Source organism: Enterobacter cloacae complex sp. SHL022, from assembly GCF_049237785.1.
GTDB lineage: Bacteria > Pseudomonadota > Gammaproteobacteria > Enterobacterales > Enterobacteriaceae > Enterobacter > Enterobacter hormaechei_C.
In genome coordinates this window covers 113,716-169,488 of record NZ_JBMKJH010000006.1, presented here as the reverse complement: position 1 = coordinate 169,488, position 55,773 = coordinate 113,716, and the positions used below count along the sequence as shown (strand labels likewise).

General features: G+C 56.8%; 55 protein-coding genes (2 of these 55 cut by a window edge). 15 read left to right on the top strand and 40 right to left on the bottom strand.

The window, feature by feature from the left end; genetic code table 11:
* The 5 genes from ACOTZD_RS14150 to ACOTZD_RS14130 all read right to left on the bottom strand — a co-directional run.
* Positions 1 to 941: the 5' portion of a cytochrome c biogenesis protein/redoxin gene (locus tag ACOTZD_RS14150; RefSeq protein ID WP_174402335.1), read on the bottom strand. The gene continues 250 nt to the left of window position 1, outside the view; only the first 941 of its 1,191 coding nucleotides appear in the window; it begins with the start codon at positions 939 to 941; the stop codon falls past the left edge of the window.
* Between the two features lie 135 nt (positions 942 to 1,076).
* Entirely contained in the window at positions 1,077 to 2,372 is a 1,296-nt protein-coding gene (locus ACOTZD_RS14145; protein WP_032609216.1) for an ATP-binding protein, read from the bottom strand.
* Positions 2,369 to 3,109 carry a response regulator gene (locus ACOTZD_RS14140; RefSeq protein WP_022651194.1) on the bottom strand — a complete coding sequence of 247 codons (741 nt, stop codon included), beginning with the start codon at positions 3,107 to 3,109 and terminating at the stop codon, positions 2,369 to 2,371. The genes ACOTZD_RS14145 and ACOTZD_RS14140 overlap by 4 nt, the downstream gene beginning before the upstream one ends.
* A 44-nt stretch (positions 3,110 to 3,153) precedes the next feature.
* Positions 3,154 to 4,149 (bottom strand): alpha/beta fold hydrolase, encoded by a 996-nt coding sequence (locus ACOTZD_RS14135; protein ID WP_045333041.1) that lies wholly within the window; start codon positions 4,147 to 4,149, stop codon positions 3,154 to 3,156.
* A 145-nt stretch (positions 4,150 to 4,294) separates the two neighbouring features.
* A complete protein-coding gene (locus ACOTZD_RS14130) occupies positions 4,295 to 4,735 on the bottom strand; it encodes a GNAT family N-acetyltransferase (protein ID WP_174402333.1) in 441 nt (146 codons plus the stop codon).
* A 303-nt stretch (positions 4,736 to 5,038) separates the two neighbouring features.
* Between ACOTZD_RS14130 and ACOTZD_RS14125 the strand changes: the two genes are divergently transcribed.
* Positions 5,039 to 5,587 (top strand): GNAT family N-acetyltransferase, encoded by a 549-nt coding sequence (locus ACOTZD_RS14125; protein ID WP_155023145.1) that lies wholly within the window; start codon positions 5,039 to 5,041, stop codon positions 5,585 to 5,587.
* On the opposite strand, the gene ACOTZD_RS14120 is transcribed toward ACOTZD_RS14125, so the two are convergent.
* From ACOTZD_RS14120 to sad, 8 genes are all read right to left on the bottom strand, one after another.
* A complete protein-coding gene (locus ACOTZD_RS14120) occupies positions 5,575 to 6,489 on the bottom strand; it encodes a bestrophin family protein (RefSeq protein WP_003857155.1) in 915 nt (304 codons plus the stop codon). The two genes, ACOTZD_RS14125 and ACOTZD_RS14120, sit on opposite strands and share 13 nt — an antisense overlap.
* A gap of 201 nt (positions 6,490 to 6,690) precedes the next feature.
* Positions 6,691 to 8,142 carry a tagaturonate reductase gene (locus tag ACOTZD_RS14115; protein ID WP_129329007.1) on the bottom strand — a complete coding sequence of 484 codons (1,452 nt, stop codon included), beginning with the start codon at positions 8,140 to 8,142 and terminating at the stop codon, positions 6,691 to 6,693.
* Positions 8,143 to 8,258: 116 nt separating this feature from the next.
* On the bottom strand, positions 8,259 to 8,786 hold the full coding sequence (locus ACOTZD_RS14110) for a GNAT family N-acetyltransferase (protein ID WP_045333039.1): 528 nt from the start codon (positions 8,784 to 8,786) through the stop codon (positions 8,259 to 8,261).
* Positions 8,787 to 8,868: 82 nt separating this feature from the next.
* Complete coding sequence (locus tag ACOTZD_RS14105; RefSeq protein WP_032609205.1) at positions 8,869 to 9,834, bottom strand: sensor domain-containing diguanylate cyclase; 966 nt, start codon at positions 9,832 to 9,834, stop codon at positions 8,869 to 8,871.
* A gap of 58 nt (positions 9,835 to 9,892) precedes the next feature.
* Entirely contained in the window at positions 9,893 to 10,255 is a 363-nt protein-coding gene (locus ACOTZD_RS14100; RefSeq protein WP_003857163.1) for a DUF4186 domain-containing protein, read from the bottom strand.
* Entirely contained in the window at positions 10,255 to 11,181 is a 927-nt protein-coding gene (glsB, locus tag ACOTZD_RS14095; RefSeq protein WP_003857165.1) for a glutaminase B, read from the bottom strand. Before glsB ends, ACOTZD_RS14100 begins: the two co-directional genes overlap by 1 nt.
* Positions 11,182 to 11,243: 62 nt before the next feature.
* Positions 11,244 to 12,833 carry a methyl-accepting chemotaxis protein gene (locus tag ACOTZD_RS14090; RefSeq protein ID WP_100154588.1) on the bottom strand — a complete coding sequence of 530 codons (1,590 nt, stop codon included), beginning with the start codon at positions 12,831 to 12,833 and terminating at the stop codon, positions 11,244 to 11,246.
* Between the two features lie 127 nt (positions 12,834 to 12,960).
* Complete coding sequence (gene sad, locus ACOTZD_RS14085; protein ID WP_003857170.1) at positions 12,961 to 14,343, bottom strand: succinate-semialdehyde dehydrogenase; 1,383 nt, start codon at positions 14,341 to 14,343, stop codon at positions 12,961 to 12,963.
* A gap of 99 nt (positions 14,344 to 14,442) precedes the next feature.
* On the opposite strand from sad, the gene ptrR reads away from it, so the two are divergent.
* On the top strand, positions 14,443 to 15,321 hold the full coding sequence (gene ptrR / locus ACOTZD_RS14080; RefSeq protein ID WP_063855004.1) for a putrescine utilization regulator PtrR: 879 nt from the start codon (positions 14,443 to 14,445) through the stop codon (positions 15,319 to 15,321).
* Here ptrR and ACOTZD_RS14075 read toward each other — a convergent pair.
* The gene (locus ACOTZD_RS14075; RefSeq protein WP_032628241.1) at positions 15,318 to 16,130 is read right to left on the bottom strand and encodes a PhzF family phenazine biosynthesis protein; all 813 of its coding nucleotides are present in this window, start codon (positions 16,128 to 16,130) and stop codon (positions 15,318 to 15,320) included. The two genes, ptrR and ACOTZD_RS14075, sit on opposite strands and share 4 nt — an antisense overlap.
* Before the next feature lie 22 nt (positions 16,131 to 16,152).
* Complete coding sequence (locus ACOTZD_RS14070) at positions 16,153 to 16,941, bottom strand: PhzF family phenazine biosynthesis protein (protein ID WP_048208649.1); 789 nt, start codon at positions 16,939 to 16,941, stop codon at positions 16,153 to 16,155.
* Between the two features lie 176 nt (positions 16,942 to 17,117).
* Between ACOTZD_RS14070 and ACOTZD_RS14065 the strand changes: the two genes are divergently transcribed.
* On the top strand, positions 17,118 to 18,314 hold the full coding sequence (locus ACOTZD_RS14065) for a sugar transporter (protein WP_017693434.1): 1,197 nt from the start codon (positions 17,118 to 17,120) through the stop codon (positions 18,312 to 18,314).
* Positions 18,315 to 18,357: 43 nt separating this feature from the next.
* On the opposite strand, the gene ACOTZD_RS14060 is transcribed toward ACOTZD_RS14065, so the two are convergent.
* Positions 18,358 to 19,023 (bottom strand): MarC family NAAT transporter, encoded by a 666-nt coding sequence (locus ACOTZD_RS14060; protein ID WP_003857180.1) that lies wholly within the window; start codon positions 19,021 to 19,023, stop codon positions 18,358 to 18,360.
* 256 nt (positions 19,024 to 19,279) lie between these two features.
* On the opposite strand from ACOTZD_RS14060, the gene marR reads away from it, so the two are divergent.
* Genes marR through marB form a run of 3 tightly spaced genes read left to right on the top strand, consistent with a single transcriptional unit; the run spans position 19,280 to position 20,363 of the window.
* Positions 19,280 to 19,714 carry a multiple antibiotic resistance transcriptional regulator MarR gene (gene marR / locus ACOTZD_RS14055; RefSeq protein WP_023314145.1) on the top strand — a complete coding sequence of 145 codons (435 nt, stop codon included), beginning with the start codon at positions 19,280 to 19,282 and terminating at the stop codon, positions 19,712 to 19,714.
* 20 nt (positions 19,715 to 19,734) lie between these two features.
* On the top strand, positions 19,735 to 20,115 hold the full coding sequence (gene marA, locus ACOTZD_RS14050) for an MDR efflux pump AcrAB transcriptional activator MarA (protein WP_001303241.1): 381 nt from the start codon (positions 19,735 to 19,737) through the stop codon (positions 20,113 to 20,115).
* A gap of 32 nt (positions 20,116 to 20,147) precedes the next feature.
* On the top strand, positions 20,148 to 20,363 hold the full coding sequence (marB, locus tag ACOTZD_RS14045; RefSeq protein WP_003857184.1) for a multiple antibiotic resistance protein MarB: 216 nt from the start codon (positions 20,148 to 20,150) through the stop codon (positions 20,361 to 20,363).
* Positions 20,364 to 20,401: 38 nt separating this feature from the next.
* On the opposite strand, the gene eamA is transcribed toward marB, so the two are convergent.
* Complete coding sequence (eamA, locus tag ACOTZD_RS14040; protein WP_032658384.1) at positions 20,402 to 21,301, bottom strand: O-acetylserine/cysteine exporter; 900 nt, start codon at positions 21,299 to 21,301, stop codon at positions 20,402 to 20,404.
* Positions 21,302 to 21,493: 192 nt separating this feature from the next.
* On the opposite strand from eamA, the gene ydeE reads away from it, so the two are divergent.
* On the top strand, positions 21,494 to 22,711 hold the full coding sequence (gene ydeE / locus ACOTZD_RS14035) for an efflux MFS transporter YdeE (RefSeq protein WP_165469251.1): 1,218 nt from the start codon (positions 21,494 to 21,496) through the stop codon (positions 22,709 to 22,711).
* A gap of 46 nt (positions 22,712 to 22,757) precedes the next feature.
* Here the strand turns inward: ydeE and zinT are convergent, their stop codons facing one another.
* From zinT to ACOTZD_RS13995, 8 genes are all read right to left on the bottom strand, one after another.
* Entirely contained in the window at positions 22,758 to 23,396 is a 639-nt protein-coding gene (gene zinT / locus ACOTZD_RS14030) for a metal-binding protein ZinT (RefSeq protein WP_003857190.1), read from the bottom strand.
* 52 nt (positions 23,397 to 23,448) lie between these two features.
* Positions 23,449 to 24,147, bottom strand: coding sequence for an urea ABC transporter ATP-binding subunit UrtE (gene urtE / locus ACOTZD_RS14025; protein ID WP_023324642.1), 699 nt, complete (start codon positions 24,145 to 24,147; stop codon positions 23,449 to 23,451).
* 9 nt (positions 24,148 to 24,156) lie between these two features.
* The gene (gene urtD, locus ACOTZD_RS14020; protein WP_015570541.1) at positions 24,157 to 24,954 is read right to left on the bottom strand and encodes an urea ABC transporter ATP-binding protein UrtD; all 798 of its coding nucleotides are present in this window, start codon (positions 24,952 to 24,954) and stop codon (positions 24,157 to 24,159) included.
* Positions 24,954 to 26,027, bottom strand: a complete 1,074-nt coding sequence (gene urtC / locus ACOTZD_RS14015) for an urea ABC transporter permease subunit UrtC (RefSeq protein WP_023314142.1) — start codon at positions 26,025 to 26,027, stop codon at positions 24,954 to 24,956. The genes urtD and urtC overlap by 1 nt, the downstream gene beginning before the upstream one ends.
* Complete coding sequence (gene urtB, locus ACOTZD_RS14010; RefSeq protein ID WP_003857199.1) at positions 26,027 to 27,601, bottom strand: urea ABC transporter permease subunit UrtB; 1,575 nt, start codon at positions 27,599 to 27,601, stop codon at positions 26,027 to 26,029. Before urtB ends, urtC begins: the two co-directional genes overlap by 1 nt.
* 22 nt (positions 27,602 to 27,623) lie before the next feature.
* Positions 27,624 to 28,895, bottom strand: coding sequence for an urea ABC transporter substrate-binding protein (gene urtA, locus ACOTZD_RS14005; protein ID WP_015570544.1), 1,272 nt, complete (start codon positions 28,893 to 28,895; stop codon positions 27,624 to 27,626).
* 200 nt (positions 28,896 to 29,095) lie between these two features.
* The gene (locus ACOTZD_RS14000) at positions 29,096 to 30,199 is read right to left on the bottom strand and encodes a cobalamin-independent methionine synthase II family protein (RefSeq protein WP_174402332.1); all 1,104 of its coding nucleotides are present in this window, start codon (positions 30,197 to 30,199) and stop codon (positions 29,096 to 29,098) included.
* Positions 30,200 to 30,355: 156 nt separating this feature from the next.
* Positions 30,356 to 30,766 carry a rhodanese-like domain-containing protein gene (locus tag ACOTZD_RS13995; RefSeq protein ID WP_003857206.1) on the bottom strand — a complete coding sequence of 137 codons (411 nt, stop codon included), beginning with the start codon at positions 30,764 to 30,766 and terminating at the stop codon, positions 30,356 to 30,358.
* A 73-nt stretch (positions 30,767 to 30,839) separates the two neighbouring features.
* Here ACOTZD_RS13995 and ftrA point away from each other — a divergent pair, with 73 nt between their 5' ends.
* A complete protein-coding gene (gene ftrA / locus ACOTZD_RS13990; protein ID WP_174402331.1) occupies positions 30,840 to 31,838 on the top strand; it encodes a transcriptional regulator FtrA in 999 nt (332 codons plus the stop codon).
* Positions 31,839 to 31,986: 148 nt separating this feature from the next.
* On the opposite strand, the gene ACOTZD_RS13985 is transcribed toward ftrA, so the two are convergent.
* A complete protein-coding gene (locus tag ACOTZD_RS13985) occupies positions 31,987 to 32,349 on the bottom strand; it encodes a hypothetical protein (protein ID WP_003857209.1) in 363 nt (120 codons plus the stop codon).
* Positions 32,350 to 32,592: 243 nt separating this feature from the next.
* On the opposite strand from ACOTZD_RS13985, the gene ACOTZD_RS13980 reads away from it, so the two are divergent.
* Positions 32,593 to 32,826: a DUF2554 family protein gene (locus tag ACOTZD_RS13980; protein ID WP_015570548.1), complete on the top strand. Its 234-nt coding sequence runs from the start codon at positions 32,593 to 32,595 to the stop codon at positions 32,824 to 32,826.
* Here the strand turns inward: ACOTZD_RS13980 and ACOTZD_RS13975 are convergent.
* Both ACOTZD_RS13975 and ACOTZD_RS13970 read right to left on the bottom strand, forming a co-directional pair.
* Positions 32,823 to 34,787: a peptidase U32 family protein gene (locus ACOTZD_RS13975; protein ID WP_174402330.1), complete on the bottom strand. Its 1,965-nt coding sequence runs from the start codon at positions 34,785 to 34,787 to the stop codon at positions 32,823 to 32,825. The two genes, ACOTZD_RS13980 and ACOTZD_RS13975, sit on opposite strands and share 4 nt — an antisense overlap.
* Before the next feature lie 80 nt (positions 34,788 to 34,867).
* Positions 34,868 to 35,395 carry a helix-turn-helix domain-containing protein gene (locus tag ACOTZD_RS13970; protein ID WP_045336245.1) on the bottom strand — a complete coding sequence of 176 codons (528 nt, stop codon included), beginning with the start codon at positions 35,393 to 35,395 and terminating at the stop codon, positions 34,868 to 34,870.
* A 92-nt stretch (positions 35,396 to 35,487) separates the two neighbouring features.
* On the opposite strand from ACOTZD_RS13970, the gene ACOTZD_RS13965 reads away from it, so the two are divergent.
* A complete protein-coding gene (locus ACOTZD_RS13965; RefSeq protein ID WP_174402329.1) occupies positions 35,488 to 36,654 on the top strand; it encodes a benzoate/H(+) symporter BenE family transporter in 1,167 nt (388 codons plus the stop codon).
* On the opposite strand, the gene ACOTZD_RS13960 is transcribed toward ACOTZD_RS13965, so the two are convergent.
* A complete protein-coding gene (locus ACOTZD_RS13960; protein WP_155023151.1) occupies positions 36,634 to 37,506 on the bottom strand; it encodes a helix-turn-helix domain-containing protein in 873 nt (290 codons plus the stop codon). The two genes, ACOTZD_RS13965 and ACOTZD_RS13960, sit on opposite strands and share 21 nt — an antisense overlap.
* 174 nt (positions 37,507 to 37,680) lie before the next feature.
* On the opposite strand from ACOTZD_RS13960, the gene ACOTZD_RS13955 reads away from it, so the two are divergent.
* Entirely contained in the window at positions 37,681 to 38,577 is an 897-nt protein-coding gene (locus ACOTZD_RS13955) for a DMT family transporter (RefSeq protein ID WP_174402328.1), read from the top strand.
* A 33-nt stretch (positions 38,578 to 38,610) separates the two neighbouring features.
* On the opposite strand, the gene ACOTZD_RS13950 is transcribed toward ACOTZD_RS13955, so the two are convergent.
* Entirely contained in the window at positions 38,611 to 39,285 is a 675-nt protein-coding gene (locus ACOTZD_RS13950; RefSeq protein ID WP_003857221.1) for a DUF3313 domain-containing protein, read from the bottom strand.
* A 133-nt stretch (positions 39,286 to 39,418) separates the two neighbouring features.
* A complete protein-coding gene (locus ACOTZD_RS13945) occupies positions 39,419 to 41,014 on the bottom strand; it encodes an ABC transporter substrate-binding protein (RefSeq protein WP_023324637.1) in 1,596 nt (531 codons plus the stop codon).
* A 111-nt stretch (positions 41,015 to 41,125) separates the two neighbouring features.
* Here ACOTZD_RS13945 and pepT point away from each other — a divergent pair, with 111 nt between their 5' ends.
* Positions 41,126 to 42,355: a peptidase T gene (gene pepT, locus ACOTZD_RS13940; RefSeq protein ID WP_174402327.1), complete on the top strand. Its 1,230-nt coding sequence runs from the start codon at positions 41,126 to 41,128 to the stop codon at positions 42,353 to 42,355.
* Here the strand turns inward: pepT and tehB are convergent.
* Together tehB and tehA are read right to left on the bottom strand one after the other, a co-directional pair.
* Positions 42,352 to 42,945: a tellurite resistance methyltransferase TehB gene (gene tehB, locus ACOTZD_RS13935; RefSeq protein WP_174402326.1), complete on the bottom strand. Its 594-nt coding sequence runs from the start codon at positions 42,943 to 42,945 to the stop codon at positions 42,352 to 42,354. The two genes, pepT and tehB, sit on opposite strands and share 4 nt — an antisense overlap.
* The gene (gene tehA, locus ACOTZD_RS13930; RefSeq protein ID WP_045896793.1) at positions 42,945 to 43,940 is read right to left on the bottom strand and encodes a dicarboxylate transporter/tellurite-resistance protein TehA; all 996 of its coding nucleotides are present in this window, start codon (positions 43,938 to 43,940) and stop codon (positions 42,945 to 42,947) included. The genes tehB and tehA overlap by 1 nt, the downstream gene beginning before the upstream one ends.
* Before the next feature lie 121 nt (positions 43,941 to 44,061).
* On the opposite strand from tehA, the gene ydcK reads away from it, so the two are divergent.
* A complete protein-coding gene (gene ydcK, locus ACOTZD_RS13925) occupies positions 44,062 to 45,042 on the top strand; it encodes a YdcK family protein (protein ID WP_022651177.1) in 981 nt (326 codons plus the stop codon).
* Here the strand turns inward: ydcK and rimL are convergent.
* The 4 genes from rimL to ACOTZD_RS13905 all read right to left on the bottom strand — a co-directional run bounded on the left by rimL (position 45,037) and on the right by ACOTZD_RS13905 (position 49,521).
* Positions 45,037 to 45,576 carry a 50S ribosomal protein L7/L12-serine acetyltransferase gene (gene rimL / locus ACOTZD_RS13920; protein WP_022651176.1) on the bottom strand — a complete coding sequence of 180 codons (540 nt, stop codon included), beginning with the start codon at positions 45,574 to 45,576 and terminating at the stop codon, positions 45,037 to 45,039. The genes ydcK and rimL overlap by 6 nt on opposite strands.
* Positions 45,577 to 45,681: 105 nt before the next feature.
* Entirely contained in the window at positions 45,682 to 47,337 is a 1,656-nt protein-coding gene (locus ACOTZD_RS13915; RefSeq protein WP_032609161.1) for a glucan biosynthesis protein D, read from the bottom strand.
* A 230-nt stretch (positions 47,338 to 47,567) separates the two neighbouring features.
* Entirely contained in the window at positions 47,568 to 48,341 is a 774-nt protein-coding gene (locus ACOTZD_RS13910) for an ABC transporter substrate-binding protein (protein ID WP_003857237.1), read from the bottom strand.
* A gap of 10 nt (positions 48,342 to 48,351) precedes the next feature.
* Positions 48,352 to 49,521 carry a pyridoxal phosphate-dependent aminotransferase gene (locus ACOTZD_RS13905; RefSeq protein WP_003857239.1) on the bottom strand — a complete coding sequence of 390 codons (1,170 nt, stop codon included), beginning with the start codon at positions 49,519 to 49,521 and terminating at the stop codon, positions 48,352 to 48,354.
* A gap of 113 nt (positions 49,522 to 49,634) precedes the next feature.
* Between ACOTZD_RS13905 and ACOTZD_RS13900 the strand changes: the two genes are divergently transcribed.
* Positions 49,635 to 50,477, top strand: coding sequence for a LysR family transcriptional regulator (locus ACOTZD_RS13900; protein WP_022651173.1), 843 nt, complete (start codon positions 49,635 to 49,637; stop codon positions 50,475 to 50,477).
* On the opposite strand, the gene ACOTZD_RS13895 is transcribed toward ACOTZD_RS13900, so the two are convergent.
* Together ACOTZD_RS13895 and hglS are read right to left on the bottom strand one after the other, a co-directional pair.
* Positions 50,464 to 51,969 carry a carboxylesterase/lipase family protein gene (locus ACOTZD_RS13895; protein ID WP_174402325.1) on the bottom strand — a complete coding sequence of 502 codons (1,506 nt, stop codon included), beginning with the start codon at positions 51,967 to 51,969 and terminating at the stop codon, positions 50,464 to 50,466. The genes ACOTZD_RS13900 and ACOTZD_RS13895 overlap by 14 nt on opposite strands.
* Before the next feature lie 42 nt (positions 51,970 to 52,011).
* The gene (hglS, locus tag ACOTZD_RS13890; protein ID WP_003857245.1) at positions 52,012 to 53,355 is read right to left on the bottom strand and encodes a 2-oxoadipate dioxygenase/decarboxylase HglS; all 1,344 of its coding nucleotides are present in this window, start codon (positions 53,353 to 53,355) and stop codon (positions 52,012 to 52,014) included.
* 227 nt (positions 53,356 to 53,582) lie between these two features.
* Here hglS and ACOTZD_RS13885 point away from each other — a divergent pair, with 227 nt between their 5' ends.
* Positions 53,583 to 54,506: a LysR substrate-binding domain-containing protein gene (locus ACOTZD_RS13885; protein ID WP_003857247.1), complete on the top strand. Its 924-nt coding sequence runs from the start codon at positions 53,583 to 53,585 to the stop codon at positions 54,504 to 54,506.
* 41 nt (positions 54,507 to 54,547) lie between these two features.
* Here the strand turns inward: ACOTZD_RS13885 and ACOTZD_RS13880 are convergent, their stop codons facing one another.
* Positions 54,548 to 55,773, bottom strand: the 3' portion of a protein-coding gene (locus ACOTZD_RS13880) for a methyl-accepting chemotaxis protein (protein WP_023324628.1). Its footprint extends 466 nt past the window's final position; 1,226 of the gene's 1,692 nt are visible here — the last part of the coding sequence; the start codon falls outside the window, past its right edge; the stop codon is at positions 54,548 to 54,550.

Here is a 55,773-nt window from a genome sequence, read left to right as displayed (position 1 = left end):
ACGCCAATCACCACCAGACCTTGTGACTCATATTTCTTCGCCCAGTCTCGAACATGCGGAAGGGTATGCTGGCAGTTGATACAGTCCCAGGTCCAGAAATCGATAAGCACAACTTTCCCCCGCAAGGCCTCAGACGTGACAGGGTCACCGTTTACCCAGCCCGTACCGCCGCTTAATGATGGTAGCTGGCTGCTCGGCGTTGCGTCAGCGACTGGTTGCAGTTTCACCTGCGTGGAGGATGGTTGCGCAAGGCTCAACAGAGCGTTTTCCAGCTGGTCGGCAATACCGTTGGCACCTTTCAGGGCTGAGGTCATCCCGCTGGCGTTGAACGCAACGGCAGCTAACATCATCACTCCCGCTCCCTGACGCAAACGCGCCATCAATGCGGATTTGACTCTCAGAGGGGTTATCAGCTTACGGCCCCCCGCGACAAGCAGCCCCAGCATCAACGCGCATCCACTGCCGTAAGCGGCTAACAGCGCTCCGGTTGCGATGGCCGAGTGGCCCGCAATATTAATGCTGAAGATCGCCCCGAGAATCGGTCCGGCACAGGGGGACCACAGAAGTCCAACGGCCAGCCCTGCCAGAAAAGCCGAAACCAGGCCGCGTCGCTGAACGCTGTAGGTGTTGAGAACGTTTCCCGCACTGACCGCCGGACGGGCAATGCGCTGAGCAAACTGCGGGAAGATCAGAGCCAGGGCGGCAATGCTCAGTATCAGCAGCGCAATCCAGCGACCGATAACGGTGGCGTCAGCGATCCACTCGCTGGCAACCGTTACTACCATCGCCACCAACGTGAACATCACAATCATTCCCGCCAGAAGCGCCAGAATGTGTTTGCGCTGCCCCTGAAAGCCAGCGAACAGCAGAGGAATGACGGGAAGCGTGCACGGACTGAGCAGGCTAATCATGCCGCCCAAAAAAGCGATTATCAGAAACATAACGACCTCACGATACGGTTGCTGCGAAGGTGCAGTGAGGTTATTTGACCGTACGAATGTGTTCAGGCCGTGTGCGAAAAGCTGAATTTTGTCTGCCTGCGTATCGGCACGGGGTGCAGATACACAGGCGTACAATTAACCGCGCGGAAGAGTCACGCTTACGACCAGCCCGCCCTCTGCCCGGTTTGCAAGATGCAATTTCCCGTCAAGCTGGGCGGTGAGCTGCGCGGCAATGGCGAGGCCTAACCCGGTGCCGCCCGTTTCGCGGTTGCGCGACGTTTCAACCCGGTAGAACGGCTGTAACACCGCCTCCAGTTCTGCCTCCGGGATGCCGGGGCCGTTATCCATAATACGGATCGCTACCTGCCTTTCATCTTCATCAATCTCTATAACCGCGCTATCGCCAAACTTGAGCGCATTATCCAGCAGATTGGTCATTACCCTGCGCAATGCCTGTGGACGAGTAACGATCGGCAGACGCGCATTGCGTGCATGAAACTGCACGTTTTTACCAATGTCCTGATAATCACTGGCGATGCTGTTAACCCACGCGTTCAGCTCCAGCTTCAGCGTGGTCTCTTCCAGTGATTCTGATGACCGGGCATAGGCAATCCCCTCCCGTACCAGGCGCGACATATTATCCAGGTCGCTCAGCAGCTTATCGCGGAGTTCGGGCTGATCTGCCATTTCGATCCGCAGCTTCATGCGCGTGATGGGCGTCTGGAGATCGTGAGAAATGGACGCCAGAATCTGCGCGCGTTCACGCAGATACGTTTGTATCCGCGATTGCATCTCATTAAAAGCGTGTGCAGCCTGGCGCACTTCAACCGGTCCTTTTTCAGTCATCGGTGAATGGGCCGCAGGATCGAGGGAATCAACCGCACGCGTGAATTGCAGGAAAGGCCGGACAACCTGGCGTACGGCAATCCAGGAGCAGAGCGCGACAAGTAACAGCTGAAGAACTAGCACCACGGGTAACCAGCTGGCGACAGGCGGCATGCGCGGGATCAGATCGATAGTGAGCGGTGCGCCGTCGCGGAGCGTCAGATGGGCCTGAATATGGGAGATCGGCCCTGGCACCGCCGTAAACTGGAGCGGATATTGGGCTGAAAGCGTCTCTTTCAGGGTGCGAATTGCATCCCGCGAGCGCTTGTCCGTTGGTGCGGCGCCTGCCTCGCCGGGGCCAAGGATATAACGATAATTACCGCGACTGAGCCGTTCCAGCCACTCTGGCCGCTCTTTGGCCGGAAGTCGGTCGAGAATGGCCACGCTGGTCGCCACGTCATTCTCAAGATTGCCCAGCATAACCGTGCGCGCGCTGTGCATTCGCTCAACCATGACCAGCGTCAGGCTGAGCGCGTTAGCCAGTAAGAGTCCAAGCAGCACAATGATCAGCAGCCGGGCCAGTAAGGTGCGGGGCCACAGCGTCATTCATTGGCCTCGACGATGGTCACCGGCATGGTAAAAACGTAGCCTTCGCTGCGAACGGTTTTAATGTAGGCCGGCGTGCGGGCATCTTCATTCAGGCGCTGTCGCACGCGGCTCACCAGGAGATCAATCGAACGCTCAAACAGCTCGGCATCACGTCCCTGCGTCAGGTTCAGCAGCTGATCGCGGGTCAGCACCCGTTGAGGATGATCGAGGAATACGCGCAAAAGGCGATATTCCGCCCCGCTGAGCGCCACAACCATCCCCTCGTTATCAATCAGATGACGCGCCACGGTATCCAGTTGCCATTCACCGAACACCACCAGGCGCCCTGCCTCGGTCACCTGAAGATTAGGCGGCATTGTACGAAAACGACGCAGGATAGCTTTGATACGCGCCAGCAGTTCGCGGGCCACAAACGGTTTCACCACATAATCGTCGGCGCCCATCTCCAGTCCCAGGATCCGGTCCGTGTCCTCGTTGCGCGCGGTGAGCATCAGGATCGGCAGATCCTTATGCCTGCTGCTGCGCAGCTGTCGACACAGCGTCAGGCCATCATCGCCGGGCATCATCACGTCCAGCACCACCAGGTCGATATGCTGTTTGTCGAGCACTACGCGCATCTCTTTCCCGTTCGCCGCGCCAGAGGCGTGGTAGCCGGATTTCACGAGGTAATCGACAATCAGTTCACGAATATCCCTGTCGTCATCGACGACAAGGATGTGATCAATATGCTCCACCGCAGGCTCCTGATTAAGAGGTAACGGATTGAAAATAGCACATATCAGAGCTTATCCGCGTCGACAACGGCTTTAACAAAGTCCTGCGGATCTTCCTGCGGCGGGTTGTGGCCAACCGTTGCGCCGAAAGTACGGTGCTCATATTTTCCGGTGAATTTCCCTGCATAGGCTGCGGGTACAGGATGTGGTGCTCCGTTGTTACCGCCCTCGATGGTGATGGTCGGCACCGTAATATTCGGCAGCGTAGCCAGCTTTTGTTCGTAGGCGTCATATTTCTGCTCACCCTTCTCCAGCCCCAGACGCCAGCGGTAATTACTGAGCGTGACGGCAACGTGGTCCGGGTTATCGAGGGATTTGGCGCTGGCATTGAAGGTGGCATCGCTGAATTTCCAGTCAGGCGAAGCCTGGGACCAAATCAACCGGGCAAAATCGTGCGTATTTTTAGCATAGCCCTCCGCCCCGCGCGGCGTGGCGAAATAGAACTGATACCACCACTGAACCTCTGCCTTCGGCGGTAAAGGCTGTTTGCCAATCGCCTGGCTGCTGATCAGGTAGCCACTTACCGAGACCAGCGATTTCACCCGTTCCGGCCAGAGCGCTGCAACGATATCTGCCGTACGCGCCCCCCAGTCATAACCGGCAAACACCGCCTGTTTGATATTCAGGGCGTCCATCAGGTTGACGATGTCTTTTGCCATTGCCGAAGGCTGGCCGTTTCGCGGCGTTTTATCAGAAATAAAGCGTGTGGTGCCGTACCCGCGCAGGGACGGCACAATGACACGATACCCCTTCGCGGCCAGCGCGGGGGCCACTTCTTCATAACTGTGAATGTCGTACGGCCAGCCATGTAGCAGGATCACCGGTTGCCCCTCTTTTGGCCCGATATCGATGTAACCGACGTTCAAATCGCCAGCGTTAATCTGTTTAACCTGGTTAAAGGCCGACGCGTAATCCTTACCCGTCGCTTCTGCCTGACAGGACATCACGGTGCCAAGTGATACGGTCAGGGCGACGGCTGAGTATGCGAGTTTATTAAACATGATGTTATCTCCGGGTAAGTTCAGTTGACGGAGATATAACACCATGCGTTTGTATAGGAGATGTGTGCGGATGCGGTTTTATTGCATACCTGTGTATGTATCACAGAGGCAGATACAGTGTGATACAAACCCAGGTATTAAACGACTAAAGCGAGATTCGGTACCGGACGTAATCGTCGGCTTCACCATAGTGATCATACAGCTTACGCGCCGGATTGTTCATGCGGGTTACCCAGTAGAGTTTTGACCACCCTTCCCGCTTGCCTTCATCGATCAGGGCGTCGATAAGCGCTTTACCCGCCCCTGCGCCACGTTCGGCAGCGTCAACAAACAGATCTTCCAGATAGCAAACGGGCGCGGTTGACCAGGTCCCTTCATGCAGGACGCACATGGCGAAGCCGATGACGCGGCCGTCCTTCTCCACGACACGGCATAACAGAGATGATGAATCTGCGAGCGCCCTGTCCCAGGTGGCCGCGGTAACGGACTCGTCAAGGTAGCACTCATAAAAATGGGTATAGCCATCCCACAGCGGTCGCCATTGTGGGTAATCATCTGTGCATAAAGGACGTACGGTTAGCGTCATCTGTTCTGACCTTACAAATCAATTGCCATTTCAATACAGCGTAAATGCGCGTCGGCCATACACGAGTAATGCGTATTTTCACCCAGCATGGCAAAACCCACTAGATTTTGCAGCCATGGCGAATCGCTTCGTTACGGACGTGCCAGAGTGTTTCGGCTTCTTCGGGCCTGGCTTTTCTCAGCATCATATAACCCCTTTTATGGATAAACCTGAATAACAAAAGCACGACCAAATAGAATGTGATATTGATGAAAATACCAGAACCCAAACAAAAGCATAACGCTTAATTATGGAGATCAGCGGATGACCATACCCACGCTTACCACCGAGCGCCTGATATTACGCCCCCTGCTTGCAGAAGATGCCGTCCAGATCCAGCAACGCTATCCGCGCTGGGAGATTGTCCGCTATATGGTGGCTTCAGTCCCCTGGCCCTACCCGGAAAACGGTGCAGAAAATTATGTCAACAACGTTGCACTGCCCGATATGGCCAAAGGGATTGCGTGGTTCTGGACGATTCGCCGTCGCGAAGCGCCTGACGAACTGATGGGGTTGATTTGCCTGTATGACGTGGAGGACAACAACCGGGGCTTCTGGCTCGCGCCGGAATTTCAGGGCCAGGGATATATGCGCGAGGCGAGCATTGCGGCCACGGATTACTGGTTCAATACGCTTAACAAACCGGTGTTGCGCGCGCCGAAAGCGGCTGCAAACAGCCGCTCCCGACGTATTTCAGACAGCAGCGGCATGCGGCTCATCAGGACGGAGAAGAAAGCCTATGTCAGCGGCCTGCTGGATTCGGAGCTGTGGGAAATCACCCGCAACGAGTGGAATGCCCGTCAGGTCAGCTGATAATGCTTATCCGGCATCAGTCTTTCAGGTATGTTCTCTTCATCGTTCATCTGCAACAGATCGCGCTCCATCATGTTGCAGATGGCGTCCAGCGGCAGATCGTTATCTTCCGTTCCAAACGGATCTTCCAGCTCTTCCGCCAGCGTGTCCAGCGAGATAAAGGTGTAGGAAATCAGTGCAGAGACAAAGGGCGTCATGTAATGCAGATCAACGACCAGCGCAAACGGCAGCATGATGCAGAACAGATACACCGTCCGGTGCAGGATCAGCGTATAGGCAAACGGGACCGGCGTATTGGCGATACGCTCACAGCCAGCCAGCACGATGGACATATCATTAAGGCGGTTGTTGAGGCTGTGAAACAGAATGTCTGAAAGGTGCCCGCTACGCCGCCGCACGGCCAGCCACTCCCCCATGATCAGCAGGATACGGTTCGCCGGCGAGTTGGCGTCCATCACTTTGCGTAAATCGTCTGGAGCCAGATAGCGGGACAGCTGATCGGCATTGGTTTCTCTGCGTAGAGTCATTCGCAGACAGTTAGCAAACGCGATTTGCAGGCGGACAAACTCTCCAAGATGTTTATCATCCGGCAAGGTGTTTTTTACCTCGCGAAACAGCGAGCGCGCCGCTATCATCAACTGCCCCCAAAGCAGACGCGCCTCAACGTAGCGCGAATAACAGGCGTTATTGCGAAACCCCAGGAAGATGGCGATAGCCACACCCAGAATGCTGAACGGCGCGACGGTAAACCGGATACCCAGCGAGGTGTACCACGGCAGCATGACAATCACGGCGATGGAAAGCAGGAAGTTAAGCAGCAGTCGGGTATAAATTTTGGGAAGTACCGAACCATGCCAGACAAAAATCAGTTGCAGCCAGTGCTGTTGAGGACGAACAATCATAATCAGCTTCAGAAAAGTAAAGAGCGCGGCTATTAAACGTGATCCCCCTCACGGTTGCAAGCATGTTAATAGTTCATTGCATTTTCTGACCTGTTAAGCCTGAACCGCACGGTGCCGCAAGTGCTTTCTAAAAAAAGAACGTATAGTATGTTGTAACTAAATGGGGTCTTTAAAAAACCCGGCAAACGCCGGGCATTATGATTAGCAGAGCGGTTTCACCGCATCGCGCATGCCTTTGCTTAAAATCGCATCCAGATCCAGCGCAACCTGGTCTACCAGTCCGTTAACCAGAGTGAGATCCTGTTCCCAGTGTTCGCTCACGCTTAACACCGACGATACCAGTTCACGGGTAGTGACCTGTTTGTCGTGATGTTGCGTCCACAACTGCTGGTAACGTTCAAGCCAGTGCGCATCGTCCTGCACCGGATAGCGCTCACCGTTGCGCTCGGCACGGTAAAATGCAATCAGCGCCGCCAGAGCAAAGGTCAGACGTGCTGGCAGTTTGCCGGTCGCCTTCTGCCCTGCCAGCAGTTGCGGCAGAATGCGGGTGCGGTACTTGGTCATCCCGTTCAGTGCAATCGACAGCAGCTGATGCTTAATGTACGGATTACGGAAACGCCCCGTTACGGCACTGGCGAAGGAGTGCAGCTCGTCGCGCGGCAGATCCAGGACCGGAATAATCTCCTCATAAATAGCTCTCTCTACGAACGCGCAAATTTCCGCGTCGTTCATGGCTTCCCCAACCGTATCCAGGCCGGCCTGAAAAGCGACCGGAACCAGCGCCGTGTGCGCGCCGTTGAGGATCGCCACCTTACGCTCTTTATACGGTTTGATATCGTCAACAATCAGGACGTTAAGCGAGTATTTATCCAGGCGCAGTTCTGCTGCAAGTGATTTTGGCCCCTGAATAACAAACAGATAGAAATGTTCTGCCGTGTCGAGGAAGCAGTCTTGATAGCCCAGCCCGGCTTCCAGCTCTGCCACCTCATCACGCGGATAGCCGGTAACAATGCGGTCAACCAGCGTCGAACAGAAAGTGTTAGCATCATTCAGCCACGCAATGAATGCCGCCGGCAGTGCCCACTCCTGTGCATAACGTAGCACCAGTTCACGCAGGGCATCGCCGTTGTAGTCGATAAGCTCACAAGGAATAATGATCCAGCCTTTATCCGCAGCCCCGTTAAAGTGGGTAAAGCGTTCGAACAGCAGACGCGTCAGTTTGGCCGGATAGCTGGCAGCAGGCGCATCGTCATACTTATCGCCCGCATGATAGCTGATGCCCGCTTCCGTGGTATTGGAGAAGACAAACCGCATGTCCGGGTTATGGGCGAGCTTCAGAAATTCATCGTACTGGCTGTAGACGCTGATTTCACGATTTACGGAACGAATAAGACGCGCATCGCTTACCGCTTCTCCCTGCTCATTCAGACCACGAATAATCGTGGTATACAGACCTTCCTGGGTGCTCAGCGACGGCGGAAAATCGCTCTGGATCGGCCGCACAATCACCACACCGGCATTGAGATCGGTATGCTCGTTTAAGAGGTCGATTTGCCAGTCAACGAACGCGCGCAGGAAGTTACCTTCGCCAAACTGGATGATACGTTCAGGGTAGCACGCACCGGGGAAATCACGACGGTTGAGAGTGTTCACAATGGAGGTCCTTTATGATTAGTCATACAGCCTGATAAGATTGGTGTGATAACTTATCAAAACTTCAGGACCAGAACCCCTGTCTGGATCAACTCAGGACGCGATGGTGAAAAATATCAAAGAAATTTATAGAACATCGAGGTCGCCGTCATGTCCCCGTTCGGCATCAGGGCGTAGCGTGGGATCTCCCCCGCCTTTTGCCAGCCCGCTCTCTGATAAAACGTCTCCGCGCCGCTGCCGGTCGAGGTATCAAGCACCAGCACCGTAAGCGCTTTTTCACGCGCAACCGCCTCCAGGGCTTCCATCAGCGCCATTGCCGCCCCTTTACGGCGCGCCTTCTCATGAACCAGCAGTTTCGCGACATCTGCACGGTGCGGCTGGTTTTCAGGCTGATCGGTGATCAGCTGGACCGTGCCAACCAGCCCCTGCTCCGCATCAAAACAGCCCAGGACGGTACGCTCGTCGCGCCCGACGCTGTCTGCGACGCCGAGCCAGAAGGTTCGGGCTTTCCCGGCAGAAAAAGGCAGCATAAAGCTGACGGAGGCGCCGCCGTTGACACAGTTGACGAGAATATCGTTCAGGGCATCAATGTGGGTGAGGATGTCCTGTCGGGAGAGAGGTTTAATCAGCATGGGAGAGTTCATTGCGCGTCCTTAGGTTGAATCTCTCCACTTTGCTATTAACATTTTTGTAACGCAATAAGCGATGACATAGGATTTCGTTATGTCATTTTTCGCCGTGGTGTTGCCGCTTCATGGCGTACATTTGCGCATCCGCGTGTTTTAACCATGCCTGAATATCGTTGCGGTGATGATCGAACTCGCTCAGCCCCCAGGAGAACTGTAACGACCAGGGATGCAGCTGACGCGCGTTATACTTTTCCGTTTGTTCGACGAGATACTGCATGGCGATCCAGGCGCCAGGCTCATCGGTATCCGCAAACAGCACCGCGAACTCATCTCCCCCGAAACGTACCAGCAGATCGGCCTCGCGGAACGAGGAACGCATCAGGGCGGCCATCGCTTTCAGAGCTTTGTCACCCTCCTGATGTCCGAAGCGATCGTTAATGGTTTTGAAATGGTCCAGATCCAGCCAGCCAAGGGTTAACGGTTCTGCCCGACGCTGCGAAACCGACAGTGCAAACTGCGCAAACTGGTTAAACCCGCGACGGTTAAACAATCCCGTGAGTTCATCGGTCGTGGCGGCGCTAACGGCTGCAAATTCATCCTCCGCCAGCGCGCTGAGATCGGCCAGTACGGCGGCATCCGCCGCGGTAAACTCCCGCGGCGCGTAATCAATGAGACACAACGATCCTACGCACGCCCCGTCGCGTAAACGCAGCGGGAAACCGGCATAAAAGCGCACGCCCGGATCTCCCGCCACCTGCGGATTATCCGCGAAGCGTTCGTCCAGCAGCGTGTCACTCACCACCAGCGGCGCGTCACCCAGGATCGTATGACCGCAAAACGAGAGGTCGCGAGGCTGGCTGGCGAGCGCCCGGCCGTCAGCAGATTTCACGATCGCGGCGTGGTCATCCACCAGCGTAATCATCGCCAGCGGCACCCTGAAAAAGCGTGTTGCCAGCCGCGTAAGACGATCAAACGCGGGATAATTGTCGATCTCAAGCAGACCGGATTCGCGCAGCGCATTCATGCGCTCCGCTTCATTAACGGGAATTTGAGGTGCCTTCATAACGTCTCCTGACGCTGAGCATTAGTAAAAGCGTAGCTTAAACAGAGACATTGTCAGTTCAGGAGGCACGATTTACCTCTATGACCAGCCAATGATGGATTACGTTGACGATATACTGTTGTTGCTGCGCACTCAGCGGCACGCCCTGCGGAATAGCGTGCCACTTAGCCAGACAGCCCCGACAGCAGGTTGCCGTGGCATGCTGGGCGATAAAAACCGGATGGCCGCGCATCGGCGTCTGCTTACCGTCATTCACCGGGTGTGCAGGCGCCAGCCGCGCGGCGACAAAATCGGCGGCATGCTTATCGATAGTCTCTGCGCCCTTATCCCAGCAGTATTGCCGCTCTTTCGTCCCTAAATGAAATCGTGAACGAAACGTGGAGCGAGCCAGGCGCGCGAACAGAGGATCTAACGTGGACATCAGTATACGGACCGTCCAAGACGTTTGGTCAGCTGTTCCAGCGCCGCTACGCCCGCCAGTGAATTTCCGGTCTCGTCCAGTTCCGGGCTCCAGACGGCAATCGCCATCTCGTGGGGGACAATCGCCACGACCCCACCGCCAACGCCGGATTTAGCCGGCAGCCCCACGCGCCAGGCAAACTCCCCGGCATTCTGATACATTCCGCTGGTTGCCATTAAGGCGTTGATCTGCCGGGCCTGCATCGGGGAGACAACGTCCTCACCCAGATGAGGGGCATGGCCCTGATGCGCCAGAAACAGAAAAGTCTGCGCCAGTTCAACGCAGTTCATCTTCAGCGCGCAGTAATGAAAATAGTTTTGCAGCACCGTGGCAACGTCATTATGAAAGTTGCCGAAGGACTTCATCAGCCAGGCGATGGCGGCGTTACGTGCAGAGTGTTCAAACTCAGAGCGCGCTACCACCGGATCGTAGGCGATGTCCTGCACGCCGGAAAGCTGCCGCACAATCTGGAGCATCCGCTGGCGCGGCGCGCTCAGCCGGCTTTGCAGCATATCGCACACCACCAGCGCCCCGGCGTTAATAAATGGGTTACGCGGCTTACCCTGTTCGATTTCCAGCTGAAGAAGGGAGTTAAACGGCTGACCGGACGGATCTTTGCCCACCCGCTGCCAGATCTCCTGCTCGTCATACTGGCGCATGGCGGCAACGAGGCTAAGCACTTTTGAGATCGACTGAATGGAAAATCGCTCCAGCGCGTCTCCCGCCTGAAAACGCTGCCCGTCGACAGTACAAATGGCGATGCCGAGCTTATTACCGCTGATCGAGGCCAGCGCGGGAATGTAATCGGCAACCTTACCCTGCCCCAGTAACGGACGAACCTGCGCCAGAATCTCGTCCAGCATCTCATTATGGATGACCGCAGCCACACTTTGCTCCTTGCCCTCAGGCTAAAACGGGCTGCGAGTATAACAGAGGCTTATACGTCACGTCAGGCAGGGAGACGAAAACGCGAGACGGCCTGCAACAAAAGATCGGACTGTTGATGCAGGCGCTCAGAGGCATTTGACGCTTCGCTAACCAGCACATCAGTCTGACGTGATACCTGATTCAGCGCCTGAAGCTGACGGGTCATCTGATGGATGCTATCCCCCTGATTCAGGGTGGCCAAGGAAATATCATTCAGCAGGCTGCTCAGATTCGCCACCAGCCCGGTGACCTGTTGCAAATTCTCTTCCAGACGGTTTACCACCTGAGATCCTTCCTCAATGCCCTGAAGCGAGTGGTTAATCAGCGCCTGGATGGTTTGCGTAGAGTGACTGCTTTTTCTGGCCAGCACCCCCACTTCCCGGGCGACCACCGCAAATCCGCGCCCCTGCTCTCCTGCATGGGCGGCTTCAATGGCAGCATTGAGGGCGAGAATGTTGGTCTGAAACGCCACGCTGTCGATCATCGCGACGATCCCGCGCATCTCTGAGGATCGGTCGACGATCGTCTGCATCGAGCCATTCACCGCGGTCATCATTTGCTCCCCGCCTACGGCAGCCTGTCGGGCTTCATCCGCGCGCGAGCGGGCGAGTTTTGCATAACCTGTGTTCCCCTCAACGTGGGTTTCGAGATCGGCGATATGCGCGGTCACCTCCTCCAGCTCTTTGGCTTGTCGCGTAGACTGCTGATAAAGCTTCTGATTCCCCTGCGCAAGTGACCCAATATTTTCAACCATGGCGGTAGTGGCCTCGCTGACCTGAGTCACCAGCTGCTGTAGCCCAAGCTGCATGGCGGTAATACTGCCGCAGAGCTGGCTGATTTCACGGTTAAAGCGCACAACGTCAGGCGGCGTGCCTGATAAATCCCCTGCCGCAAGCTGGTTAATATGGATAATCAGACGGCGTAGCGGGGATATCACCCACTTCGCCATTCCAAACCAGACGGCTATGGCAATGGCCAGCAGCACCAGCGGCGCAAACAGGAACAGCCGTTGCAGGCCTGAGAGTTGTTCCATGAGCGACTGACGCCCCTGTATCGCCTGCTTCTCACTCCGTTGCTGATAGCGTGCAAAGTTGTCATTAAAATCGGTCTGAAAGGCCTGGGCGGGTACGGCAAAAAAGAGGTCGATGCTGTTGGTTTTCACCAGCCCTTCCGCCTGCTCGCTAATGGCACCGAAGAACAGCTGATAGCTGTTAACAAGCCCCTCGTCCTGCGGAGGATTAAGTGCGAGCCATGCTTGCCATGCCTGTTGAGACGCCGCCAGGGATTTTTGCGCCTCGTCCATCAGGCTATGCCAGCTCCCTTCCGAGCCGGTCTCTTTATCCTGCATAAAGTACACGCCGGAGCGGTTGAGCAGATCGCTTGCGGCCAGCAGAGAAATACGGGCCTGATCCAGCCTGCTCTGCTGCTGCCAGGCCAGCTGATTGCGCTGTTCGTTACGCTGGGCTTGATTCAGGGAGGCGGTCAGCAGGAAGGAGGAAGAGAGTTGCAGGGCGGAGAAAAGGCCAATAATACAAAAGATGCCGGTCAGCAGGCCAAACTGACGAGGAATAAAGCGCGGCGCAAGACGGCGAAAAATTTGCGTTAGGTTCATAATTTTCTTCTGTAACAATACGTTAGGCGCGAGCGAGTCTACGAAACGAAAATGACAGAACCATTACGCAAAAATGACAGGAAACGTGAATTGCCGGGTAGCGGCCTGGCCTTACCCGGCAACAATATTAGATGCGGTCCTTCCACACCGTCTGCACATTACAGAACTCATGCAGACCGAAATGAGACAGCTCTCGCCCGAAGCCGCTCTTCTTCACTCCGCCAAAGGCAACGCGCGCATCGCTTGCGCTATAGCCGTTGATAAAGACTCCGCCGCACTCCAGCTCGCGAGAGAAGGTTTCAGCCAGCGCATCGTTCGCGGTAAAGACCGTCGCCGATAAGCCAAAATCGCTGTCGTTAGCCAGCTGCAACGCGTGCGCCGCATCATTGGCGACGGTAATCGCGGCCACCGGGCCAAACAGCTCCTGACGGAAGGCCGTCATCTGTGGGGTGACGCCGCCGAGTACGGTTGGCGCATAATAGTTACCGCTCCCGGCAAGCTTCTCTCCGCCGAGCAGCAGGGTCGCCCCTTCCGCCAGCGTAGCCTGCACCTGCTGATGTAGTTCATCGCGAAGATCAAATCGCGCCATCGGGCCAATATAGTTATCTTCCTCATCCGGTGCGCCCATCTTCAGCGCCTTGACCGCGTCAACAAAGCGTTGGGTAAAGGCGTCCGCTACGCCCGCTTCCACAATAAAGCGTTTTGCCGCCGCACAAACCTGTCCGGTATTCTGATAACGTCCGGCCACCGCCGCGTTGACGGCCAGATCAAGATCCGCATCGTTCAGAACGATAAACGGATCGGAACCGCCCAGCTCCAGCACGCATTTCTTCAGCGCCGCGCCCGCCTGCGCGCCAATTGCCGCACCAGCCCGAACGCTGCCGGTTACGGTCACCGCCGCGATACGCCGATCGTTAATCGCCTGGCTGACGCCGTCATTCGTCGCGTTCACCCAGCCAAAGACCCCCTCCGGGAAACCGGCATCCGCGAATACCTTCCCGATCAGCTCCGCCGAGCCGAGCACATTTGGCGCATGTTTAAGCAGATAGCTGTTCCCTGCCAGCAGGATCGGCACCGCACCGCGCAGCACCTGCCAGAGCGGGAAATTCCACGGCATCACCGCAAGAATAGGTCCCAGCGGACGGTACTCAATCACCGCATTTTCGACCTGGGTTGATTCCGGGTGCAGCATCGACGGGCCGTGTTCAGCGTACCAGTCGCAAAGGCTGGCGGACTTAGCCACCTCCGCACGCGCCTGCACAATGGGCTTGCCCATCTCCCGGGAGATAGTCTGCGCCATCTCTTCCGCACGGCTACGCAGTGCCGCACCCAGATCGCGAAGTTTTTGCGCCCGGTGCGCCACGCTTTCGCGTCGCCATTGACGAAAACCAGTATCCGCCTGTGCAATGGCACGCTCAACGTCACGGGACGTTGCCCACGGGTAAGCAGCCAGCGTTTCGCCGGTAGCCGGGTTGACAGAGTGGGCATGGGTAGCAGATGAATAGGTCATGATGTTCTCCACGTAATAACAGTTGATTGATTGTGGCCTACTCTGCTATTTCTTAAAAATGAATAATACTCACCACCTTATTCACGAATCGAGAACGGTATGGACTTAACTCAGCTTGAGATGTTTAACGCCGTCGCACTGACCGGCAGCATTACCCAGGCGGCGCAGAAGGTACACCGGGTGCCCTCAAACCTCACCACCCGCATCCGACAGCTAGAAGCGGATCTCGGCGTGGAGCTGTTTATTCGCGTGAATCAGCGCCTGCGGCTTTCCCCCGCCGGGCACAATTTTTTGCGCTACAGCAAACAGATCCTGGCGCTGGTCGACGAAGCGCGAATGGTCGTCGCCGGGGATGAACCGCAGGGATTATTCTCGCTCGGCGCGCTGGAAAGTACCGCCGCCGTACGCATTCCGGAAAGTCTGGCGCGGTTTAACCAGCGCTATCCGCGCATTCAGTTTGCGTTATCCACCGGGCCTTCCGGTACGATGATTGACGGCGTGCTTGAAGGGACGCTTAGCGCCGCCTTTGTCGACGGGCCGCTCTCGCACCCGGAACTGGAAGGAATGCCGGTTTACCGGGAAGAGATGATGCTGGTCACCCCTGCGGGCCACGCGGAAGTGTCAAAAGCCACGCAGGTGAGCGGCAGCGACGTGTATGCCTTTCGCGCCAACTGTTCTTACCGGCGTCATCTGGAGAGCTGGTTCCATGCCGACCGCGTAACGCCGGGAAGGATCCATGAGATGGAGTCCTACCACGGGATGCTCGCCTGTGTGATTGCCGGGGCAGGCATTGCGCTGATGCCCCGCTCCATGCTGGAGAGCATGCCGGGGCATCATCAGGTGGCAGCGTGGCCGCTGGCGGAAAACTGGCGCTGGCTCACCACCTGGCTGGTGTGGCGACGCGGGGCGATGACTCGCCAGCTGGAGGCATTTATCGCGCTGCTGAACGAGCGTCAGCCACCTGCGCCCAGTTGTTAAAGTTGAACGTAGTCCTGGAGTCGAAGGAAAATTTTTCCCTTCATATACAGCGTGGCCTGCCCTCCAATCAGCACGCGGTCGCCTTTCAGCTCGCAGCGCAGATCCCCGCCGCGCAAGGAGACCTGGCGGGCCGACATCTGCGTTTTTCCGAGCTTTTCACTCCAGTACGGGATCAGCATGCTGTGCGCTGATCCCGTCACCGGATCCTCCGGCACCCCTTCCCCCGGACAGAAGAAGCGGCTGACGAAATCATACTCATCTCCCGGCGCTGTAACGCAGACCATTTTCCCCAGCGGGAGCATGGCAGTGATATCCGGCGTCAGCGCCTCCACCTGCCGCTGGCTGTCGAGCACCACCATGTAGTCACGCCCCACACGCACCTCGTTTGCCGCGTTAATGCCCAGCGCGCTGAACAGCACTGGGGGTGGAGTATCGACAACCTCGGTTGACCACGCCGGGAAATTAAGCGTCAGCCAGTCGCCGCTGCGTTGTACCGTCAGTTCGCCGACAAAGCGCGTGGTGAAGGTGATTTCCGTATGCGGATAATCCAGGTATTCAAAAATAACGTGAGAAGCCGCGAGGGTTGCGTGGCCGCAGAGGTTAATTTCATCCTGCGTGGTAAACCAGCGCAGCTCAAACCCGTTATCCGTTCGGACAAAAAACGCCGTCTCTGACTGATTATGCTGCTTCGCCATCTTCAGCAGCGTCTCATCCGATAGCCACGCTTCCAGCGGACACACCGCCGCCGCATTGCCGCCGAACGCCCTGTCGCTGAAGGCATCTACCAGATAAAAATCAATTTCCTGCATCATTTGTTCCTCTTAGATTTATTCAGCGCAGAAATACTGTGCCCTTCAGATACAGCGCCGCCTGCCCGCCCATCCGCACGCGGTCGCCCTTGAGTTCGCAGCGTACGTCTCCTCCACGGGCGGAAACCTGGCGGGCAAACATCTGTGTTTTGCCAAGCCGTTCACTCCAGTAAGGGATCAGCATGGTGTGCGCGGAGCCGGTGACAGGATCTTCCGGCACGGCCACGCCCGGCGAGAAGAAACGACTGATAAAGTCGTATTCTCCTTCGTCCCGGGCGGTGACGGCCACTTTATGCTCCCCCGGCGTCATGGCGGAGAAATCCGGATTAATGGCTTCCACCTGCTCGCGGCTCTCCAGTACCAGCACCCAGGCGCGGCCTTTTCGCGCCTCGACGTAGTGGCTGATACCGAGTGCGGTGAGCAACTCCGGTGGCGGCGTCTGTGCCTGCGTCGGGCAGGCCGGGAAGTCCAGCGTCATCCAGTCACCTTCACGGCTGACGGTCAGGCGACCAGAGGCAGTGTCAAAATGAAGGCGTGAGTCCGGATAATCCAGTTCGTTAAACAGAACATACGCCGCGGCAAGCGTCGCGTGACCACACAGATTAACCTCGGTTAGCGTGGTGAACCAGCGCAACTCGATCCCCCCTTTGGTACACACAAAAAAGGCGGTTTCCGACTGGTTATGCTGTTGTGCCATCCGCAGTAACGTCTCATCCGGTAGCCACGCGTCGAGGGGGCACACCGCCGCCGGGTTGCCGCCAAAAGAGGACGCGCTGAACGCATCTACCAGATAAAAATCAATCTCCTGCATTGTGTTACCGCCTGTTTTTGTTGTGTTGTTCTTTATCTTCAATGAAAACAACCGCGTTCGCTACCGCTGCATGAAGGTAAATTTTGTGATTCATATCACATAACGGTTGAGTTTTCGCCGTTTAAGGCTTTAAGATCGTCTCCTCATCTTTCAGGCAACGAATCCCAGATATCCCTATGACAACACACACGGTTTCCCGCAGGGTCGCGTGGCTACGCGTGGTCACGCTCGCCATCGCAGCGTTTATTTTCAACACCACGGAATTTGTTCCGGTTGGGCTGCTGTCCGACATTGCGGCCAGCTTCCATATGGAAACGGCACAGGTTGGCATTATGCTGACCATCTATGCATGGGTGGTAGCGCTGATGTCGCTGCCGTTTATGCTGCTGACCAGCCAGATGGAACGTCGTAAGCTGCTGATTGGGCTGTTTGTGGTGTTCATTGCCAGCCATGTGCTGTCATTTATGGCATGGAACTTCACCGTGCTGGTCATCAGCCGCGTCGGCATCGCGTTTGCCCATGCCGTTTTCTGGTCGATCACCGCATCGCTCGCCATTCGTCTGGCCCCGGCGGGGAAACGCGCCCAGGCGCTGAGCCTGATTGCCACCGGAACGGCGCTGGCGATGGTGTTAGGCCTGCCGATCGGGCGCATTGTGGGTCAATACTTCGGCTGGCGCACCACCTTCTTTGCCATCGGCATGGGGGCGCTGATCACCCTGGTGTGTCTGATCAAACTGCTGCCAAAACTGCCCAGCGAACACTCCGGCTCGCTGAAAAGTCTTCCGTTGCTGATGCGTCGACCGGCGCTGATGAGCATCTATTTGCTGACCGTGATTGTGGTGACCGCCCATTACACGGCCTACAGCTATATTGAGCCGTTTGTTCAGGTTGTGGCGGGCTTTAGCGCTAACTTTGCCACCGTTCTGCTGCTGATCCTGGGCGGCGCGGGGATTATCGGCAGCATCCTGTTCGGGAAGCTGGGCAATCAGCATGCGTCTGCGCTTGTAAGCAGTGCGATTGGCCTGCTGCTGGCATGTCTGCTGTTACTGATGCCTGCGGCAGGCAGCGAGAGTCATCTGGCGATCCTCAGTCTGTTCTGGGGCGTGGCGATCATGATTATTGGTCTGGGAATGCAGGTCAAAGTGCTGGCGCTGGCCCCGGACGCCACGGACGTAGCGATGTCGCTCTTCTCCGGGATTTTTAATCTGGGGATTGGCGCCGGTGCGCTGGTGGGAAATCAGATCAGCCTGCATGTATCGATGTCGGCCATTGGCTATCTCGGGGCGATTCCGGCGCTGATCGCGCTGATCTGGTCGGTGCTTATCTTCCGTAAATGGCCGGTCGCGATGGAAGAGCAGTCCAGCCACGGTTGACGTTTGTTGTGCCGGGTGGCTCTGCGCTTACCCGGCAACGTTTTCAATGATACGTCTTAACAATCTCCAGCACGCCGTTAATAATAAACTGCACGCCCATACAGACCAGCAGGAAACCCATCAGACGGGAGATAGCCTCAATCCCCCCCTTGCCCACCCAGCGCATAATCGCCCCGGAACTGCGCAATGACCCCCAGACAATAATGGCAATAAGCGCAAAAATGATCGGCGGCGCAACGGTGATAACCCAGTGCGGAAATGTCGACCCATCACGCACCGTTGAGGCGGAACTGATGATCATCGCAATCGTTCCCGGCCCTGCCGTGCTCGGCATGGCTAACGGCACAAACGCGATGTTGGCGCTCGGTTCGCTTTCAAGCTCCTCCGATTTGCTTTTGGCTTCCGGGGATTCGTGCGCTTTGTGCGCCGGGAACAGCATCCGGAAACCAATAAAGGCCACGATCAGCCCGCCAGCGATACGCAGACCGGGAATCGAAATACCAAAGGTATTCATCACCAGTTGCCCGGCGTAATAAGCCACCATCATTATGGCAAAGACATACACAGAGGCCATCATCGACTGCTGATTGCGCTCCGCGCTGTTCATGTTCCCCGCCAGCCCCAGAAAAAGCGCCACCGTCGTTAACGGGTTCGCCAGCGGCAGCAACACCACCAGCCCAAGCCCCACTGCTTTAATCAAATCCAACATAATGCACCGCAGTCCTTATCCTTATTCAACATCGCAATTATAGGGGCAAATCCTCGTCCGTAGCCATCCGCGCAGCGTAACCATAATTGTCTCTCGTAATTGATAACCCCAGATTATCTGTATGATTTAAAAGCGTACAGAATGAGTTCCTGAAGCGTTTTAGCATTTCGTGGCATCGGCCGATTCATTCAGTTGACTTATACTTGCCTGAGCAATAATATCTGCCGTGACTAAACTACTTGCCAGGGCAACCATTGTGAAAAGCACCAGTGACCTCTTTAACGACATAATCCCACTGGGTCGTCTTATTCATATGGTTAATCAGAAAAAAGATCGCCTGCTCAATGACTATCTGTCACCGCTGGATATCACCGCAACACAGTTTAAAGTGCTGTGTTCCATTCGCTGCGAAGTGTGTATCACGCCGGTTGAGCTGAAAAAGGTGCTCTCTGTCGATCTGGGTGCGTTAACCCGCATGCTGGATCGTCTCGTCTGTAAAGGATGGGTAGAACGAAGCCCTAACCCAAATGACAAACGTGGCGTACTGGTGAAACTGACCAGCGATGGCGCGGCCATGTGTGAGCAATGTCATCAATTAGTAGGACAAACACTGCACCAGGAACTGACAAAAAACTTATCGGCAGATGAAGTGGCAACGCTTGAGCTTTTACTCAAGAAAATCCTGCCGTAAACAGAAAAAGAGGTATGACGATGTCCAGACGCAATACTGACGCTATCACCATTCATAGCATTTTGGACTGGATCGAAGATAACCTGGAATCTCCGCTCTCCCTTGAGAAAGTGTCTGAGCGTTCAGGTTACTCAAAATGGCACCTGCAACGGATGTTTAAAAAAGAGACCGGCCATTCATTAGGACAATATATTCGCAGCCGCAAGCTGACGGAGATTGCCCAAAAACTGAAAGAAAGCAATGAGCCGATCCTCTATCTGGCGGAACGTTACGGATTTGAATCGCAACAAACCCTGACGCGTACGTTCAAGAACTACTTTGACGTGCCGCCTCATAAGTACCGTATTACCAGTATGCCGGGTGAATCCCGTTACCTGTATCCGCTAAAACATTGCAGTTAATCATCGCCTGTTAAGACGTAACCGAGGAAATCATGAAATTTATCGCCTCCGCCGCCCTCACCTTGCTGGTGCTGGTTTCCGGCCAGAGCTTCGCGGAGCAAACCCCCAGTGCGGGGCAGCAAAATAATCGTGACACCATGATTATGCCGTCCACGCAAAACCAGTCGCCCTGGGACTTCAATCACATGGGCGCTGGCAGCGACAAATCCGACGAATTAGGCGTGCCGTATTACAACCACGACCTGTAATTCGTTTTTGCCCCGCTAATGCGGGGCTTTTTTCTGCCTTAACTCTGCACCCGCGTCGCCCGACGCACCCGCAAGCCAAAGACGTTGATATACAGCCCGGCCATAATCAGCCCTGCGCCACACAGTTGCAGCGCGCTGAGCGTTTCATCCAGCAACAGTGCGGCGCTGGCAAGCCCGACCACCGGTACCAGCAGCGATAACGGCGCCACGCGCCAGGTTTCATAGCGTCCGAGCAGCGATCCCCAGATACCATAGCCAATGATTGAGGCAACGAACGCCAGGTAGATCAGCGACAAAATAGTCGTCAGGTCGATCTCCACCAGGCTTTTCAGCATCGCCTGCGGCCCCTCCAGAATAAATGACGCGGCCATAAACGGTACGATGGGGATCAACGCGCTCCAGACCACCAGCGATAAGACCGCCGGACGCGCCTCGTGCTGCATTATCAGCTTGTTAAAGATATTGCCGCACGCCCAGCTCAGCCCCGCCGCCAGGGTGAGCATAAAGCCCAGCAGCGCGACATGCTGACCGTTGAGGCTGCCTTCAATCAGCACCAGCACGCCAAAGACCGCAAGGCTAATGCCCGCCAGCTGCTTGCCCTGCAAGCGTTCGCCAAAGACAAACGCGCCGAGAATGATGGTAAAGAACGCCTGCACCTGAAGCACCAGCGAAGCCAGGCCCGCAGGCATACCGAATTTAATAGCGCAAAAAAGAAACGCAAACTGACCAAAGCTGATGGTGAGGCCGTAGCCCAGCAGCAGCTTGAGGGGAATTTTCGGGCGGGCGACGAACAGCAGCGCCGGAAACGCCACCAGCAGGAAGCGCAGACCCGCCAGCATCAATGGAGGCATGTTGTGCAACCCCATTTTGATGACCACAAAATTGAGTCCCCACGCCACGACAACCAGCAACGCTAACAGCCCGTCTTTCCGCGTCATTTTCCGCCCCTGAAATATTAAAATTTTGTAAACACTTCAAGGTAACAGAAAAAATAGCCCCGCGAGAAGATCATTAATTCTGGTACTGAAGAGAAGCACTTGCGGATAAATTGGGTGCTATACAAGCTGCCGATCCCATGATAATCCTGTAATAACACAACAAAAAAGCATAAGCATTTGTCGGGCAGGAAAATGAAACCATCAATCAGGCGCTCAACCGCAGCGCTGCTGGCATCGTCATTGTTATTAACAATTGGCCGCGGGGCAACGCTGCCCTTTATGACCATATATCTTACACGCGTGTACGATATGAGCGTGGAGAATATTGGCTATGCCCTTACCGTGGCGTTGACCATTGGCGTGGTGTTTAGCCTGGGGTTTGGCATCCTGGCGGATAAATTCGACAAAAAACGCTATATGCTGATCGCCATCGTCGCCTTTATCGCCGGGTTTGTGGCCATTCCGCTGGTGAATAACGTGACGCTGGTAGTGCTGTTCTTTGCCCTGATTAACTGCGCCTATTCCGTCTTCTCAACGGTGCTGAAAGCATGGTTTGCCGACGTGCTGACCTCCAGCGAAAAGGCGCACGTTTTCTCACTCAACTACAGTTTCCTGAACATCGGCTGGACGATCGGGCCGCCGATCGGCACCCTGCTTGTGATGTACAGCCTGCAACTGCCGTTCTTGCTGGCGGCCTTCTGCGCCGCACTGCCGCTCGGGTTTATCCATTTCTTTGTGCAGAAAAGCATAGCCTCGGACAGCCCTGAGGAGAAAATGCCATGGCAACCCTCGGTGCTGCTGAAAGACCGGGCGCTGTTCTGGTACACGCTTTCCGGGCTGCTGGCGTCGTATGTGGGTGGATCGTTCGCCACCTGCATTTCCCAGTATGTCCTCGCCGCACATGCGGACAGTGATTTCGCAGAAAAGGTGGTGGCCGTTGTGCTGCCCGTCAACGCGGCGGTGGTCGTCACCCTGCAATATGCGCTTGGACGGAAGATCACCGCCAGCAATATCCGTCCGCTAATGACCGCCGCGACGCTTTTTTTCATCCTCGGGCTGGGGGGGTTTATGCTTTCCGGCGAGAACCTGATTTACTGGGGGATCGCGGCAGCGATTTTCACCCTGGGTGAGGTTATTTATGCACCGGGTGAATACATGCTGATCGACAATATCGCCCCGCCGGGCATGAAGGCGAGCTACTTCTCCGCACAAGCGCTGGGCTGGCTGGGCGCGGCGGCGAACCCGATGATCACCGGGCTCATCCTGACCCATCTGCCGCACTGGTCATTATTTATCATTATGATGGCCGCCATCATTGCGGCCTGGCTGATGATATTGCGCGGGATGCGCGTGAAAAGTGAAGATAGCGTGTCGAGTAGCGCTGCGCTTACCCGACCTGGAAAACCCTAATCCCAGGCCGGGTAAGGCGAAGCCGCCCCCCGGCAAAACCAACACCTTAGTGGTGCAACATCTCCTCCACCACCTGCTCTTTGTACATCTCATTCGGGTAGTAGGTCGGCCAGTTATCCATCTCTTTCAGCAGCGCCTCGTGGGAGGTGTTGCCCATAAAGATATGGAAGTGTGAAGAGGCTTTCGGCCCGATGATATGGTCGCTGAACTGCACAAACTTAGGCGCCTCGCTCGCGTTATCCTTGCATTCAAACAGGTAGCGCACACCTTTTTTCCCCGACGCATAGGTCAGAATTTTGTAGCCGCTGTAGTCGTAGCGGCAGCTGCTCACCGTTTTGCCTCGGTGGAATTCCATCACGTTGTTTTCAATGCCGATGGCGTCCACGTCCGTCGCGTAACCCTTGCGGTAGTAGGCCTTCACCTCGGCAGCAGATTTTTCTCCCTTCTGCGCTTTCTTTTCGAAAACCGGATCCAGCGAACCATCAAGCAGGAACGGGTAAACAGACTGCCAGGTTCCGTCCCAGTCAGACAGCTTCCTGTCCCTGACGTCTTTATCCTCAAAGACGCCGTTTGCCGCCTTCTGTTCCGCCTCCGTCATCTGATGACCGTGCGAATGGGCAAAAAGCGAGCCGCTTACCAGCAGCGTTCCCAAAGTCAGCGCAATTTTTCCAGGTTGTGCAGCCACAGCAAAATCCTCATTCCGTTTTATAAGAACAGGGATGTTATATTATAACATTTCAGATCGCAACCAGCCCGCGAACGCCCTCCTGCTCCATATTCTCCCCGCGCCCCTGCTGGACGATGCTGCCGCGCGACATCACCAGATAGCTGTCGGCCAGCTCTGCCGCAAAATCATAAAATTGCTCCACCAGCAGGATCGCCATATCCCCCCGGTTCGCCAGGCTGCGGATCACCTGCCCAATCTCTTTAATCACCGACGGCTGAATACCTTCCGTGGGTTCATCCAGAATCAGTAACTGTGGACGGCTCGCCAGCGCGCGACCAATCGCCAGCTGCTGTTGCTGACCACCGGAAAGATCGCCTCCGCGTCGGTGCTTCATCTCCTTCAGCACCGGGAAAAGCTGCCAAATCTCCTCCGGTACGCTCCTTGCGTTTCCCGCTGAGAAGCGCGTCAGCCCCATCAGCAGGTTTTCTTCTACGGTCAGACGCGGAAAAATCTCCCGCCCCTGCGGAACATACGCCACGCCGGACTGCACTCGCTGGTGCGGTTTACTGTGAGTGATGGTCTTTCCCTGCCAGACGACCTCCCCGGCTTTCACCGGGATCAGCCCCATCAGGCACCTCAGCAGCGTGGTTTTGCCCACCCCGTTGCGCCCCAGCAGGCAGGTAACTTCCCCGACGACCGCCTCAAAGCTCACCCCGCGCAGAATATGACTTCCGCCGTAGTACTGATTCAGTTCGCAAACCTGTAACATCCCCTCTCCTTAACGTCCCAGATAGACGTCAATTACCTGTTCATTGGCCTGTACCTCGCGAAGCGAACCTTCCGCCAGTACCCGCCCCTGATGCAGCACCGTGACGTGGTCGGCGATGGTCTCGACGAAGCCCATATCGTGCTCAACCACCATCAGCGAATGCTTGCCTGCCAGGGTTCGGAACAGCTCGGCAGTGTATTCCGTCTCGGCGTCGGTCATACCGGCGGCGGGTTCGTCCAGCAGTAACAGGTGCGGGTCCTGCACCAGCAGCATGCCGATCTCCAGAAACTGCTTCTGTCCGTGGGAAAGCAGTCCGGCACGGCGATCGCGCTCGCTGCCAAGCCGCAGCAAAACCAGCATCTCGTCAATGCGGTCGCGCTGCTCGCCGCTGAGCGTGGCCCGCAGGCTCGCCCAGACGGACCTGTCGGCTTTCATGGCGATTTCGAGGTTTTCCCCTACAGTCAGCGCTTCAAACACGGTCGGCTTCTGGAACTTACGGCCAATGCCCTGACGGGCGATGGCCGCCGGTTCCAGGGCTGTCAGATCGATGGACTGATCGTAAATAGCTTTCCCGCTTTTTGGCCGGGTTTTGCCGGTGATCACGTCCATCAGCGTGGTTTTACCGGCGCCGTTAGGGCCAATGATGCAGCGCAATTCTCCGACGCCGATATTCAGCGAAAGATCGGTCAACGCCTGAAAACCGTCGAAACTGACGTTAATGGCCTCGAGCTGCAACACCGGATCGGTCTGCTCACGGTAACGATCGCCCGGTAGCTGGCGGGTAAAGAGTCCTTCAGAGGGCTGCATTAATTCTCTCCCTTACGAAACAGACCGAACACGCCGCGTGGTAAAAACAGCGTCACGGCGATGAAAATCAGCCCCAGAAACAGCTGCCAGTACTCCGGCATCGCCACGGTGAAAAAGCTCTTCGCACCGTTGACGAGCGCCGCGCCCATCACCGGGCCCACCAGCGTGCCGCGGCCGCCCAGCGCCACCCAGATGGCCGCTTCAATCGAGTTGGTCGGCGACATTTCACCCGGGTTGATAATACCCACCTGCGGAACGTACAGCGCCCCCGCCAGGCCACACAGCACGGCGGAAAGCGTCCAGACCAGCAGCTTGAAACCGCGCGGATCATAGCCGCAGAACGTCAGACGGTTTTCCGCATCGCGCACCGCCGTTAAAATGCGGCCAAATTTACTCTTCGCCAGCGCGTAGCCTGTGCCCAGGGCCAGCAGCAGCAGCATGACCGTTGCGAGAAACAGCGCGATCCGCGTGGTAGTCGCCGTGACGGAAAACCCGAGCAGCGTGGTAAAGCCGGTAAAGCCGTTATTGCCGCCAAAGCCGGTTTCGTTGCGAAAGAACAGCAGCATGCCCGCATAGGTCAGCGCCTGGGTCATGATGGAGAAATAGACCCCTTTGATCTTCGAGCGGAAAGCAAACCAGCCGAAGACCAGCGCCAGCAGGCCGGGGATCGTCACAATTAACACCAGAGCCCAGGCAAAATGCTGCGTTCCCCACCAGAACCAGGGCAGTTCGCTCCACGAGAGAAACGACATAAACGCGGGCAGCCCGTCCCCGGCCGCCTGGCGCATCAGGTACATGCCCATCGCATAGCCGCCCAGGGCGAAGAATATGCCGTGCCCCAGCGAGAGCATACCGGCATAGCCCCAGACCAGATCGAGGGCCACGGCGACAACTGCGTAGCAGAGGATCTTGCCGATGAGCGTCAACATCCACGTAGAAACGGCCAGCGGATGCGTTGCGGGTAACAGCGCGAGAAAAGGCAGCACCAGCAGCGCCGCAACCAGCAGACTGCCGAAGATTTGCGTGGTGCGCGGTGCCCTGCGCGCCAGTGTTAAGGTCAATGGCTGGCTCATCAGTCTGTCACCCTCCCTTTAAGTGCGAATAACCCCTGCGGACGTTTCTGGATAAACAGAATGATCGCCACCAGAATCAGTATCTTGCCCAGCACGGCGCCCATCTGCGGTTCAAGAATTTTATTGAAGATCCCCAGACCAAAGGCCGCCGCGACGCTACCGGCCAGCTGGCCGACGCCGCCGAGCACCACCACCAGGAATGAATCGATGATGTATCCCTGGCCCAGCTCCGGTCCCACGTTCCCCAACTGGGATAACGCCACGCCGCCCAGCCCGGCAATGCCGGACCCGAGGCCAAACGCCAGCATATCTACCCGTCCGGTGGGAACGCCGCAGCAGGCCGCCATGCTGCGGTTTTGCGTCACCGCCCGCACGTTCAGACCCAGACGCGTTTTATTCAGAATGAGCCAGGTGAAGAACAGCACCAGCAGCACAAACCCGAGCACCACAATACGGTTCCACGGCAGCGTCAGGTTGGCGAAAACCTGCACCCCGCCGGACAGCCAGGCCGGGTTAGCGACCTCAAGGTTCTGGGCGCCAAAGGTCATGCGGACCAACTGGATAAGCATCAGGCTGATCCCCCAGGTGGCGAGCAGGGTTTCCAGCGGGCGGCCATACAGATGGCGGATCACCGTGCGCTCCAGCACCATCCCGATACCTGCCGTCAGGCAAAACGCCACCGGCAGCGCCACCACCGGATAAAGCGCCAGCCACTGAGGCATCCACTGCGCCATCACCTGCTGCACCATCCAGGTGGCATACGCCCCGAGCATCAGCATTTCGCCGTGGGCCATGTTAATCACCCCCAGCAGACCATAGGTGATAGCCAGCCCGAGCGCGGCCAGCAAGAGTACCGACCCCAACGACAGGCCCATGAAGGCCTGTCCCAGCAGTTCACCCCACATCAGCCGGTGCTGAATACGGTCCAGGCTCTCAGCGGCGGCGGCACGTACCCGTGCGTCCGGCTCGGTTTGCGCCCGGGTGAACGGCGTCAGCGTGGCCTGAACGTCCGGATCGTCAGACTGTCCCAACAGTTCAACCGCGTTGAGGCGCGTTTCCGCCTGCGGACTCGCCAGCTGAAGATTTGCCAGCGCCAGCCTCAGCGACTGTCGGGTGACGTCGTCCGTTTCGCGATTAGCCCGCTGTTGCAGAAACCCGAGCATATCCGGCTGGGCGTCACGCTGAAGTTGCCGCGCGGCATGACGCCTTTCGGTGACACTGTCACTTACAAGCTGATGCGTCGCCAGCGCCGTGACGGTTAACACGCGCAGCCGGTTGGTCAGCCGCACGGCTTTGGTCGTTCCTTCGGCGCTCTTTGCCGCGCCCAGGGCAACCATTTCGCCGTCGATGCGGGTAAATGCCTTCTTCTGGCTGTCGGTATAAAGGTTCTCCTGTTGCAGCGCCTTAAGCAGCGGCAAACGTGCAGGTTCCGGCGTGGCTGCCCAGCGGGTCAGCATGGCGGTTTGCTGGCTGCGGCTAGCGGCAACAAAATCATCGGCATCCGATGCCTGCGCCATCCCTGGCAGCAGTCCGGTAAGCCACACAATCGCAATCATCATGCGCATGGCGTTCATGACGTCTCTCCCTGGTGGTGGCTTAGTTGCTGGCGGTTTTCATCGGCTGATCAGGTTTTTTGTCATTCCCGGCGATAAACGGGCTCCACGGCTGAGCGCGTACCGGCTGTTCGGTTTGCCAGACGACGTTGAACTGGCCGTTGCCTTCGATTTCACCAATCATGACGGGCTTATGCAGGTGGTGGTTGGTGGCATCCATGGTCAGCGTAAAGCCGGACGGCGCGTTGAACGACTGGCCCGCCATTGCCGCGCGCACTTTGTCCACGTCGGTTGTCCCCGCTTTTTCAACCGCCTGCGCCCACATATGCAGGCCGACGTAGGTCGCTTCCATCGGATCGTTGGTGACGACGGTATCGGCATTCGGCAGCTTATGGGCTTTCGCGTAGGCTTTGTAGGCCGCGACAAAGGTCTGGTTGGTCGGGTTATCGACGGATTCAAAGTAGTTCCACGCCGCCAGGTTACCCACCAGCGGTTTGGTATCAATGCCGCGCAGTTCCTCCTCGCCCACCGAGAACGCCACAACCGGCACGTCCGTGGCTTTCAGCCCCTGGTTCGCCAGCTCTTTATAGAAAGGCACGTTGGAATCACCGTTGATGGTGGAGACCACCGCCGTTTTACCGCCCGCAGAGAATTTCTTGATACTGGCGACGATGGTCTGGTAATCGCTATGACCAAATGGGGTGTAGACCTCTTCAATATCTTTATCTTCCACGCCTTTCGAGTGCAGGAAGGCGCGCAGGATCTTGTTCGTGGTGCGCGGGTAAACGTAGTCCGTTCCCAGCAGGAAGAAGCGTTTCGCGCTGCCGCCGTCCTCGCTCATCAGGTACTCCACCGCCGGGATCGCCTGCTGGTTAGGCGCCGCGCCAGTATAGAAGACGTTAGGTGACATCTCTTCACCTTCGTACTGCACCGGATAGAACAGCAAACCGTTCAGCTCCTCAAAAACCGGCAGAACCGATTTACGCGATACGGAGGTCCAGCAGCCAAACACCACGGCGACCTTATCCTGGCTCAGAAGCTGGCGGGCCTTTTCGGCAAACAGCGGCCAGTTGGAGGCCGGGTCAACCACCACCGGCTCCAGCTTTTTCCCGAGCACGCCGCCTTTGGCGTTAATTTCATCGATGGTCATCAGGGCGACATCTTTCAGGGGCGTTTCTGAAATGGCCATCGTGCCGGAGAGTGAGTGCATGATCCCGACTTTAATGGTCTCTGCGGCCTGGACGCCAAAACTGACCCCCATGGCGACCACGGAGGCGGACAAGGCGAACGCTTTTATAAAGGTACGACGGTGCATATTTTCACTCCTGAAAAAGAAAGCTGTGCGAAGACGTCCGTTACCGCCCGGACGCAGAAAAAGTAACGTCAGTTTCAGGAGAGCAAAAAGGGTGCCAGGTTGCAGAGGCAGGATTTAAACGGGTTCGAAGAGAGGATTTACGGTAAACGACTCAGAATGGTACAGCGCTGCACTGTAATAATGCAGCGCTGTGAACGGCGTTACCAGACGTCGCTGGCGATTTGCGTCACCAGGCGAATTTTATCCCACTGCTGGGCTTCGCTCAGGCTGTTACCCTCTTCCGTGGAGGCAAATCCGCACTGCGGGCTGAGGCAAATCTGCTCTTTCGCCACGTAGCGCGCAGCCTCTTCCAGACGCGCTTTCACCCCTTCCGGGTTCTCCAGTTCACCGTGCTTGGTGGTGATCAGCCCCAGCACCACCTGCTGTTTACCCGGGCGCACAAAACGCAGTGGCGCAAAGTCGCCGCTACGGTCGTTGTCGTACTCCAGGAAGAACGCGTCGACGTTCACCGTGCCGAACAGCACCTCCGCCACCGGCTCATAGCCGCCTTCGGAAATCCAGGTTGAGCGGAAGTTGCCGCGGCAGACGTGCAGCCCGATGGTCAGGTCGTCCGGTTTGCCCTCCAGCGCCTTATTCAGCACCCGGGCATAGGTTCGGGCAAGTTCGTCTGCATCGTCACCGCGCTCGCGGATCTGGCGGCGCTGGTCTTCTGAACAAAGGTAGGCCCAGACGGTATCATCCAGTTGCAGATAGCGGCAGCCTGCATCGTAAAAGGCCCGAATGGCATCGCGCCAGGTTGTCGCCAGATCGTCAAAGTAATCCTTCAGATCCGGGTAGACCGTGGCATCAATATCCTTGCGGCCACCGCGGAAGTGCAGCACGCTCGGGCTCGGAATGGTCATCTTCGGCTGTGCGTTACCGCTGATGCTTTTGAGGTAGCGAAAATCTTCCAGCATAGGATGATCGCCGAAGCCCAGTTTGCCCGTTACGCGCACGCCGTGGGCTTTGGTCTGCACCCCGTTGAACTGAATGCCCTGCTGCGAATCATAACGCTCTACGCCCTGTAGCCCGTCAAAGAAGTCAAAGTGCCACCAGGCGCGGCGGAATTCACCGTCCGTTACCACATGCAGGCCGCAGGCGCACTGCTGTTCGACAACATGGCGAATGGCCTCGTCCTCAACCGCGCGAAGCTGACCGGCATCGATCTCACCGCTGGCAAATTGCAGACGAGCCTGTTTAACAGAGTCCGGGCGTAAAAAACTGCCGACTACATCGGCGCGGTACGGGGCGTGTTGTCGCTGCATGGAAATCTCCTCTGTCTGTCGGCGTTAATTGCCCACAGTGATAATTCATCTCTTGAACACTTAGACTTCTGGATGTCTAAACGTCCTAAAAAGATGTCATACCGGCTCGCCGCCGACAAACGAGAAAATTTCATCTGTGTTGAAATAAATTCATGTTCACAGGGCGGGTGATGAAGATCCCGCAAACGCGAACCGCTCATCTTCCCAGCCGGTCATGCCCCCGAGCATAATCTTAACCGGCAGACCCAGACGCGCCAGCTTCAGCGCCGCCCTGTCCGCCCCGTTGCAGTGCGGGCCTGCACAATAGACGACAAACAGCGTGCCCTCTGGCCACGCTGTCATCCGCTCGGCGGTGATCTGGCTCCAGGGTAAATGCAGCGCGCCGGGCAGATGCCGCCGGGCAAAATGTTCAGGCTTCCCGACAACGTGCAGCAGAACAAAGTCCTGCTCACCGCTGGATACCGCGTGATGGACATCGGCGCAGTCCGTCTCGACGCTCAGACGACGCAGAAAATGCCCCACGGCTTCCTGCGGCTCAGCAGCCGGAAATTCAGTAACATAGCTCATGAATCTTCCTCATTTGTGGTGTTTGTGTTAACACTACTCTATCCCTTAATTCAGCACATGAATGCGTCCGCCTATGCCAGAAAACAGCAAAAAGATGACAAACTTAAGACATCCCTCGCCGCGCGCGGTCGTGCTGGCATATGACGGTTTATGTACCTTTGAGTTTGGCGTGGCGGTAGAAATCTTTGGCTTGCCGCGCCCGGAGATGGGCGATGACTGGTATCAGTTCGCCGTGGCGAGCGTGGATGGCGGCGAGCTCCGGGCAACGGGCGGGATCCGTATTCTGGCCGACGGCGATCTGCGTCTGCTTGAAACGGCGGATCTGGTTGTTGTACCCGGCTGGCGAGGGCTGGATGAACCCGTACCCGAAGCGCTCTGCCAGGCGCTCCGCGCGGCGCATGCCCGCGGCTGCCAGCTACTCTCGATCTGTTCTGGCGTTTTCGTTCTGGCAGCCTCAGGCCTGCTTGACAGGCGGAAGGCAACCACCCACTGGCGCTACACGCAAGCTCTGAAAACACGCTTTCCCGCCATCACCGTGGTCGAAGATGTGCTCTACCAGGACGAAGGCGATATTCTCACTTCCGCCGGCAGCGCCGCGGGGATTGATCTGTGTCTGCACGTGGTGCGCCGGAATTACGGTATGGAGGCAGCAAACCGCGTGGCGCGTCGACTGGTGATCCCGCCCCATCGGGACGGCTCGCAAACCCAGCAACTTAGCCGACCGGTGGCTCAGTTGCGGGAGAGCCAGCGCCTGGGCCAGCTGTTCGATTATCTTCACCAGCATCTGGCCGTTTCCCATACCGTCGAATCGCTGGCCCTGCGGGTGGGTATGAGTCAACGCACCTTTCTGCGCCGTTTCCAGGACGCGACCGGGACAACGCCCGCGCGCTGGTTATTGACTGCGCGATTGCAGCGGGCAAAAGATTATCTCGAAAACAGTCGGCTCAGCATTGATAATATTGCGGAACAAACCGGATTTGGACAAAGCGCCACGCTGCGCCACCATTTCCGGCAGCAATTTGCGCTTTCGCCCGCGCAATATCGCAAACAATTTTTACAGCCGGTACGATAAACGGGCAAAAAAAAACCGCCATAATCTGGCGGTAAATGCTTGCATGGATAGATTTGTATTTTGGTATCTACGCTCCGGTATTCCCTACCGGGATGTGGATCACCAGCAATCTACCACTGTGAGCCTCAACGAAGCATAAACGAATCGATTAACCCGCTTTGGTATTAATTTGCAGATAACGCATCAGCCCCTGATCTGCACTCTGGCGGGCATCATCATTAATCGCTTCGAGATAAAACGCACGAGAGACCCCATACGGTGCCTGCTCGGGTGGGTAAACGGCGAACTGGAAGGTTTTGCCTCTCGCCTTATTGGTACAGCCCAGCTCCCAGCGATCTTCACTTACCTGGGTGCTATTACATTCGACACGTCCGTAATCGCTGGTTAAATACGATCCGACACGGCTTTTTGCTGACTGAATATATTCTGGTTCTTCATTTGAATAGATGCTGGCCGCAGCACCCACCGCAACCACTACGCCCAGAAGTGATAGCACGATTATTTTTTTCATTTATTCGATCCAATCCTTAGCCAGAAAAATCTTATTGTAAATGATTTCCCAATAAATCTAGTTGCTCTTTGCATACCAGAAATGGGAGTTTACAACGTCGATATCGCTTTTAAGAATAGTCTTAAGCGCATTTTATTGCGACCACAATTTTTGACACTCTATTTTCTCAAATTTAAAGAGTCGAATAATTACTCTATGAAATTATCCCTACGATGACCGTAGCGTATTTTCAGGGGATAAATGATGTTCAGAAAAGAATTTTCGCTACTGCTGGTGATTAGCGCCCTGTTCTCAGGACAGATTATGGCGGAGCACAAAGGGCATGAATTTGTGTATGTGAAAAACGCCGACCATCAGCTTCGTCATGAAGCTGACAGCGACGAGTTACGCAGCGCGGCTGAGGAGTCTGCGGAGGGGTTGCGCGAGCACCATGCCTGGCAGAAATCGCGCAAACCGGATACCCACTCTGCGGGTTAGCTGCCTTTACGCTTCGGCAGGGTCTTCATCAAATCGTCAGGGCTGACGGAGGCCACAATGCTTCCCGGCGGCGGCATTTTGAAGATGTGATTCTTCATCTTGCCGATAACGTGCATTTCACACGGACGGCAGTCAAACTTCAGCGTCAGCACTTCATCGCCATTCACCAGCTGCATCGGCGTCGCTTTCCAGCTTTTAATATTGCCTTTCGCCTGTTTCGGACAAAGGTTAAAAGCAAACCGCAGGCAGTGTTTGGTGATCATCACCGGCACATCGCCCTTCTCTTCATGCGCTTCATACGCGGCGTCAATCAGCTGCACGCCGTGACGATGATAAAACGCACGCGCTTTGTGGTTGTATACGTTCGCGAGGAAAGAAAGATGCGTGTCCGGGTAGACCGGCGCAGGCACCGCTTCGGCCTTACGGTTGCCGCGCGAATAGTTTGCCAGGCGTACTTCATCCAGCATCTCGGCCGTTTCACGGCGGAACTGGTTCAGCAGGCTGTTCGGCACGAACAGCGCGTCCGGCAGATTCACCTCAATATTGCGCGCGTAATAAATGGTCTGCCCCAGCTTCGCCACGCCATCCTTGAGGTTGTTGAGCGCTTTCTCCGCATTGTTCGCCACCTCGAACAGGCCGTCGAGCGTATGCGTCACGCTGATGCCGTCTTCGCAGGTCATGGTCAGGATCAGCTGCTCTTCCCAGCCCCCCAGCGCGATATCCACCGCAATGCGGCGCTCGCTGGAGGTCTTGAGCAAGGCCTGCTGCCAGTTGTGATCCAGGTTACGGTTAAGCGCCGCATTAGGACGGGCTTTGTAGAGATCGGCAGGCATTTCGTTCGGCCAGACGCGATAGCGATTTTCGCCGGTTTTCTCCACCGTATTGGCACGGAAACCCACCACTTCACGTTTGATCATCACGTTGAGACCATCGCCATTCGCCAGCGGCTCTGTCACCTGAACGTCAAGATGATCTTTCGCCACTTTCAGCACTTCACCCACCGGCAGGCCGATAAACTTCGGTGAGTCGAACGCGCCAATATCCCCTTTACGGGCATTCACGAAATAGTCCGTGCTGCCGCGGTGGAAGGTTTTGTCCGTAGACGGAATAAAGAAATGCTCTGTACGCCCGGCGGAGGCGCGCGCCAGATCACCGCGATCGTCGATGATGGCATCCAGCATCTGACGATAATGGGCGGTGATATTTTTCACGTAGCTCATGTCCTTGTAGCGCCCTTCAATTTTGAAGGAGCGTACGCCAGCATCGATCAGCGCACCGAGGTTCGCCGTCTGGTCGTTATCTTTCATCGACAGCAGGTGTTTTTCGAATGCCACCACGCGGCCCTGATCGTCTTTCAGGGTATACGGCAGACGGCAGGCCTGAGAGCAGTCGCCCCGGTTAGCGCTGCGCCCCGTCTGGGCGTGAGAGATATTACACTGCCCGGAATAGGCCACACACAGCGCACCGTGGATAAAGAATTCAATGGTCGCGTCGGTCGCCTGATGGATATCGCGGATCTGGTTCAGGTTCAGCTCGCGCGCCAGCACAATCTGCGTAAACCCGACGTCCGAAAGAAACTTCGCCTTCTCGACGGTGCGGATATCGCACTGAGTGCTGGCGTGCAGCTCAATCGGCGGGATATCCAGTTCCAGAACACCCATATCCTGAACGATCAGGGCGTCAACACCGGTCTGGTAGAGATCGGTGATCAGACGCTGCGCGGGCTCCAGTTCATCATCATGAAGAATGGTGTTCAGGGTCACAAACACCTTCGCCCCGAAACGGTGAGCGAACGGTACCAGCTCGGCAATGTCGCGCAGGCTGTTGCTGGCGTTATGCCGGGCACCGAAGCCAGGGCCGCCAATGTAGACGGCATCCGCACCGTGAAGAATGGCTTCACGGGCAATGGCGGCGTCGCGGGCCGGGCTTAGCAGTTCAAGATGATGGGAGTGCAGGCGCATACTTCGTCGTTATCCGTTATGGTCAAAATGGCGGCTATTGTAGTCAGAAGTCTGTGTCAGTGAAACCGTTTTGCGACGCTTTAGCGGGGATAATGGATCAGGGAGTGAAAATGCACCGTCCGGGCGCTGCTGTTGCGGTACGCGTGCGGTTTATCGCCGGCAAAACGCACGCCGGAATCAGCGTATATTGTGCGCCAGACACCGTCGATCTGCATATCCAGCTCACCGCTTATCACCACCACATGTTCGATCACCCCGGCTTCGTGCGGCGTGGACTCGCTCAGCGCGCCGGGCGACAGGGTGATGGAGAAATGGTCGAACTTAAGCTGTTCATCCCAGGGGAAAAGCGGTTTCACCACCATCGCCTGCTGCTGCGGATCGAACACCGCCTGCGGTTCGCTTTCTGGAGTGATAAACGCCGAAAAAGGTACGTTCAGCCCGGTGGCGATTTTCCACAAGGTAGAGACCGTCGGGCTGGACTCATTGCGTTCGATTTGCCCAAGCATCGCTTTCGACACGCCCGTCTCTTCCGCCAGTTTTGACAGGCTCCAGCCCCGCGCCTGACGCAGCGCTTTCAGTGTGGTTGCCAGGTGTTGAGTGATATCCATAGTTCCTCCCGTTGCGGCAAAGCATACCACTTGTACGCTATAGCGCACAGTGATACCTTATCCCGGACGTTATAACGCACAACGGAGTTTCCATGCGATCGACTGCCTCTCTCTTTCCTGCCGTGCTGGCCGGTTTTGTTGCCGTTCTGGTGGGCTATGCCAGCTCTGCCGCCATTATCTGGCAGGCGGCTGCGGCGGCTGGCGCCAGTACACAGCAAATCGCCGGATGGATGACCGCGCTAGGGCTCGGGATGGGGATCAGCACGCTGGCATTGTCGTGGTGGTATAAAGCCCCCGTGCTGACCGCCTGGTCGACTCCTGGCGCGGCGTTGCTCGCCACCAGCCTGCATGGCGTGACGCTGGCGGAAACCATCGGGGTATTTATATTCGCGAATACGCTGATTCTGCTGTGCGGCGTCACCGGCCTGTTTGCCCGGTTGATGAAACTGATCCCGCACTCGCTTGCCGCCGCTATGCTGGCGGGCGTGCTGTTACAGTTTGGCCTGAAGGCATTCAGCAATCTTGAGAGACACATTTTTCTTTGCGGCAGTATGCTGGCCGCCTGGCTGGTGGCCAAAGCCGTAGCGCCCCGGTACGCCATTGTCGCCACGCTGCTGGTGGGCGTGTTCGTTGCCTGGGCTGGAGGTGACGTTGTCACGAACAGGATGACGTTATCGGTCATCATGCCGGAATTCATTGCCCCTGCGTTCACCTTCACCAGCCTGATCAGCATCGGCTTACCCTTCTTCCTGGTGACCATGGCGTCGCAGAATGCGCCCGGCTTCGCCACTATGCAGGCATCGGGCTATCCGCTGGCGGTCTCACCGCTGATCGTTGCCACAGGCGGGCTGGCGCTGCTGTTGTCCCCCTTCGGCGTCTATTCTATATGCATCGCCGCCATCACCGCCGCCATCTGCCAGAGCCCGGACGCCCACCCGGATGCCAGTAAACGCTGGCTGGCTGCGGCGGCCGCAGGTGGGTTTTATCTGCTGGCGGGGGTGTTCGGCGGGTCGATTTCGGGGCTGATGGCCGCCCTGCCGCCGAGCGGCATCCAGACGCTGGCCGGGCTGGCCCTGCTCGGCACTATCAGCGGGAGCTTGTATCAGGCACTGAATCATGAAGCAGAGCGCGACGCGGCGATCGTCACCTTCCTGATGACCGCCAGCGGCGTCACGCTCCTGGGGATTGGCTCCGCCTTCTGGGGGCTGGTGTTGGGAGGGATCTGTTACGCCGTCTTCTCACGCCTTCGCCGCGCGTAGCTGTGACGGCGTAATGCCGGTCATGCTGCGAAAACGGTTACTGAAATGGCTGGCGGAGTTAAATCCGCAGGCCAGCGCGATGTCGGTGAGCGGCGTGGTCGTGTGCTGCACCATCGCTTTGGCCTTCTCCATGCGGCGCTGCATGACGTACTGATGCGGCGCCAGGCCCATCGACTGGCGGAACATCCGCGCAAAGTGATACTCACTGAGTGCGGCCTGGCCCGCCAGTTCCGCCAGCGTTAAGGGTTGCGCCAGGTTTTCCTCGATAAAGGCCAGCACGTTGCGCAGCACAAACGGCGATAACCCGCCGGTCACTACCGGCAGCTTCCACTGTACGCTGGAATAGTGCTGGACTAAATGCGTCAGCAATAAGGTCGACGCGGTGCTCAGGGTGAGCTGATTGGCGTTTTGCTGCCAGTCGCAGCCGAGCAAAAACTGGCGATAAAGGGCGGTGATTTTAGGATCGCTGCCGAATATTTTTTCCTCCAGCGTCAGCGATAGCGGTCGTTTATCCCAGATTTTCTCCCCCACGTCCCGCAGGTGTTCATCGGTGCAGTAGAGGTGCACGAACGACAGGTCGTCACGAATATCCCACGTGGATTCGCTCTCTTCCGGCATCAGACAAAAACGATCCGGCCCACCGCCATTTTTCCAGCCACCCGGCGTTTTTTGATAGCTTTCATAGCCATCTGCCACGTACAGGCTAAGGGTGTGATGGTTGCTTTTCACCGTTATCGTGTCGTGCTTGTTGTACCACGCCGCCAGTTGAATGCCAGAATTGAGCGCGACGGTTTCCCGCAGCACCGCATTTTGTTGGCGTAACGTTTCAAAGGTGTCGTAAACGAGAGACATGGCCGTAAACAGGTGATTAATCAGACTGTCAGTCTAAGAAGTGTTGCAGCCTGTTACCAGCCATTGTGCGAGAAAAAAGCGCAAGAATTTGCAAGTCCGGCGCAAGGCGATGAAAGCCGGGCCCCTCTTCTTTCGCCACACTGTTGTTTTTCGCGGTATGAGAAGAGAGAAACCATGAACGCATTACTCTATGGGCTGGTTGTTGTTATCTGGGGCACGACCTGGATCGCCATTTTTTTGCAACAGGGGCCGGTTGCAGCGCCGGTCTCCATTTTCTGGCGCTTCGCCGTGGCCAGCGCCACGATGATGATCGTCCTGGTCGCCCTTCGCCGTCTGCGCAGGCTGGCGCTGCGGGATCATCTCTACTGCATGCTTCAGGGCTGCTGCGTTTTCTGTTTCAACTTCTGGTGCTTTTACACCGCCGCCGCCCATATCAATACCGGCCTTGAGTCGGTGATTTTCTCGATGGCCGTGCTGTATAACGCCATCAACAGCTTTATCTTCTTCGGCCAGCGTCCACCCGCACGCTTCTGGACGGCGGCAGCGCTGGGGCTTATCGGGATCATTACACTGTTCTGGAACGATCTGCTCGCCAGCAGCTGGAGCGCGTCGTTGCTTACGGGCATCGGGCTTTCCGCCCTCGGCACCTACGGCTTCTCGCTGGGGAATATGATCAGCATGCGTCATCAGCGAAACGGGCTGGAAACCATGACCACCAACGCCTGGGCGATGCTGTATGGCACCGTCGTGATGGGCCTTATCGCCCTCTTCAGAGGCGATAACTTTATGCCGGAATGGACGGTGAGCTATATGGGGGCGCTGCTCTATCTTGCGCTGTTTGGCTCGGTGATTGCCTTCGGCGCCTACTTTACGCTGGTAGGCCGCATTGGTCCCGGTAAAGCCGCCTACAGCACCCTGCTGTTCCCGCTGGTGGCGCTGTCGATTTCAACGGTGTACGAGGGTTACGTGTGGCATCTCAACGGGATCGTCGGCCTGTTGTTGATACTGGGGGGGAATATGGTGATGTTTACGAAGCCGGAAACCTGGTTCCGCCGCCTGCGGACGGCATAAAAAACGGCCTGCGAAAATGCAGGCCTTTTTTTATTAATTTGCTGTCTGATGAACATCAAACATAGTGGCATCCGTTGCCATGTCATCCACAACCTGCTTCAGGGTGCCGAAGCCCATTGGCGTATTCTCGTTCGCCAGCTCTTTCCCTTCCCCCTTACGAACAACCTTAATCACCGGTTTGTTCGTAGCCGCGTCGATTAACTCACCTTCGAAGAACAGATGCGTATCCATGGTACGATGGCCCGTGGCCATTTGCGTACCCGCAACCAGCAGCGCGACAGGCACCACTTCATAGAACTGCAAACCTTCTTTGTCTGAGCTCACACCCGTGATGGCGCCGCGGAAGATCAGGCTATGTTTGCCCGGCGTCGTCACAATCGGCTTACGCTGGCCAATCGCGGTTTTCAGTTTGGTATTGGTATAATTCAACAGCTCATCAAGCGTTTTTTGCCCAAGCTGAGTGGTCGGTTTTGGCGTCGGGTAATAGGTTATCGGCGTCCAGATAATGCTGTCATAATTCGCCTCATTATAAGAAGGATCAACCCAACGCAGGGTTGGCTTCCCGGTTGCAGATTTCATCTCCTGCAAGCCTGAGTAATCTTTTAAAAAGCCTGAATATTGATCGGGGGCTGCGACTTTGGACGCACAGCCTGAAAGGGCCAACAGACCAGAAAGCACTGCAACTTTAAAAAAAGTGTGAGTACGCATGATGGTATTCCATGTTATCTGCAAGTATGCACTTGAAGTTATAACAAAAAATGGGGCGATGTGTTGTGGCAAAAAATGACGAAGACAGCACAAATAGCGAAAAAACTGCCCGACCGAAACCGGGCAGTGAAAATTACTCTTTCAGGTCCACTTGCCAGAACAGGTGTTTGCCGAAGGGATCAATTTCATAGCCCGTGACCTCTTTACGGACTGGCTCAAAAATCGTCGAGTGGGCAATCATTACCGCCGGCATTTGATCGTGCATCATCTGCTGCGCCTGCTTGTACAGCGCCACGCGTTTATCGCGATCGGTTATCGATTTAGCTTCGGCAATCAGGTTATCAAACGGCTTATAGCACCATTTGGCCGAGTTCGACCCGCCGTTGGCGGACGTACAGGTAAACAGCGGGCCGAAGAAGTTATCTGGATCCCCCGTCGCCGTTGTCCAGCCCATCAGCGCAGCCTGATGCTCCCCGCCCTTCACGCGCTTCAGGTATTCGCCCCATTCGTAGGTCACGATTTTGGTCTGCACGCCAACTTTCGCCCAGTCCGCCTGGATCATCTCCGCCATACGCTTCGCGTTCGGGTTATACGGCCGTTGCACGGGCATGGCCCACAGATCGATGCTTACGCCGTTGGCAAACCCCGCCTCCTTTAACAGCGCTTTCGCTTTTTCTGGATCGTAATCGTAGTCTTTCAGCTCGCTGTCGGCACTCCAGACGCCAGGCGGCAGCAGGTTTTTTGCCGCCGTGCCGGTGCCGTGGAAGACCGCCTCAATGATGGCCGGTTTGTTAATCGCCATCGCCAGCGCCTGGCGCACTTTTACGTTATCCAGCGGCGGCTTTTGCGTGTTAAACGCCAGGAAACCGGTATTCAGACCGGCCTTGCTCATCAGGTTTATGTCTTTGTTAGCCTTCATACGCGGCAGGTCCGCCGGGTTCGGGAACGGCATCACCTGACACTCATTCTTATCGACTTTGGCAAAACGTACCGAGGCGTCCGGCGTGATGGTGAACACCAGACGATCCAGCTTCGATTTTCCCTGCCAGTAGTCAGGGAAAGCGGTAAAGAGGATGCGGGAATCCTTCTGATATTGCGACAGCTTAAACGGCCCGGTGCCAATCGGCTGCATATCGACCTTTTCTGGCGTGCCCGCTTTCAGCATGGCATCGGCGTACTCTGCCGACAGAATGGAGGCAAAGTACCACGCCAGGTCAGCGACAAACGGCGCTTCCGGATGCGCCAGGGTGAAGCGCACGGTGCGATCGTCAACTTTATCAATGGCGGTAATCAGGCTGCCGAACTCCAGACTTTCGAAGTTGGAATAACTGCCGTTGGAGACGTTATGGTAGGGATGATTGACATCCTTCTGGCGCATAAACGAGAAAATCACGTCGTCCGCGTTGAAGTCGCGCGTCGGCGTGAACAGCTTATTACTGTGGAATTTCACCCCTTTGCGCAGGTGGAAGGTGTAGACCTTGCCATCCTCGCTTACCTCCCAGCTTTCCGCCAGGCTCGGTACCAGTTCGGTAGTGCCCGGTTTGAAATCGACCAGACGGTTATAAACCGGTACGGCGCTGGCGTCCACGCTGGTCCCCGACGTATAGAGCTGAGGATTGAAATTTTCCGGCGATCCTTCGGAGCAATACACCAGCGTTTTTGCCGCGACGGTGGAACTGACCGTCAGTGCAGCAAGCGCCAGCGTTATCATTGTGAATGTGCTTTTCATCATTTATTCCTGTCTTTTTAATTCGACGGCTAATTACTTCTTTTGCCATTTCATAAATAACATTAAAGTGATGGCGCAAACACATGAAAAATAAATACAGAAGGAAACACTATGGGCTCGGAACTCTCCAGACAATTAACCCAACGCTTTTTCCGCTATCTCGCCATCACCAGCCAGAGCGACCCGAAAGTCAAAACCCTGCCCTCCACCCCGGGCCAGCACGACATGGCGCGGGAGCTGGCGAAGGAGCTGGAAACGCTGGGGTTAGACGATATTGTGATTGATGAGTTCGCCACCGTTACCGCCGTGAAAAAAGGTAATGTTCCCGGCGCGCCGCGTATTGGTTTTATTACCCATATCGACACCGTCGACGTCGGTTTATCCCCGGATATTCATCCACAAATATTAACCTTTACGGGGGATGATCTCTGTCTGAATAAAGAGAAAGATATTTGGCTGCGCGTAAAAGAGCACCCGGAAATTCTGGCTTATCATGATGAGGAGATTATTTTCAGCGACGGAACCAGCGTATTAGGCGCAGATAATAAAGCGGCCGTCACCGTGGTCATGACGGTGCTGGAAAACCTCACCGCTGAGCACAACCATGGCGATATTGTGGTGGCGTTTGTGCCCGATGAAGAGATTGGCCTGTGCGGCGCGAAAGCGCTGGATTTAAAGCGCTTCGACGTCGATTTTGCCTGGACCATCGACTGCTGCGAGCTGGGCGAAATTGTTTACGAGAACTTTAACGCGGCGGCGGCTGAAATTCGCTTTACCGGCGTCACGGCGCACCCGATGTCCGCCAAAGGGGTGCTGGTCAATCCGCTGCTGATGGCAACAGATTTCATCAGCCATTTCGATCGCCAGCAAACCCCGGAATGCACCGAGGGGCGCGAAGGTTATATCTGGTTTAACGGCATCCAGGCCGGGCAAAACGAAGCGGTGCTGAAAGCCAACATTCGTGATTTTGACAAAGATGGTTTCGCCGCCCGCAAGCAGCACATTGCCGATGTGGCGGCGCAAATAGCCGCGCAGCATCCCACGGCAAACGTGGAGTATCGCATTGAAGATACCTACAGCAATATCAGCAATGCGATTGGCGAAGACCGCCGCGCGATCGACCTGATGTTCGAGGCAATGGAGTCGCTCGGCATCACCCCAAAACCGATCCCCATGCGCGGTGGCACGGACGGGGCGGCCCTGTCAGCTAAAGGCTTGCTCACCCCGAACTTCTTCACCGGCGCCCATAACTTCCACTCGAAGTTTGAGTTTTTACCGCTGTCGTCGTTCGAGGCCTCCTGTCGCACTGCCCTGCAACTCTGTCTGCTGGCCGCGCGTTAAGCGGGCTTGCGTGCGAGCATGGTGGCGAAGCGCAGCTTGATACGGTTCCCGTTGGCATCGGTACGGTGGAGTTCCCCTACCTCTTCGTTGTACTTGATCAGCTCCCAGCCTTCGTAGTAGTTGCTCAGTTCACCGGGTTTGAAGGCAAACGGGAAGCCGACGGTGCACGGAAATTCCACCGTATCCATGGCGGCAACGATCAGGTTATAGCCGCCTGGTCTGGTGCAACGCTGCATATTGGCGATAAGACCAGGGATGGTATTCGCTTCGAGGAACATCAACACGACGGTGGAAAGAATAAAGTCGTATTCGCCGTCAAAGGTCAGGTTGTTCAGATCCTTAATCGCCGTTTGCAGATTCGCGATCCCTTCCGCCGCCTTAATGCGCTCAATGTTATCGATGCTCATCGGGTTTTTATCCCACGCCGTCACGTCATGGCCATTGGCAGCGAGGTAGAGGCTGTTACGGCCATTTCCGCAACCGAGATCGAGCGTTTTTCCCGGCTTAACAATGTCCGCGCTGAGCAGCACCTCTGAGTGCGTGCGGGTCAGCCCATATTTCTCAGTAAAGTAGTTTTCATCGACAGTCATTATTTTTCCTCAGATTGCATAAGCAGTGCCTTATCAGCGCGCACCAGAAGTTTGCCCTGCATCAGCAAGATAAAAGTACGGACCAGCAGCATCGCGATGATGACGTTGGTGAAAATAAACAGGGGAACAGCGAGGGCATGAAAGAACCCTGACGGACTGCTCTGCCCAAGATGTAAACCGGTGGTCGCCAGCGCCGACACCCCGAACGAGAAGCTCCAGAACGACGCGTTGAACGGCTGCGACAGATACCACGGCATCAGACGCAGCATAAACAGGAGTTGCAACAGGCCATAGCCGAAAAGCATTTTGGCGAAGGTGTCCGCTTCGCCGCCGTTGACGCTAAACCAGGCGCTACAGGCCACCAGGGCAGGCGCAAGCTGGATCCCGAGCGAGGTACGAAGGGCAGCGGGCAGCTCGCCCGCGCTGCGCAGGCGTTGCAAAATGACTGGCTCCAGGCTCAGCCAGGAAAAGACCCCGGCACCAAGGAACACCAGCCCCGCGTCGTGGAAGCCTAGCGCACCGCAGGCCATCGCGCTGATAAAATTGTTCGCTACCGTCGGCAGATACAGTCCCGGCGTCGTGGCTTCTTCCGGATGCTTGCCGCGCCACAGCCCGGCGCTTTGCCAGGCGGCATACGCAAGCTGGATCACCACGCCCACGCTAAACAACCCCAGCGCCAGCGGGCGATACCACGGCACAAAGCCGATGGCCACCAGCAGCGTTGTGGCAGGAAACAGGCTGACAAAACTGCTCATTACCGGATGCCGCATCTCGGCCAGCACGCTATGTGGAAACCGTACCGCACGGGTAAGAAACGCCACGCCTAGAAGGAACCAGATCGCCACCGCCAGCGCCACCAGGATCTCGCCCGGCCAGCGCGTCACCGGCCAGATGGTGCCGGCGTAACGCCAGGCGAACCCCATGCCTATGGTCCCGAGGACCATACCGAAATACCCGGCGGGCAAGTTAAGAAAGCGTTGGTTTTGGTTATGCATTTTTTTTAAACTTTAAAATGTATTTTAAATGCCATTTTAAGGGGTTTCCTGAGCGGACGCCAGCACTTCGAAAAACCAAAACTTTGCTACGTTTATTGAAAGGCTTTTCAGGGATAACACGATGACAAAATATCGGCTTAGCAATGAAACGCGTCTCTGGCGCTGGCAGGACGGATCAACACCGTGCACAACGCCTCTCAGACAAATTATTGCCGTGAAGGATTTTAACGATGTGACCAGCGGGACTAAAGGCGGTTGGGTTGAGGATGAACACGCGCTCGCCCAGGACGGGGATTGCTGGGTTTACGATGAAAACAGCGTGGTGTTTGCCGGGGCCAGGATATCCGCTAACGCCCGCCTCACCCAACCCTGCATCGTAAGCCACCGCGCACACGTTGGCGGCAACGGCTGGCTTGACGCGGCTGAGGTGAGTCACGGCGCGGTAATTAGTGACAACGTCACCATTCAGCACTCCACCGTACGCGGGGAATGTCGTATCGCGGGTGACGCGCGGGTGCTGCATAACAGCCTGGTGATTGCAGCCAAAGGGCTGACACCCGACCGTCAGCAGATCCTGCAAATTTATGACCGAGCCACGGTCAGCCAGTCGCGTATTGTGCATCAGGCGCAAATCTACGGCGATGCCATGGTGACCTGGGCCTTTGTTGAGCACCGTGCCGAGGTGTTCGATCGCGCCATTCTTGAGGGCAACGCGCTGAATAACGTCTGGGTGTGCGACTGCGCCAAAGTGTACGGCAACGCCCGTCTGCTGGCCGGTCTGGAGGATGATGCCATCCCGACCGTGCGGTACAGTTCACAGGTCGCGGAAAACGCCCTCGTTGAAGGCAACTGCGTCATTAAACACCACGTATTAATAGGCGGCGAGGCGTGGTTACGCGGCGGGCCAATCCTGATTGATGACAAAGTGGTTATTCAGGGGCGGGCGCGTATCAGCGGCGATGTCCTGATTGAGCATCAGGTGGAAATAACGGACGATGCGGTTATCGAGGCGCTGGAGGGTGAAAGCATTCACGTCCGGGGAGCCAAAGTGATCAACGGCGACACGCGGATCACCCGGACGCCGCTGCTGGGGGCGCTATAGCGGGAAGATTCTGGCGTAGAGGTTCACGTCATCGTAACGCCCGTTGAGCATCTCCGCTTCCCGCAAACAACCTTCCAGCGTGAAACCGTTGCGCTGCGCCACACTGTTACTGCACTGGTTATCCACGCGACACTTGATCACAAAACGGCGGATCTCGCCGCGCTCAACGTAATAGCGCATAAACGTCTGTAGCGCCTGAGAAAGAATACCCTGCCCCTGATGCGCCTCGTCAAGCCAGTAGCCAATGTACCCGGTTTTATTCGCAGGCTCGATCGCGTTGAAGGACAGCACGCCCACCAGCTCGTCCTTCATGAAAATCAGGAACATTTTGGCGTAACCGCGCTGGTGCAACATCTGATTGCTCTGCACGTTGCGGCGCGTGTCCTCTTCGCTGCCGACATGCTGCGCCCAGTCGAAGGCGGTTTGCAGCCAGGTTTTGTTTTTGATTACGAGGTTATGCAGATCGGTGGTATAGCGCTCTTCGACGGCGCGAAGCTCGATTTCCTGGTTAACGGGAATGATTTCTGAAGACATAGTGCCTCTTAATTGCCGGGTGGCGCTAACGCTTACCCGGCCTACAAATGCGTCCAGAGCAGGCCGGGTAAGGCGAAGCCGCCACCCGGCACAAACCCATAAGGACTAGCGCATGATCCGGTCGTCAACGTAGTTACGTTTGTCCGGCGCGGGCGGGAAGTACTGGTACAGCCAGGTCTCGCTGATGGCATCGCCCTGACAGCGCAGGAACAGGCGCATATCCACCGGCTCGGTGGAGTCAGAGGTTGGATACCAGTCAAACAGAATGCGATACCCGTCGAACGGTTCGACATAGAGGATCTCCACCTGCTTCGCTTCACCGCTGGACAGGGTAATCACCGGCTCAATGCCCTTCGGTGCGGCGGCCTTCAGATCGCCCCCGACGAAGTCAATGGCAAAGCGACGGGCCCACACTTTCGGGTAATTTTCACCCGGCGCCCAGCCCTCCGGGAAGCCGCCCATACCGGTACGGGTAGCGTAGACGTTTGCCAGCGGGGAACGCACCGGCGGCTGCGCGCTCCAGTAGAGACGGTATTTGAAGTCCAGCTCATCACCCGCCTGCACCGGTTTCTCCGGCTGCCAGAAGCAGACCACGTTATCGAGCGTCTCGCCGGTTGTCGGGATCTCCATCAGGGCGATGGATCCTTTCCCCCAGTTGTTGCGCGGCTCGACCCACAGGCTTGGTCGCTTGTTATACCAGCCCATGACGTCCTGGTAATGGGAGAAGTCACGGTCAAGCTGTAACAAACCAAAGCCTTTCGGGTTTTTATCCAGGTAGGCGTTGAATTGCAGCTTTTGCGGGTTGTTCAGCGGTCGGCAGATCCACTCCCCGTTACCGCGCCACATCGCCAGGCGGTCTGAATCATGGATCTGCGGATGTATGGTGTCGCACATGCGGCGTTCGTTGTTGCCGCAGCTGAACATGCTGGTCATTGGTGCGATGCCGAGCTGCTTGATGTCTTTGCGCGCATAGAGATGGTTTTCGACGTCCATGATCACCTGACTCTTCTCACAGTGGATCACAAACTTATAGGCACCGGTAATGCTCGGGCTGTCCAGCAGCGCATAGACGGTAAAGGTGGTATCACCCGGCTTAACGGTTTCAAACCAGAAGGAGGTGAAATCCGGGAACTCTTCCGGGGTGTCGGTAAAGGTATCCACCGCCAGCCCGCGCGCGGAAAGGCCGTACTGGTAGGTATCATCCACTGCGCGGAAGTAGCTCGCGCCCAGGAACGAAACGATATCGCGTCGCGCCAGTTCCGGCGCTTTAAAGACGCGGAATCCGGCGAAGCCGAGGTCACTCTGCCCTTCAAGCTGTTTGGTATCCACGCCCGTATCGCCATAGCTGAACAGCTCAGGCCGGAAGTGGATCTCACGCGCCTGAGAGGTGGTTTGATCCAGCGAGAACATGCGCACGCGGCGGCGGAATCCCATCCCCATATGGAAGAACTGGGCGTCCAGCTGACGGCCTTCAATGTTATTCCACAGCGACTGCTTCTCATCGTAACGGATGGCGTTGTACGCCTGCGGCGTCATGGTGGCCAGCGTTTCCGGCAGCGGACGCGGCGCACCGCCCCACGGGGTTTTCGCCAGATCGTGCGCCATGGATTGCAGAACAGAGAAGTCAAAGCGACGGCTCTGACCGTCGGCAATGTCGGAGTCAGCAGCATACGCCGCCTGGGAAAACAGAGAAGCAAGGCCAGAAGTGCCGCTCAGGGCAGCCATTGCCAGGGAACCTTTGAGAAAACGTCTGCGATTCATGCCTGAGAAAACGTCCTTATGGTCGTGTGAATGAGTTTCGCGCGCAGCGAAATGACGGCAAGAAAGAACGCACAGCCTAAACAAAAACGGTTAAGAATCCAATTGTTGGCGGGTGATTATCTGAACAAACCGAGAAATATTTTCTGTCGACCAGAACGGCCTGAAAAAGGGGTAAAGTTATGTATAAAAATGTCCCGGCTGGACATCGACAGCCGGGACCAACGAGGCGGTTATTTTACGCTGACATCGATACCCGGGAAGTACTTATCAGCCAGTTTAGCGATCGTGCCGTCGGCACGTACTTTATCAATTGCGGCATCAAGCTGCTTTTTGGTGGCCTCATCCCCCTTACGCAGCCCAAAGCCGATCCCACTGCCGAGGATGGTGTCGTCGGACACCGGTTTGCCGATAAAGCCAAACCCTTTACCCTGCGGCTTACTGAGGAAACCTGCCTGCCCGGCCGCTGACATGACCAGCGAGGCATCGATGCGGCCATTCAGCAGATCTCCCCAGGCCATATTCTGATCTTTATAAGACACCACGGTGACACCGTGCTTTTCCCAGTGCTCTTTGGCGTAAGTTTCCTGAATTGAACCCTGGAGAACGCCGATGGTTTTGCCCTTCAGCCCTTCGGGGGTAGCCTCTACCGCAGAACCGGCTTTGCCCACCAGCTGGGAGGGAATGCGATAGATGGGCTGGGTGAAATCAATGCTTTTGCGACGCTGTTCGGTGATGTTCATCGCCGAGTTTATGGCGTCGAACTTTTTCGCCACCAGACCGGGGATCAGCGCATCAAACGAGGTTTCAACCCAGCTGCACTTCAGCGCGGCGGCTTTACAGATGGCATTTCCCAGCTCTACGTCAAACCCTTCCAGCTCCCCTGACGCATTGCGGCTTTCAAACGGCGGATATTCCGCTTCCAGCCCGTATCGCAACTCGGTAGCGGCAAACGACGAGAATGAACACAACAGTCCCATGCCGACAACTAACGCGCGTAATTTCATCTCAAATTCCTTAACGTGGTGTAACCCGACAAAGGGCCTGGGCACCTGCCCGTAACGTCGCCTCATCTTTCGCAAAAGAGAGACGGATTAACTTATTGTCCGTGCCATCGGCATAAAACGCCGACAGCGGAATGGTGGCAACCCCGTACTCGACAATCAGCCTTTTCACCATCTCGCTGTCGCGCTCGTCGCTAAAGCCGCTGTAATCCGCCAGCAGGAAGAACGAACCGGCACTTGGTAGCAGCCTGAACGGTGAGTCGGCGAGCAAACTTTGCAGCAGATCGCGCTTGCGCTGATAAAACGCCGCCAGCGACAGCCAGGTTTGCGGATCGGTCATGTGTTCGGCAAACGCGTACTGCATCGGCGTATCGGCCGAGAACATTAAAAATTGATGGACTTTACATATCTCATCCATCAGTTCCGCGGGTGCCACACAATAACCCACGCGCCAGCCGGTGACGTGATAGGTTTTTCCGAAAGAAGAAATAATCACGCTGCGCTCCGCCAGCTGCGGGTGCGTCGCCATTCCGTGGTGCGGTTCGCCATCAAAAACGACGTGCTCGTACACTTCGTCAGACAAAATGATGATGTCGGTGTGGCGCGTCAGCGCTGCCAGCTGGTGCAGATCGGCGGCTGAAAACACCTGTCCGCTCGGGTTGTGCGGCGTATTGACGATGATCATCCGCGTGCGTGGGGTTATAGCCGCCCGTACTTCATCCCAGTTCACGGCAAAATACGGTACCGTCAGTTTAATGGCAATCGGCGTCGCTCCTTGCAGACGGACAATCGGCGCATAGCTGTCAAAGGAGGGCTCGAAATAGATCACCTCGTCTCCAGGATGAACCAGCCCGCTGATGGCTGAGTAAAGCCCTTCGCTGGCGCTGGCGGTCACCAGCACCTCACTCGCCGGGTCATAGTGTGTGCCATAGAGCGTGGCAATTTTGTCCGCGATGCGCTCTCTGAGCGGTTGCAGACCGGTCATGGAGGCGTACTGGTTATACCCTGCCTCCATGGCGCGGGTCACGCCGGAGATAAGTTTTGGGTCGCAGGAAAAATTCGGCGCACCCTGAGAAAGGTTGATGGCGTTATGCCGGGCTGAAAGCTGGCCGATAACGGTAAAAATGGTGGTTCCCACATCGGGCAATTTGGATCGTGTCTGCACCGGCGTTTTCAAAGTCATCCTCTGTCCCTTCTCGTGGTGAATGCATAACTATTCAAACAACAACTTCATTGTCGGGACAATCGAATTGTTGTCATAATAGCCATGACAAAAATGCATAGCTAAGGTGAGATATGTCGCGTCGTTCATTTCCGCTTAATGCCGTAGAGACGTTTATCGTGACCGCGCGTCACCTGAATCTTACCCATGCCGCGAAGGAGCTTTGTCTGACGCAGGGGGCGGTAAGCCGTAAAATCGCCTCGCTGGAAAGCTGGTTCGGCTTCCCGCTGTTCGAGCGCCATGCGCGCGGCCTGCGTCTCTCCTCACAGGGAAGCGCCCTGCTGCCGGAGCTGCAATCTGCCTTTGAGCACCTGCTGAACGTTGCTGAACAGGCGCGAACGCACCAGACCGTAATTCGGCTGAAAGCGCCGACCTGCGCGATGCGCTGGCTGGTGCCGCGTCTGCTACAGGTGGAGCGCGAACAGCCGGAACTCCAGATTGCGCTGACCACCACCACCGATCATAACGTCAATTTCAAAACCGAATCCTGTGACGCGGCGATTGTGTTTGGGACGCACATGAGCGCCGGCGATCTGCTGTTCGAAGAGGCCTTAACCCCGGTGATGAGCCCGCTACGGGCCGGCTCTGCGCTGGAAGCACTCACCTTCCTTCACCCCACGCGGGACAAAACGGACTGGACGCTGTGGCTAGCGAAACAGCCGGGTCCGCCGCCAGCTATGCTCAAAAATCAACACTTCGAAACCATGGATCTCGCCATTACCGCCGCCATTCAGGGACTGGGCATCGCCATCGCGGATGAAACGCTGGTGGAGGAGGACGTGCGCGCCGGACGGCTGATGCGCCCTTTTGACACGAGCATAAAAACGGGGGCGAGCTACCGGCTGGTATTACGCGACGCACCCGGCCCTGAAAACGGGCTGGATGCGTTTCGCGCCTGTCTGCTCAGTCGAGGCTGACGTGGTGTTTCATCACCCGTTTGAAGAGGCTCATACGGGCACGCATGAAGCGGTTTTCAAGCCGAAAACCTGCATGTTTATTCACACCAATACGTAACAGCACGTCCCGCCCTTTCCGGCAGGCGGGCCAGCGCGTGGGCCCTGCCAGGCTATCGCGTGCCCCCGCATCCCGGGCGAAGCTCACCCAGTAGTCCGCCACCTGAGCGGCAAAGGCCAGATCGCGTTCATTCACATACTGCCGCGAAGGTTCCACCTGTCCAAGGGTATCGAAGACGTAGGGCACTTCGTTGCCGTGCCAGGCGCCGTTGATGTACGTCGCGTGCTCCGCTTCGGCCACATAATCAAACCAGTATCGCCAGCACATGCCGCCCGCCCGCTGCTGGGCCTGCATTACCACGTATCCCATGGTGGTAAAGGCCATGTCGCGGCATACCTGCCTGCCAAGTTCCTCATCGCCCTTCACGCCAGGATAAAGCAGCTTAATTAGCCCCAGGCCAAAGCGCCGCTCACGGCGAAGCTTCTGGATCTGGCCGGCCAGATCGACCCCGAATACCGACATCACGCTGGCTTCGTCGCTGTTCGACCCAATCATCACCGGTACAGGATGCTGGCGGGCCGCGAAGAAAACGTCGAGCATGGCCTCAGGCAAAACGCAATCCCCCACGATGGGCGCAGGGGCGATATTCAACGGCGAGGTCAGCGGCCAGAACGCCTCAGGCGGGATCGCGCGAAGCTGTTCCGCGGTAGCATTGTGCAGGCCGAAATGGGCGGCAATCGCTTCGCCTTTATGCATGGCCTGCTCGCGCGGGGTGTCGGGCAGCGTGTACCCGCTTTGCACAATGGCTTTATGGAACAGTCCTCCTGCAAGCGGGGAAGCCATCAGCGACAGCACGCTGCGCGCACCGGCCGACTCGCCAAATACGGTGATGTTCTCAGGATCGCCGCCGAACGCGGCAATGTTATCGCGCACCCATTCCAGGGCCTGGATCTGATCGAGCAGTGCGAAGTTATGCACCACGCGCTCTTCCTCCCCCTCCAGCGCCGGATGAGCAAAAAAGCCGAGGTGGCCGAGACGGTAATTGATCGTCACCACCACCGTGCCACGCTTCGCCAGCGCCCTGCCGTTATACGGAGGCAGCCCGCCAGCGCCGAGGGTAAATCCTCCGCCGTGCAGCCAGACCATCACCGGAAGCGGATCGGCGCGTGCCACTGGCGACCAGACGTTAAGGTACAGGCAGTCTTCAGAGAACTGGCCGGGATCGCCGCCGCCCAGTTCCTGGCAGCTTTCGCTGCTCTGCCAGCTGGAGGCGGAGAACGCCGTCGCCGGACGCACGCCATCCCAGCGTGCAGGGGGACGCGGGGAGCGCCAGCGCCACGGGCCAACAGGGGGTGCCGCATAGGGAATGCCACACCACACATGGGTATCGCCTTCAGTAAAACCAATCAGTGCGCCCTGGCGCGTTTCAACCACAGGGGCGGAGGGATTTTCCATACCAACCTTCTTTTTCCATCACACCCTTGCAGAGTAACGGTTTCAGAGCAAACCGCAACGCTGTTTGCTGCGCGCTTCCGCCTCCTCGTAAAGCGAAAACTCGTCGTACACCGCACAGCCGAGCGCGGCTTCGAAGGCATTGCGGCTGGCATTGCCGTGGCTGCGCGCCTGCGTTTCATTGCCAAGATTCGACTGGAAGATCCCCGCCGCGCTGACGGGCAGAAAATCCTCGTAGGTGATGGGCTGTGCCACAACCCAGCCGCGTTCGATCAGCGGCTGCGGATCGTCGCCGGGACGAAAAGCGTGGCGATGCGCCTCACCTGTCGGGGTCAGACGGTAGCGGAAATAAGCCAGCCCCTGACGGCGCAGGAACATTTCACTGTCCGGGAAGGCGCTGAAGATCTCGCGCAGGTGAAGCTGGTGGGTCAGGTTGTCTTTGCCGGTCCCGGCCTGGTTTAACAGGCTGTCGTACAGCTCGCGCCCTTTCGGCGTAAGCGCCACGCCGCGCTGCTCAATCTCACCGAAACGCGCGGTATGGGTGCCCTTGTGTTCCCCCGCGAACAGCACCGGCTCCTCCAGCGCCTTAAAGCTGGTCTGACGCAGGAGGATCGGCACCTCGCGGCGCGGCGGGCCTTCAATCAGGATTTTCGGCTCGATGCCGTACTTCGGCATTAGCTCCTGCACCCGGTCGATATCCAGCGTGCGCGGCGTGAGATGGTTGATGTGGCACCCCGGGAAACAGACCACGTCGGCAATCAGGCGATGTTCGTTGCTCAGCGCCAGATAGGTTTCCTGATCGACCGTCGCATGGCGATGCCAGCGGAAGGTTTCTAAGGCTTCCTGCACAAATTCGCGCGCCTGTGCCTCGGTAAAGTGTCCCTGCGCATCATGCAGGTCGATCAGTTCCAGACAGCGCGGCGTAAAGATGTTGCGCCGGGAGAGGATCTCCGCCGCCCTTTCGCGCAGCGCAACGTTTTCAATCAGCTCCAGGCGCAGCAGCGAGGTAAAAATGCGAAACGGATTACGGCAGAGCGCCGCATCGTCTGTCGGACGAAACGCCGTCGAGTGGACGGGCACGCCCGCCTGGGAGAGATCGTAGTAGCTGACCGGGTACATGCCCATAATGGCGAAGATCCGGCGCAGGGTGGAAAGCTCCTGCGCGGTGCCAACGCGGATCGCACCGTGACGTTCAACATTCAGGCGCGCCAGTTCGTCTGCGTTCGCCAGTTGTTCATGTAAAAGTGGGTTATTTTCCAGAACCGCCAGGTTAACGTCCGCCACCAGTTCCAGCAAGGTGCCGTACTGCGGAACTTCCTGCTGGTACATCGCCGACATAGCCTGCGAAAAGTGTTCCCGAATATCATCAGCCGTGATGGTGTTCGCCATGATGTCATGCCTCCAGTGAATACTACCTGGAGTGTAGAGAAGCCCGTTCCTTTCGTTGGGAAGAATTTACGAATTGTGATCCAGGCAGACGAGTGGTCAAAGCGTGGGCATTTTCGAAAAACGGTTGTAACTCAAACAGATCAAATGTTAAAAATATTTTGCTATCAGGTTATCAAATTCAAACATCTTAACTTGTCACCCGCGTCGCTCTGTTTTTAACATCGCCTATGGAAAAAAATGGTCTGTTCAGTCAGCGCATACGCTTGCGCCATTTGCATACTTTTGTGGCCGTCGCTCAACAGGGAACGCTGGGGCGAGCGGCTGAAACCCTTAACCTCAGTCAGCCTGCACTCTCCAAAACGCTGAACGAACTGGAACAGCTTACCGGAACCCGCCTGTTCGATCGCGGCCGTCTGGGGGCTCAGCTTACGCTCGTGGGCGAACAGTTCCTGACGCATGCCGTTAAAGTTCTCGATGCCCTCAATACCGCCGGTCAGGCGTTAAACCGTAAAGAGGAGCCGGCCAGCGACATCGTGCGCGTGGGCGCGCTGCCAACGGCGGCGCTGGGCATACTGCCTGCGGCGATCGGCCAGTTCCACCGTCAGCAAAAGCACGCCACGCTTCAGGTCGCGACCATGAATAACACCATGCTGCTGGCGGGCCTGAAGTCAGGCGAGCTGGATCTGGGCATTGGGCGGATGTCCGATCCGGAACTGATGAGCGGCCTGAACTACGAGCTGCTGTTCCTGGAATCGCTGAAGCTGGTCGTGCGTCCGAATCATCCTCTGTTGCAGGACACCGTGACCCTGAGCCGTGTGATGGAGTGGCCGGTGGTGGTCTCACCAAAAGGAACCGTTCCGCGTCAGAATGCGGAAGCGTTGCTGCAAATGCAGGGCTGCACGCTGCCTTCCGGGTGTATTGAAACGCTCTCGGCGTCGCTGTCGCGCCAGCTTACGGTGGATTATGACTACGTATGGTTTGTGCCGTCCGGCGCGGTGAAGGACGATCTGCGACGCGGCGTGCTTACGGCGCTGCCGGTAACATCGCCCGGCGCGGGAGAACCGATTGGGATCCTGACGCGGGTAGATGCCCCGCTCTCTGAAGGTGCCCAAACGCTGTTAAGCGCCATTCGTAAATCAATGCCTCTCTGACCATAAACGCAGAACCCGCCGCGAGGGCGGGTCTGTCTTACTCAGAACGTTTCCCAGTTATCACCTGAGACGACCGCCGCCGGGGTTAAAGGCGCGGGTTTCGCTGCGTTTGCAGCGGCTGTAGTCCGTCCTGCGTGCGCCCCGTTGAGACGAAACGCGCCAACGGCTTCCGTCAGACGTGCGCCCTGCTCCTCCAGCGAAGCCGCTGCCGCAGAAGCTTCTTCCACCAGCGAGGCATTCTGCTGCGTCACCTTATCCATCTCGGAAATCGCCTGGCTCACCTGAACGATGCCGCGGCTCTGCTCATCGGACGCCGCTGCAATCTCCAGCATGATATCGGTGACGCGTTTAACCGCCTCGACGATTTCATTCATGGTATTGCCCGCTGCAACCACCTCCCCGGAACCCTGATCGATAAGCGACACCGATTCATTAATCAGGCTTTCAATCTCTTTCGCCGCGTTTGCGCTGCGGCTTGCCAGGGTGCGAACTTCACTCGCCACGACCGCAAAGCCGCGTCCCTGTTCACCCGCACGCGCCGCCTCGACCGCCGCGTTGAGCGCCAGAATATTGGTCTGGAACGCGATGCTGTTAATCACGGCGGTAATTTCAGAGATCTTCTTCGAGCTAGTGGAAATATTACCCATGGTTTTCACCACGCCGGAGACCATCTGCCCCCCGCGGCTGGCCTTCCCGGAGGCATCTTCTGCCAGTTTACTTGCATGATGCGCGTTATCGGCGTTCTGTTTCACCGTCGCGGTGAGCTGCTCCATGCTGGCCGCCGTCTGTTCAATCGCCGCCGCCTGCTGCTCAGTACGGGAAGAGAGATCGGTGTTACCCGCGGAGATCTCGCTGGTTCCCCGGTAGATCTCCTCCGCCCCTTGCCGCACGGTGCCTACGGTGGTCACCAGCGCGTGCTGCATCGTTTGCAGATCGCGCGTAAGGCGGCCAATTTCACTGCGCCCGGTCGGTTCGTCCGGCATGGTCAAATCGCCTTTCGCGATATTTTCGATACGCGTAGCGGCTCGCTGGAGCGGGTTTATCACCGTACGGCGCAGCACCACAAAGGTGATCACCGCCAGCGCCAGCGCCAGGCCAAACGCGCCGAACATAAACATCAGCCCTAGCCGGGTGCGGGTGTGAGCCTGCGCCGTCAGCGCGTTGGCGCGTTCGGTGCGGATTTTTATCGCCTTCAGCAGCACCGCGTTATAGGCATCGTCCAGCGGACGCGCGGTCTCATTTTCGTGGTTAATAATGGCTTCAAACA

What these genes read in the sequence shown, in the direction of transcription:
- ACOTZD_RS14145 (WP_032609216.1), bottom strand. Translation starts at nt 2,372, where the DNA reads ATGACGCTGTGGCCCCGCACCTTACTGGCCCGGCTGCTGATCATTGTG.
- ACOTZD_RS14135 (WP_045333041.1), bottom strand. Translation starts at nt 4,149, where the DNA reads ATGTTTAATAAACTCGCATACTCAGCCGTCGCCCTGACCGTATCACTT.
- ACOTZD_RS14130 (WP_174402333.1), bottom strand. Translation starts at nt 4,735, where the DNA reads ATGACGCTAACCGTACGTCCTTTATGCACAGATGATTACCCACAATGG.
- ACOTZD_RS14125 (WP_155023145.1), top strand. Translation starts at nt 5,039, where the DNA reads ATGACCATACCCACGCTTACCACCGAGCGCCTGATATTACGCCCCCTG.
- ACOTZD_RS14120 (WP_003857155.1), bottom strand. Translation starts at nt 6,489, where the DNA reads ATGATTGTTCGTCCTCAACAGCACTGGCTGCAACTGATTTTTGTCTGG.
- ACOTZD_RS14110 (WP_045333039.1), bottom strand. Translation starts at nt 8,786, where the DNA reads ATGAACTCTCCCATGCTGATTAAACCTCTCTCCCGACAGGACATCCTC.
- ACOTZD_RS14105 (WP_032609205.1), bottom strand. Translation starts at nt 9,834, where the DNA reads ATGAAGGCACCTCAAATTCCCGTTAATGAAGCGGAGCGCATGAATGCG.
- ACOTZD_RS14100 (WP_003857163.1), bottom strand. Translation starts at nt 10,255, where the DNA reads ATGTCCACGTTAGATCCTCTGTTCGCGCGCCTGGCTCGCTCCACGTTT.
- ACOTZD_RS14090 (WP_100154588.1), bottom strand. Translation starts at nt 12,833, where the DNA reads ATGAACCTAACGCAAATTTTTCGCCGTCTTGCGCCGCGCTTTATTCCT.
- sad (WP_003857170.1), bottom strand. Translation starts at nt 14,343, where the DNA reads ATGACCTATTCATCTGCTACCCATGCCCACTCTGTCAACCCGGCTACC.
- ptrR (WP_063855004.1), top strand. Translation starts at nt 14,443, where the DNA reads ATGGACTTAACTCAGCTTGAGATGTTTAACGCCGTCGCACTGACCGGC.
- ACOTZD_RS14075 (WP_032628241.1), bottom strand. Translation starts at nt 16,130, where the DNA reads ATGCAGGAAATTGATTTTTATCTGGTAGATGCCTTCAGCGACAGGGCG.
- ACOTZD_RS14070 (WP_048208649.1), bottom strand. Translation starts at nt 16,941, where the DNA reads ATGCAGGAGATTGATTTTTATCTGGTAGATGCGTTCAGCGCGTCCTCT.
- ACOTZD_RS14065 (WP_017693434.1), top strand. Translation starts at nt 17,118, where the DNA reads ATGACAACACACACGGTTTCCCGCAGGGTCGCGTGGCTACGCGTGGTC.
- ACOTZD_RS14060 (WP_003857180.1), bottom strand. Translation starts at nt 19,023, where the DNA reads ATGTTGGATTTGATTAAAGCAGTGGGGCTTGGGCTGGTGGTGTTGCTG.
- marA (WP_001303241.1), top strand. Translation starts at nt 19,735, where the DNA reads ATGTCCAGACGCAATACTGACGCTATCACCATTCATAGCATTTTGGAC.
- marB (WP_003857184.1), top strand. Translation starts at nt 20,148, where the DNA reads ATGAAATTTATCGCCTCCGCCGCCCTCACCTTGCTGGTGCTGGTTTCC.
- eamA (WP_032658384.1), bottom strand. Translation starts at nt 21,301, where the DNA reads ATGACGCGGAAAGACGGGCTGTTAGCGTTGCTGGTTGTCGTGGCGTGG.
- ydeE (WP_165469251.1), top strand. Translation starts at nt 21,494, where the DNA reads ATGAAACCATCAATCAGGCGCTCAACCGCAGCGCTGCTGGCATCGTCA.
- urtE (WP_023324642.1), bottom strand. Translation starts at nt 24,147, where the DNA reads ATGTTACAGGTTTGCGAACTGAATCAGTACTACGGCGGAAGTCATATT.
- urtD (WP_015570541.1), bottom strand. Translation starts at nt 24,954, where the DNA reads ATGCAGCCCTCTGAAGGACTCTTTACCCGCCAGCTACCGGGCGATCGT.
- urtC (WP_023314142.1), bottom strand. Translation starts at nt 26,027, where the DNA reads ATGAGCCAGCCATTGACCTTAACACTGGCGCGCAGGGCACCGCGCACC.
- urtB (WP_003857199.1), bottom strand. Translation starts at nt 27,601, where the DNA reads ATGAACGCCATGCGCATGATGATTGCGATTGTGTGGCTTACCGGACTG.
- urtA (WP_015570544.1), bottom strand. Translation starts at nt 28,895, where the DNA reads ATGCACCGTCGTACCTTTATAAAAGCGTTCGCCTTGTCCGCCTCCGTG.
- ACOTZD_RS14000 (WP_174402332.1), bottom strand. Translation starts at nt 30,199, where the DNA reads ATGCAGCGACAACACGCCCCGTACCGCGCCGATGTAGTCGGCAGTTTT.
- ACOTZD_RS13995 (WP_003857206.1), bottom strand. Translation starts at nt 30,766, where the DNA reads ATGAGCTATGTTACTGAATTTCCGGCTGCTGAGCCGCAGGAAGCCGTG.
- ftrA (WP_174402331.1), top strand. Translation starts at nt 30,840, where the DNA reads ATGCCAGAAAACAGCAAAAAGATGACAAACTTAAGACATCCCTCGCCG.
- ACOTZD_RS13985 (WP_003857209.1), bottom strand. Translation starts at nt 32,349, where the DNA reads ATGAAAAAAATAATCGTGCTATCACTTCTGGGCGTAGTGGTTGCGGTG.
- ACOTZD_RS13980 (WP_015570548.1), top strand. Translation starts at nt 32,593, where the DNA reads ATGTTCAGAAAAGAATTTTCGCTACTGCTGGTGATTAGCGCCCTGTTC.
- ACOTZD_RS13975 (WP_174402330.1), bottom strand. Translation starts at nt 34,787, where the DNA reads ATGCGCCTGCACTCCCATCATCTTGAACTGCTAAGCCCGGCCCGCGAC.
- ACOTZD_RS13970 (WP_045336245.1), bottom strand. Translation starts at nt 35,395, where the DNA reads ATGGATATCACTCAACACCTGGCAACCACACTGAAAGCGCTGCGTCAG.
- ACOTZD_RS13965 (WP_174402329.1), top strand. Translation starts at nt 35,488, where the DNA reads ATGCGATCGACTGCCTCTCTCTTTCCTGCCGTGCTGGCCGGTTTTGTT.
- ACOTZD_RS13960 (WP_155023151.1), bottom strand. Translation starts at nt 37,506, where the DNA reads ATGTCTCTCGTTTACGACACCTTTGAAACGTTACGCCAACAAAATGCG.
- ACOTZD_RS13955 (WP_174402328.1), top strand. Translation starts at nt 37,681, where the DNA reads ATGAACGCATTACTCTATGGGCTGGTTGTTGTTATCTGGGGCACGACC.
- ACOTZD_RS13950 (WP_003857221.1), bottom strand. Translation starts at nt 39,285, where the DNA reads ATGCGTACTCACACTTTTTTTAAAGTTGCAGTGCTTTCTGGTCTGTTG.
- ACOTZD_RS13945 (WP_023324637.1), bottom strand. Translation starts at nt 41,014, where the DNA reads ATGAAAAGCACATTCACAATGATAACGCTGGCGCTTGCTGCACTGACG.
- pepT (WP_174402327.1), top strand. Translation starts at nt 41,126, where the DNA reads ATGGGCTCGGAACTCTCCAGACAATTAACCCAACGCTTTTTCCGCTAT.
- tehB (WP_174402326.1), bottom strand. Translation starts at nt 42,945, where the DNA reads ATGACTGTCGATGAAAACTACTTTACTGAGAAATATGGGCTGACCCGC.
- tehA (WP_045896793.1), bottom strand. Translation starts at nt 43,940, where the DNA reads ATGCATAACCAAAACCAACGCTTTCTTAACTTGCCCGCCGGGTATTTC.
- ydcK (WP_022651177.1), top strand. Translation starts at nt 44,062, where the DNA reads ATGACAAAATATCGGCTTAGCAATGAAACGCGTCTCTGGCGCTGGCAG.
- rimL (WP_022651176.1), bottom strand. Translation starts at nt 45,576, where the DNA reads ATGTCTTCAGAAATCATTCCCGTTAACCAGGAAATCGAGCTTCGCGCC.
- ACOTZD_RS13915 (WP_032609161.1), bottom strand. Translation starts at nt 47,337, where the DNA reads ATGAATCGCAGACGTTTTCTCAAAGGTTCCCTGGCAATGGCTGCCCTG.
- ACOTZD_RS13910 (WP_003857237.1), bottom strand. Translation starts at nt 48,341, where the DNA reads ATGAAATTACGCGCGTTAGTTGTCGGCATGGGACTGTTGTGTTCATTC.
- ACOTZD_RS13905 (WP_003857239.1), bottom strand. Translation starts at nt 49,521, where the DNA reads ATGACTTTGAAAACGCCGGTGCAGACACGATCCAAATTGCCCGATGTG.
- ACOTZD_RS13900 (WP_022651173.1), top strand. Translation starts at nt 49,635, where the DNA reads ATGTCGCGTCGTTCATTTCCGCTTAATGCCGTAGAGACGTTTATCGTG.
- ACOTZD_RS13895 (WP_174402325.1), bottom strand. Translation starts at nt 51,969, where the DNA reads ATGGAAAATCCCTCCGCCCCTGTGGTTGAAACGCGCCAGGGCGCACTG.
- hglS (WP_003857245.1), bottom strand. Translation starts at nt 53,355, where the DNA reads ATGGCGAACACCATCACGGCTGATGATATTCGGGAACACTTTTCGCAG.
- ACOTZD_RS13885 (WP_003857247.1), top strand. Translation starts at nt 53,583, where the DNA reads ATGGAAAAAAATGGTCTGTTCAGTCAGCGCATACGCTTGCGCCATTTG.